At 62.4% G+C, this 53,909-nt stretch carries 58 protein-coding genes and 2 tRNA genes; 25 read left to right on the top strand and 35 right to left on the bottom strand.

Annotated elements, in window-relative coordinates; genetic code table 11:
- Positions 1–347: 347 nt before the first annotated feature.
- The 4 genes from VB672_RS22335 to VB672_RS22320 form a co-directional block, all read right to left on the bottom strand.
- Positions 348–746: a PRC-barrel domain-containing protein gene (locus tag VB672_RS22335; RefSeq protein ID WP_329786395.1), complete on the bottom strand. Its 399-nt coding sequence runs from the start codon at positions 744–746 to the stop codon at positions 348–350.
- An 870-nt stretch (positions 747–1,616) separates the two neighbouring features.
- Entirely contained in the window at positions 1,617–2,756 is a 1,140-nt protein-coding gene (locus VB672_RS22330; RefSeq protein ID WP_329786394.1) for a histidine kinase dimerization/phosphoacceptor domain -containing protein, read from the bottom strand.
- Positions 2,757–2,906: 150 nt separating this feature from the next.
- Positions 2,907–3,575, bottom strand: a complete 669-nt coding sequence (locus tag VB672_RS22325; RefSeq protein WP_442932165.1) for a PRC-barrel domain-containing protein — start codon at positions 3,573–3,575, stop codon at positions 2,907–2,909.
- A gap of 220 nt (positions 3,576–3,795) precedes the next feature.
- Positions 3,796–4,068, bottom strand: coding sequence for a hypothetical protein (locus VB672_RS22320; RefSeq protein WP_329786392.1), 273 nt, complete (start codon positions 4,066–4,068; stop codon positions 3,796–3,798).
- Positions 4,069–4,699: 631 nt separating this feature from the next.
- On the opposite strand from VB672_RS22320, the gene VB672_RS22315 reads away from it, so the two are divergent.
- Positions 4,700–5,239, top strand: coding sequence for a hypothetical protein (locus VB672_RS22315; protein ID WP_329786391.1), 540 nt, complete (start codon positions 4,700–4,702; stop codon positions 5,237–5,239).
- A 1,017-nt stretch (positions 5,240–6,256) separates the two neighbouring features.
- Positions 6,257–6,484: a DUF6894 family protein gene (locus VB672_RS22310; protein ID WP_329786390.1), complete on the top strand. Its 228-nt coding sequence runs from the start codon at positions 6,257–6,259 to the stop codon at positions 6,482–6,484.
- A gap of 136 nt (positions 6,485–6,620) precedes the next feature.
- Here VB672_RS22310 and VB672_RS22305 read toward each other — a convergent pair whose 3' ends face one another.
- Positions 6,621–7,682 (bottom strand): Crp/Fnr family transcriptional regulator, encoded by a 1,062-nt coding sequence (locus tag VB672_RS22305; RefSeq protein ID WP_329786389.1) that lies wholly within the window; start codon positions 7,680–7,682, stop codon positions 6,621–6,623.
- Positions 7,683–8,169: 487 nt separating this feature from the next.
- Here VB672_RS22305 and VB672_RS22300 point away from each other — a divergent pair, with 487 nt between their 5' ends.
- Positions 8,170–8,916, top strand: coding sequence for a Crp/Fnr family transcriptional regulator (locus VB672_RS22300; RefSeq protein WP_329786388.1), 747 nt, complete (start codon positions 8,170–8,172; stop codon positions 8,914–8,916).
- Between the two features lie 77 nt (positions 8,917–8,993).
- On the opposite strand, the gene VB672_RS22295 is transcribed toward VB672_RS22300, so the two are convergent.
- A complete protein-coding gene (locus VB672_RS22295) occupies positions 8,994–9,710 on the bottom strand; it encodes a Crp/Fnr family transcriptional regulator (RefSeq protein WP_329786407.1) in 717 nt (238 codons plus the stop codon).
- Positions 9,711–10,819: 1,109 nt separating this feature from the next.
- Here VB672_RS22295 and VB672_RS22290 point away from each other — a divergent pair.
- A complete protein-coding gene (locus tag VB672_RS22290; RefSeq protein ID WP_329786387.1) occupies positions 10,820–11,533 on the top strand; it encodes a Crp/Fnr family transcriptional regulator in 714 nt (237 codons plus the stop codon).
- A gap of 466 nt (positions 11,534–11,999) precedes the next feature.
- On the opposite strand, the gene VB672_RS22285 is transcribed toward VB672_RS22290, so the two are convergent.
- The 3 genes from VB672_RS22285 to VB672_RS22275 form a co-directional block, all read right to left on the bottom strand.
- Complete coding sequence (locus VB672_RS22285; protein ID WP_329786386.1) at positions 12,000–12,242, bottom strand: DUF6894 family protein; 243 nt, start codon at positions 12,240–12,242, stop codon at positions 12,000–12,002.
- An 825-nt stretch (positions 12,243–13,067) separates the two neighbouring features.
- On the bottom strand, positions 13,068–13,631 hold the full coding sequence (locus VB672_RS22280; RefSeq protein ID WP_329786385.1) for a hypothetical protein: 564 nt from the start codon (positions 13,629–13,631) through the stop codon (positions 13,068–13,070).
- 207 nt (positions 13,632–13,838) lie between these two features.
- A tRNA-Ser gene (locus tag VB672_RS22275) sits at positions 13,839–13,928 on the bottom strand.
- 263 nt (positions 13,929–14,191) lie between these two features.
- Between VB672_RS22275 and rplU the strand changes: the two genes are divergently transcribed.
- From rplU to proB, 5 genes are all read left to right on the top strand, one after another.
- Positions 14,192–14,584, top strand: a complete 393-nt coding sequence (rplU, locus tag VB672_RS22270; protein WP_203441279.1) for a 50S ribosomal protein L21 — start codon at positions 14,192–14,194, stop codon at positions 14,582–14,584.
- A 34-nt stretch (positions 14,585–14,618) separates the two neighbouring features.
- A complete protein-coding gene (gene rpmA, locus VB672_RS22265; protein ID WP_036355650.1) occupies positions 14,619–14,885 on the top strand; it encodes a 50S ribosomal protein L27 in 267 nt (88 codons plus the stop codon).
- 178 nt (positions 14,886–15,063) lie between these two features.
- Complete coding sequence (locus tag VB672_RS22260) at positions 15,064–15,714, top strand: GNAT family N-acetyltransferase (protein ID WP_329786384.1); 651 nt, start codon at positions 15,064–15,066, stop codon at positions 15,712–15,714.
- 147 nt (positions 15,715–15,861) lie between these two features.
- Positions 15,862–16,896 carry a GTPase ObgE gene (gene obgE / locus VB672_RS22255; RefSeq protein WP_329786383.1) on the top strand — a complete coding sequence of 345 codons (1,035 nt, stop codon included), beginning with the start codon at positions 15,862–15,864 and terminating at the stop codon, positions 16,894–16,896.
- A complete protein-coding gene (proB, locus tag VB672_RS22250) occupies positions 16,893–18,008 on the top strand; it encodes a glutamate 5-kinase (protein ID WP_329786382.1) in 1,116 nt (371 codons plus the stop codon). Before obgE ends, proB begins: the two co-directional genes overlap by 4 nt.
- Here the strand turns inward: proB and VB672_RS22245 are convergent.
- Positions 17,978–18,745 (bottom strand): DUF72 domain-containing protein, encoded by a 768-nt coding sequence (locus VB672_RS22245; RefSeq protein ID WP_329786381.1) that lies wholly within the window; start codon positions 18,743–18,745, stop codon positions 17,978–17,980. The genes proB and VB672_RS22245 overlap by 31 nt on opposite strands.
- Before the next feature lie 190 nt (positions 18,746–18,935).
- Between VB672_RS22245 and VB672_RS22240 the strand changes: the two genes are divergently transcribed.
- The 8 genes from VB672_RS22240 (at position 18,936) to VB672_RS22205 (ending at position 26,187) form a co-directional block, all read left to right on the top strand.
- Positions 18,936–20,177 (top strand): glutamate-5-semialdehyde dehydrogenase, encoded by a 1,242-nt coding sequence (locus VB672_RS22240; RefSeq protein WP_442932163.1) that lies wholly within the window; start codon positions 18,936–18,938, stop codon positions 20,175–20,177.
- 68 nt (positions 20,178–20,245) lie between these two features.
- Entirely contained in the window at positions 20,246–20,830 is a 585-nt protein-coding gene (locus VB672_RS22235) for a nicotinate-nucleotide adenylyltransferase (RefSeq protein WP_442932161.1), read from the top strand.
- A gap of 149 nt (positions 20,831–20,979) precedes the next feature.
- Positions 20,980–21,309 carry a ribosome silencing factor gene (gene rsfS, locus VB672_RS22230; RefSeq protein ID WP_262271441.1) on the top strand — a complete coding sequence of 110 codons (330 nt, stop codon included), beginning with the start codon at positions 20,980–20,982 and terminating at the stop codon, positions 21,307–21,309.
- A 15-nt stretch (positions 21,310–21,324) separates the two neighbouring features.
- Positions 21,325–21,819, top strand: a complete 495-nt coding sequence (rlmH, locus tag VB672_RS22225; protein WP_329786379.1) for a 23S rRNA (pseudouridine(1915)-N(3))-methyltransferase RlmH — start codon at positions 21,325–21,327, stop codon at positions 21,817–21,819.
- 3 nt (positions 21,820–21,822) lie between these two features.
- Positions 21,823–23,175, top strand: coding sequence for a murein hydrolase activator EnvC family protein (locus tag VB672_RS22220; RefSeq protein WP_329786378.1), 1,353 nt, complete (start codon positions 21,823–21,825; stop codon positions 23,173–23,175).
- Positions 23,175–24,491 (top strand): S41 family peptidase, encoded by a 1,317-nt coding sequence (locus VB672_RS22215; protein ID WP_329786377.1) that lies wholly within the window; start codon positions 23,175–23,177, stop codon positions 24,489–24,491. The genes VB672_RS22220 and VB672_RS22215 overlap by 1 nt, the downstream gene beginning before the upstream one ends.
- Before the next feature lie 218 nt (positions 24,492–24,709).
- A complete protein-coding gene (locus VB672_RS22210; protein ID WP_329786376.1) occupies positions 24,710–25,258 on the top strand; it encodes an RNA pyrophosphohydrolase in 549 nt (182 codons plus the stop codon).
- A 224-nt stretch (positions 25,259–25,482) separates the two neighbouring features.
- Positions 25,483–26,187 (top strand): DUF1236 domain-containing protein, encoded by a 705-nt coding sequence (locus VB672_RS22205; RefSeq protein ID WP_329786375.1) that lies wholly within the window; start codon positions 25,483–25,485, stop codon positions 26,185–26,187.
- 188 nt (positions 26,188–26,375) lie between these two features.
- Here VB672_RS22205 and VB672_RS22200 read toward each other — a convergent pair whose 3' ends face one another.
- Positions 26,376–26,570, bottom strand: a complete 195-nt coding sequence (locus VB672_RS22200) for a hypothetical protein (protein ID WP_329786374.1) — start codon at positions 26,568–26,570, stop codon at positions 26,376–26,378.
- 309 nt (positions 26,571–26,879) lie between these two features.
- Positions 26,880–26,964 (bottom strand) — tRNA-Leu (locus VB672_RS22195).
- A gap of 154 nt (positions 26,965–27,118) precedes the next feature.
- On the opposite strand from VB672_RS22195, the gene VB672_RS22190 reads away from it, so the two are divergent.
- From VB672_RS22190 to VB672_RS22180, 3 genes are read left to right on the top strand one after another with little or no spacing between them, the layout of a single operon-like run.
- The gene (locus VB672_RS22190; protein ID WP_329786373.1) at positions 27,119–27,700 is read left to right on the top strand and encodes a YqaA family protein; all 582 of its coding nucleotides are present in this window, start codon (positions 27,119–27,121) and stop codon (positions 27,698–27,700) included.
- 13 nt (positions 27,701–27,713) lie between these two features.
- The gene (locus VB672_RS22185) at positions 27,714–28,214 is read left to right on the top strand and encodes a disulfide bond formation protein B (RefSeq protein WP_329786372.1); all 501 of its coding nucleotides are present in this window, start codon (positions 27,714–27,716) and stop codon (positions 28,212–28,214) included.
- Between the two features lie 58 nt (positions 28,215–28,272).
- On the top strand, positions 28,273–29,355 hold the full coding sequence (locus VB672_RS22180; RefSeq protein WP_329786371.1) for a D-TA family PLP-dependent enzyme: 1,083 nt from the start codon (positions 28,273–28,275) through the stop codon (positions 29,353–29,355).
- A 52-nt stretch (positions 29,356–29,407) separates the two neighbouring features.
- Here VB672_RS22180 and VB672_RS22175 read toward each other — a convergent pair whose 3' ends face one another.
- Positions 29,408–29,977 carry an HNH endonuclease gene (locus tag VB672_RS22175; RefSeq protein WP_009763234.1) on the bottom strand — a complete coding sequence of 190 codons (570 nt, stop codon included), beginning with the start codon at positions 29,975–29,977 and terminating at the stop codon, positions 29,408–29,410.
- Positions 29,978–30,159: 182 nt separating this feature from the next.
- Between VB672_RS22175 and VB672_RS22170 the strand changes: the two genes are divergently transcribed.
- Positions 30,160–30,657, top strand: coding sequence for a DedA family protein (locus VB672_RS22170; RefSeq protein ID WP_329786405.1), 498 nt, complete (start codon positions 30,160–30,162; stop codon positions 30,655–30,657).
- 4 nt (positions 30,658–30,661) lie between these two features.
- On the opposite strand, the gene VB672_RS22165 is transcribed toward VB672_RS22170, so the two are convergent.
- From VB672_RS22165 to lptM, 10 genes are all read right to left on the bottom strand, one after another.
- Positions 30,662–31,543 carry a 3-hydroxybutyryl-CoA dehydrogenase gene (locus VB672_RS22165; RefSeq protein WP_329786370.1) on the bottom strand — a complete coding sequence of 294 codons (882 nt, stop codon included), beginning with the start codon at positions 31,541–31,543 and terminating at the stop codon, positions 30,662–30,664.
- A 74-nt stretch (positions 31,544–31,617) separates the two neighbouring features.
- Positions 31,618–32,562: an electron transfer flavoprotein subunit alpha/FixB family protein gene (locus VB672_RS22160; protein ID WP_329786369.1), complete on the bottom strand. Its 945-nt coding sequence runs from the start codon at positions 32,560–32,562 to the stop codon at positions 31,618–31,620.
- Positions 32,563–32,578: 16 nt separating this feature from the next.
- The gene (locus tag VB672_RS22155; protein WP_329786368.1) at positions 32,579–33,328 is read right to left on the bottom strand and encodes an electron transfer flavoprotein subunit beta/FixA family protein; all 750 of its coding nucleotides are present in this window, start codon (positions 33,326–33,328) and stop codon (positions 32,579–32,581) included.
- A gap of 102 nt (positions 33,329–33,430) precedes the next feature.
- Positions 33,431–34,138: a rhomboid family intramembrane serine protease gene (locus VB672_RS22150; protein ID WP_329786367.1), complete on the bottom strand. Its 708-nt coding sequence runs from the start codon at positions 34,136–34,138 to the stop codon at positions 33,431–33,433.
- A gap of 12 nt (positions 34,139–34,150) precedes the next feature.
- A complete protein-coding gene (locus VB672_RS22145; RefSeq protein WP_329786366.1) occupies positions 34,151–34,726 on the bottom strand; it encodes a cob(I)yrinic acid a,c-diamide adenosyltransferase in 576 nt (191 codons plus the stop codon).
- A gap of 25 nt (positions 34,727–34,751) precedes the next feature.
- Positions 34,752–35,348, bottom strand: a complete 597-nt coding sequence (locus VB672_RS22140) for an acyloxyacyl hydrolase (RefSeq protein ID WP_329786365.1) — start codon at positions 35,346–35,348, stop codon at positions 34,752–34,754.
- A 154-nt stretch (positions 35,349–35,502) separates the two neighbouring features.
- Positions 35,503–35,694 (bottom strand): twin transmembrane helix small protein, encoded by a 192-nt coding sequence (locus VB672_RS22135; RefSeq protein ID WP_329786364.1) that lies wholly within the window; start codon positions 35,692–35,694, stop codon positions 35,503–35,505.
- A gap of 75 nt (positions 35,695–35,769) precedes the next feature.
- Entirely contained in the window at positions 35,770–38,373 is a 2,604-nt protein-coding gene (locus tag VB672_RS22130) for a TIGR02302 family protein (RefSeq protein ID WP_329786363.1), read from the bottom strand.
- A 263-nt stretch (positions 38,374–38,636) separates the two neighbouring features.
- Positions 38,637–39,905: a diaminopimelate decarboxylase gene (gene lysA / locus VB672_RS22125; RefSeq protein ID WP_329786362.1), complete on the bottom strand. Its 1,269-nt coding sequence runs from the start codon at positions 39,903–39,905 to the stop codon at positions 38,637–38,639.
- Between the two features lie 8 nt (positions 39,906–39,913).
- Complete coding sequence (lptM, locus tag VB672_RS22120; protein WP_329786361.1) at positions 39,914–40,162, bottom strand: LPS translocon maturation chaperone LptM; 249 nt, start codon at positions 40,160–40,162, stop codon at positions 39,914–39,916.
- A 205-nt stretch (positions 40,163–40,367) separates the two neighbouring features.
- Between lptM and tlpA the strand changes: the two genes are divergently transcribed.
- The gene (gene tlpA / locus VB672_RS22115) at positions 40,368–40,979 is read left to right on the top strand and encodes a thiol:disulfide interchange protein TlpA (RefSeq protein ID WP_329786360.1); all 612 of its coding nucleotides are present in this window, start codon (positions 40,368–40,370) and stop codon (positions 40,977–40,979) included.
- On the opposite strand, the gene VB672_RS22110 is transcribed toward tlpA, so the two are convergent.
- From VB672_RS22110 to purC, 8 genes are all read right to left on the bottom strand, one after another.
- Positions 40,976–41,293 carry a hypothetical protein gene (locus VB672_RS22110; RefSeq protein ID WP_329786359.1) on the bottom strand — a complete coding sequence of 106 codons (318 nt, stop codon included), beginning with the start codon at positions 41,291–41,293 and terminating at the stop codon, positions 40,976–40,978. The two genes, tlpA and VB672_RS22110, sit on opposite strands and share 4 nt — an antisense overlap.
- Before the next feature lie 198 nt (positions 41,294–41,491).
- Complete coding sequence (grxD, locus tag VB672_RS22105; RefSeq protein WP_329786358.1) at positions 41,492–41,827, bottom strand: Grx4 family monothiol glutaredoxin; 336 nt, start codon at positions 41,825–41,827, stop codon at positions 41,492–41,494.
- A 44-nt stretch (positions 41,828–41,871) separates the two neighbouring features.
- On the bottom strand, positions 41,872–42,108 hold the full coding sequence (locus VB672_RS22100; protein ID WP_036362056.1) for a BolA family protein: 237 nt from the start codon (positions 42,106–42,108) through the stop codon (positions 41,872–41,874).
- A 12-nt stretch (positions 42,109–42,120) separates the two neighbouring features.
- On the bottom strand, positions 42,121–44,331 hold the full coding sequence (gene purL, locus VB672_RS22095; protein WP_329786357.1) for a phosphoribosylformylglycinamidine synthase subunit PurL: 2,211 nt from the start codon (positions 44,329–44,331) through the stop codon (positions 42,121–42,123).
- Between the two features lie 23 nt (positions 44,332–44,354).
- Complete coding sequence (purQ, locus tag VB672_RS22090) at positions 44,355–45,053, bottom strand: phosphoribosylformylglycinamidine synthase subunit PurQ (RefSeq protein WP_329786356.1); 699 nt, start codon at positions 45,051–45,053, stop codon at positions 44,355–44,357.
- 7 nt (positions 45,054–45,060) lie between these two features.
- Positions 45,061–45,300 (bottom strand): phosphoribosylformylglycinamidine synthase subunit PurS, encoded by a 240-nt coding sequence (purS, locus tag VB672_RS22085; RefSeq protein ID WP_152715714.1) that lies wholly within the window; start codon positions 45,298–45,300, stop codon positions 45,061–45,063.
- A 65-nt stretch (positions 45,301–45,365) separates the two neighbouring features.
- On the bottom strand, positions 45,366–45,905 hold the full coding sequence (locus tag VB672_RS22080) for a hypothetical protein (protein WP_329786355.1): 540 nt from the start codon (positions 45,903–45,905) through the stop codon (positions 45,366–45,368).
- A gap of 104 nt (positions 45,906–46,009) precedes the next feature.
- The gene (purC, locus tag VB672_RS22075) at positions 46,010–46,804 is read right to left on the bottom strand and encodes a phosphoribosylaminoimidazolesuccinocarboxamide synthase (protein WP_036362043.1); all 795 of its coding nucleotides are present in this window, start codon (positions 46,802–46,804) and stop codon (positions 46,010–46,012) included.
- A 236-nt stretch (positions 46,805–47,040) separates the two neighbouring features.
- Between purC and VB672_RS22070 the strand changes: the two genes are divergently transcribed.
- A complete protein-coding gene (locus VB672_RS22070) occupies positions 47,041–47,364 on the top strand; it encodes a DUF1476 domain-containing protein (RefSeq protein WP_329786354.1) in 324 nt (107 codons plus the stop codon).
- A gap of 60 nt (positions 47,365–47,424) precedes the next feature.
- Positions 47,425–48,195: an HpcH/HpaI aldolase family protein gene (locus VB672_RS22065; protein ID WP_329786353.1), complete on the top strand. Its 771-nt coding sequence runs from the start codon at positions 47,425–47,427 to the stop codon at positions 48,193–48,195.
- Here the strand turns inward: VB672_RS22065 and VB672_RS22060 are convergent.
- Both VB672_RS22060 and VB672_RS22055 read right to left on the bottom strand, forming a co-directional pair.
- Entirely contained in the window at positions 48,192–48,875 is a 684-nt protein-coding gene (locus VB672_RS22060) for an alpha/beta hydrolase (RefSeq protein ID WP_329786352.1), read from the bottom strand. The genes VB672_RS22065 and VB672_RS22060 overlap by 4 nt on opposite strands.
- Complete coding sequence (locus VB672_RS22055; protein WP_329786351.1) at positions 48,872–49,516, bottom strand: DNA-3-methyladenine glycosylase family protein; 645 nt, start codon at positions 49,514–49,516, stop codon at positions 48,872–48,874. Before VB672_RS22055 ends, VB672_RS22060 begins: the two co-directional genes overlap by 4 nt.
- A 33-nt stretch (positions 49,517–49,549) precedes the next feature.
- Here VB672_RS22055 and gluQRS point away from each other — a divergent pair, with 33 nt between their 5' ends.
- Complete coding sequence (gluQRS, locus tag VB672_RS22050) at positions 49,550–50,446, top strand: tRNA glutamyl-Q(34) synthetase GluQRS (RefSeq protein ID WP_329786350.1); 897 nt, start codon at positions 49,550–49,552, stop codon at positions 50,444–50,446.
- Here the strand turns inward: gluQRS and VB672_RS22045 are convergent.
- Positions 50,425–51,342 (bottom strand): AEC family transporter, encoded by a 918-nt coding sequence (locus tag VB672_RS22045; protein WP_329786349.1) that lies wholly within the window; start codon positions 51,340–51,342, stop codon positions 50,425–50,427. The two genes, gluQRS and VB672_RS22045, sit on opposite strands and share 22 nt — an antisense overlap.
- 5 nt (positions 51,343–51,347) lie before the next feature.
- Positions 51,348–53,384 (bottom strand): M23 family metallopeptidase, encoded by a 2,037-nt coding sequence (locus tag VB672_RS22040; RefSeq protein WP_329786348.1) that lies wholly within the window; start codon positions 53,382–53,384, stop codon positions 51,348–51,350.
- Positions 53,385–53,909 lie beyond the last annotated feature (525 nt).

Genomic DNA, 53,909 nt, shown 5'->3' with positions numbered 1-53,909 from the left:
CATCGGGCAGGATCATGTCATGAGAACGCATCGCTATGCCCGGGTGTATGTGCCCACGCGGGTTCGGAGAGGCCATTATGAGGTCGTCCTTCCTCTCCTGGCGTGAGACCGGGAGCCTCTCTATCAGATCCGAAGCAACGATTGGACCTGCGATAGGATCGGCGGCAAGTCCTGGTTGCAGGAGGACCTTGGTGCGAGGTGGGGAGACGGCTAAGCCGAGCCCAGAAGAAGCGAGCATCGGACGGGCGAGGTTCCTCTTCAGCCGAAGTCAATGAAGCTTTGTCCTCTTCAACAGACCATCAGGCCAGTTATGCTAGCCACAGTTGCAGCCAAGTTCGGCAGGAGAATTAGCGTTTCCACTTACCTTCGTAACGGAACTCTGGGGCTGATTTCAGTTGATCAAGGTCACCATTCATGGTCGCTCGCCATTTATCCTCGCCTTCAGTGTACTGGATCGAAATCGACGATGGATCCACTGCCACGTAGCGTTGGCTGCCACCCAGGATGTCGCCCACAGACAGAACGATGCCGATAATCTGGCCACCCTCGAAGACAACATCCTCAATCTTACCCATTCCTTTGCCGCTAGCACTTTGAACATCCAGGCCAATCAGCCTTGAGCTCAGGATGGCATTGTTGCCGATTGCGATGAACTGCGGCGCACCTGACGCCGGCGGTGTGCTCTGGGCTTGTGCCATACCTGATATGCCGAGAGTGACGAGGACCATAAGAACGGAGAAGCGCATTGGTATCTTTCCTCGAAAGCGGGGTTCCGCACCAGTAGTGCGCGCGATAGTGGCCGATTTAGGAGGACCGTCCGCTGCTGCAGGGCTTGGATCTTCTCTATCCCCGGCGCCGTAGCAAGCCACGATAGGAGCCCGCGGTCAGCCTGAATATTGGTAGAGCAAAGCAACCTGTATTGGGGATCTGAGCTGATGCTCCCATATACAAGGGTGGAGCCGCTATATGCTCCTTTGAGGAGTGTCCTATGCGGATCGTTGCAGTTATGGCCGTGCTTGCCTTGCTGAGCGCGTCTCATCCAGTCTTAGCCAAGAATGTAACGCAACCAGAGGCAGCGGCCCCCAAGGTAACTGCCTCGAAGTCGTATACGGCCGAGGAGTCGGCTGCAATGGGAAGAGCAGCTCGGACCAAAGCTGAGGCGCAAGAGCGGGTTTGGGATCGCAAGATGAAGATCATCACTAGAGGCATCTGCACAGGATGCTGAGCGAAATGACGATTTGCTCAGCTAGCAGGCGATTTTGAACGCCCTCCAGTTCAGTGAATGCAGGCAGCAGGAGACTTACAATGGCTTGTCGCGGCGGTGAGCGAGCATGCCCGTGCCTTGAGTGCAGTTTGTCTGAGGCGTGCAGATGCTTTCAAGCAACTTCTTTTTATAGACGATAAGGCATGGAAGGAGTTGTCATGAACAAGAGCTATCTCAGCGTTGCCCGACAGTTTCGAACTCAGTTTGGAAAGCCATGAGAATGCTGAAGGGTTACCTCGCTGAGGCGCGGGTTTATGACTCTCGTGCGCAGGGAAGCGATGAGCCGCATTCGTACACTCCCGATCTTCTATGATTCGCTCCCGCGTTCCGGCGCCGAATGGGAAGCGCATCATCAGATCGGGAGCGAGATCGTCACCGTCAGGCCTGCATCGCTCTGTATATCCAGCTCGCCGCTGATCTGCTGAACCAGAGATCGTATAAGACCATAGCCAAGGGATCCTTCCCGAAGACTAGACATCCCAACACCATCGTCTCGAATGATAAGCTCAACACGACCAGGCTCGCTGCGGCGGGCCTGAGTGAGGATTGTCCCCGATCTTGGGGGCGGGAACGCATATTTTACCGCGTTAGTGATGAGTTCAGTCAGCACAATACCGAGCGAAAACGCAGTGTCGGCCTCAATGAGAATGCCTTCATCCGTAACGCGTTCCAAGCAAATGCGGTTGTCGTTCTCAGTAATCGGTCTCAAGGCTTCGCAGAGATCCGTCACATAGGTCGTGAGGTCCACGCGTTGGGAGCTTTCCGACTTGCTGAGCAAATCGTGGACCCGAGCCATAGCTGTGAGACGATCCTGGGCCTCCTCAAAGAGGGCTCGTACGGCTGGATCCAGTTGTCGGCGCCCTTGGATTCCGAGCAGTGAAGCGGCAATGGCAAGGCTGTTTTTCGCCCGATGATTGACCTCCACCAGTAACAGCTCCCGCTCCGAAACAAGCTTGGTCAGCTTTCTGTTGGTGGCTTCCAGTTCTCGGGTTCTAGCTGCTACCCGCTCCTCCAACTCCAGGGTCAAAGCATGAAGGTTGGCTTCGGCATCGTATCGCCGAGTGATGTCAAGGTAGGAAAGGAAATGATTGGTGATGCCACCCTGACCATTTCCCAGTGGGCTCGCGAACAGCATGGCGCGAAACGGCGTGCCATCCTTGCGATACTGGAGGATCTCCAGCGTTTCATCCCGACCTTCCCTGATCGCCGCCTGATAGTGCTGTACGGCCTCAGGGTCAGTTTCTTTGCCGTTCATGAAATGGGGATCCTGCCCGACAAGCTCATCCATGGAGTAGCCGGACAGATTGATGAACGCATTGTTGGCAAAAATAATGGGATTGCCGGGCAGGGTTGGGTCGGTCACGAGCATCGGCATTCGCGTCACTCGCACGGCCTCAACAAACATCCCACCCTGCTCGCGAACCGCTTCAATGTGGCGTTCGGCGAGAGTTCGTTCGGCGGTCTCTGAGATATTCTCCTGAAAATCGTTCATTGCGATCCTTATGGTCCATGAGTTCGGGATTGTGAGGGGCTAGGACGTCCCGGCACAGCGATCGCAAGACAGGCGTTTCAATACCCTTCCGAATAGGTCGGCAGGCTAGCCTTGTTCGAGAGAGTAACCAGCTTTCGCTCAGCGCCCTGCTTATGGTCGCGCAAAGAGGGCGTCATTCCGGGTGCGCCATGTTCCATCCGACAGCCACTTGTAGTCCTGATCGGGCATGTGCGGGATAGTCTTCACCTGCGCCTCAGCCATGGGAAGGAAGAAGCTATCGCGCTCCTGTGAGACCTTGAGGGAGCGGATTGGGACGACGATGCTGTCCTTGCCGGGGGTGAAGAACCCTCCTGAGGCCACAATCGCGTAGTCGCGACCGTCTTTTGTGCCAAACACGACATTTCGAACTTCACCCACTATCTTGTCATCGGCACTTCGTACCTCTGATCCAATGATCTGGTCTGCCCTCAGACCTGGGGAAAGCTCCTCAATGCGGATCAGCGGCTTGGCGTCTTTGTCAGCACGACGCCCTCTGATAGCGCCGCGCTGAACCTTTGGCTTGCGCGCGCTCATCTGCGTCTCCGCATCTTCCTCGTCATTGCCGCCCAATGAAGCCATCGGAGGCCCGGAGAGGAGTTCGCGGATGTTTGCCAGGAGGCGCTCGCAATCGTCGTGACGGCCGTAGGACCAAAGGGTGATTGCCGCGTCGCGCAGGTTGCGCAGGTCACGAACCGTCTGGCGATTGGCCTTCCCGCGAAGCTCGGGCTTTTGCAGGATGGCTTCTTCGAGTTTGGCGTCCGCGATCTGACAATCGGCCATCACTGGCGTGACACTGAGTACGCTGACGAGAGCGACTGTGAGGAGAATTGCTGGCGGCTTCATAGGTGATCCGATCTATAGGAAAGCGAGTTGGCCGACGTTAGGCGGTCTGCCGAAGCAGGTGATGCAGCCTTGCCAATCTGTGGCTCCGCAGCGTCAACTGAGTGTCGATATCGAAGGGAGACGGTGGAAGCGCCATCCAATGGATATGGCTGTCCAGTCAGTCATCGTGGGGTCCGGAAGCATCCCGCGCTTGCGCGGCATCGAGAGCTTCCGGCGTGATCGAGATCGCTTGGAAGGACCCGAGTCCCCCATGATAGATTGGCAGAAAGATCACCGTGGCAACGCGGCGGTAAGCCAAGAAGGATAAGCCCTCGATAGCCTCCTCGTCCGTCTGGATCGTGTAGGTCCCGGCTGGCTGGATCTCATCCAGTCCGGCCAACGAGAACGGACGTGCAAACGTGATCGCCTTGGATGTGGTGCGAATATTCATGTTCATCCTCCTGGTGCAGGTGTGTGCCACCAAGACCTGGACCTCGTCGGCGCACGCGACGGCTACGAGGCGATCGCCCTCAAAGGTTTCGGGTACGGTCGCCCAGCCATTCTTCATTGCGAGATTGCCTCGCACATATGAGGCTGCTTTCAGAAGCCCGATCCGCTCAACAAGCTACGGATCTCGCTTCGACTGATCGACGACAACGCCGAAACCACCTCGGTGTGCGATCGCTCCGTGGCCATCTAACGCGTCGTGCCATCGGTCATCTATCCGCCCCAGTCGAAGCCGATCACCGTCACGGCAATTGCATCCCATGCCACACCGCTGAGAGTTGGCTTCAGCCATTCTGATTTAACGACTCTGATTTAACGACAGTATTTTCCTTTAGGAAAACGAAGTGGATGATATGGATTCCATAAGTAACACCTTACCACAAGCACACGAAAATACTAAGAATTATTTTTTTAGGCGCCTATGGATACTATGCTGATGCAGCACCATATCTTTAAGAAAATCTACAGAAGTATTCCCCATGTGAGGGCGGCACACGATCTCACAAACAGCTCGATGCGGTTCAAACTAAGCCTAGGGCTCTCATGTGAGATGTTCCGTATGAAAGGAGGCCGCCATGAGATTTCTGGTCCAGTTTAAGAGGATCCGCCGCGGTGTTCCTGAGGTCATCGGAACACTGCCCATTGCTGCTCCCGACACTGCCGCAGCTTTGGCATTGGTCCAGAGCCTCGCCGGGAAGAGACGCTGGCCGACTCGGACTGATGTTCTTCGTGTGATGGACGATGGTGGCCGCACACTGCACGAATGGGCAGTGCCAGTAGCGATCGCGGCGCCGGTCACCTACTCACCCAGCCATATTCCGACTGAGCCCGCCGGGAAAGCACCGCGTCTAGTACCTCTCGTGCTGGCGGAGCAGTCAGAGGAGCGCCCTTCAACGCCTGCTCTGGGCCAGCACCGTTTCGCTGTGGGACAAGCCGTCTCTTATGCGGAGGATGGTCAACCTGAGACTTGGAGGGGCGGCTATGAGATTGTCAGGCTTGATGATCCGCAAGGAGAGCCGCAATACGCGATTAGAAACGCGGATCAGTCGTATGATCGGATCGTTTATGAGCACGAACTCCGCGAGGACTTGGGCGCCCGTATCCGTGGACGTTGAGTCTTCGCCTCCAGCCAGCGCCCCGGACCAGACAAAAACCTATGCCAAGCTACGCCGGAAACAGGGCGGCCGCGAAGCCTTGGCCGCACAAAGGAAGCGCCTGAGACATAGCCCAGGGCATCCTCAGTTCGCCTGAATAGCAGGCAGAATAACGGACCTGTGCCTGAGCATGGAAAAGGCCTCAACGCTCTTGGCATCAAGACGGTGAGTCACGGAACAAAGCAAAACCGTTGGTGGGACTCTAACGGTAATTTCGGAGGTTGATATGAAGGACCAAGACTTGGTGCTCTCAATCATCGTCAACGCCATGCAATTTACCCTACAGCACTCTCGTAATACGTCTGAGCGGCTTGGAGACGCCATATCGCCAGAGGAGCGGGTTTCTATCGCAAGAGCAGTTTTGACAGCCCTTTCTGAACAAGGATTCGAGGTCACGCGGGCGCGATCGGAGCCTCGATAATCCACCAGCGTCAGAGGAAGGAGCTTCAACGAGGACTCGTTTAGGAGGTTACTTCTGATGAACACGGAAGCGTGCTTAAGCTTGATCGAGCGTAAACCCAACAACGGCATCTCACGGTGGGATAACGAGGGGGGAGCTCCGCCATCCGGTGATCGATCAAGAAAACAGGCTGGCAGGAACCAGAAGTTCGGAAAACAGGCTAGGAAGGCATCCTGACCTCGCGTGAGATCCGACGAGGGCTTAGGCCTGCTCATCAATCGCCAAGGTTGAACATCGCCGGTGGCGTGGCTTACGGAGGAGACCGTACTCGTCTCAACGCTATCGATGAAGTCGGACGTGCTTCGAAGCCCGACAGTAATGGTTAAGATCAGCGCTTACTGACAGATCCAAGAGGCGGCTTATCCAAAACTGACGTCGTTTCGTACCAAATGGTACGGAGGGCTTCCTTTCTGCCGAAACCGTCTGTCCTTAGAGATCAACTCCATTACATGTCGTATACGCCGTGTCAGGTAGTATATGTCCTGGATATCAAGTCCTTGACTCGTCAGGAACTGCCAATGCGCTGTTTCTTTCACCTACAGAGTGATGACGACACCATCTTGGACCACGACGGGCTCGAGATCTCCGATCTTCACGAGGCGGAGATGCAGGCACTGATCGCAATCCAGGAGGTGCGGCAGGAAGTGGATAGCGTCGATGAGAATCTGAAGGGCTGGCATCTCCACGTGGTGGATGGGGCAGGGGCTACCCTCATGTCTATCCCTCTGGATGCGGTGACGCAGTAGCGGCCCATAGCATAAAGCATCTCCTTAGGGCCAAGGAGAATTGTAGCAGGTGCCTTATTAGTCGTGCCGGCTGAACGACTTGCTAGTTATTTTACGCCCTGAATTCATTAAAACTTAAGCATAGTATGTTGGCCCACTATCGGACCAGAGCTTGCGGGTATGTAGCCGGAAGCAAGCGTTCATAGATCCGGCGAACTTTGCTGTAGCATTCGCATGCTGTCCGCTCGAGCCCGGACCGATCAGTCACCGTGATGCCGCCGCGGCTCTGCCGGATTAGCCCCGCCGTCTGAAGCTTACGAGTCACTGTACTGAGCGTAGAACGTTGGACGCCCAGCATCCCCGCCATGAACTCGTATGTGAGGGGGAGGGTGTCATGATCGAAGCGATCGTGCATGCTCAGGATCCAGCGGCTGCAGCGTGCTTCCACTCCATGAACGGCATTGCAGGACACGGTCTGAAACGTCTGCGCTACCAGTGCTTCGCCGTAGCTCCTGATTAACTGCCGAAGCCTGGGACGGGTGGTTCTCACCTCGTTCAGGCGTTGAACCGAAATACGCGAGGCAGATCCAGACTTCACGACGACATAGCGTCCGAATGCCTCCCGAGTGACCAGCCCGCTGAGCAGCCCCATCACTCCTTCATGTCCGAACCCCGCGACCTCCGTGGAGCCTCCATCCTCCAGAACATTCACAAGTGAAATGATCGAGTCGTGAGGGAAGTATGCGTGATGCATAAGATCGCCGGTGTCGTAGAGTACCTGACCACGTCTTATCTCGACGGTTTCGATCTCAGGCTCAAGAAGTGCTAAGTCGTCGGGTTCGAGGGCGGTCAGGAGTAGATTTTTGCGATGATCGGTGCACAACGCCGTAACGAAGGCAGCAGCATGGTCTTGCCTGCATCCAGCAGGGTGAGCAGATCCGTTTATAGGATGCGGGCGTGTCGCTGGTTCCCTGTGAGGGTAATCAATCAGATCGCCTGATCTCGGCGGCCGAACTGAAACAATGTCTTTGCCTGCCTCGTTTTTGACTTTGATCTCATAGCAGTCTGACACTCCCAAGATCGGTGAATCAGGAATAACCAAGCCACCTCTATCCTGCGCATGCTGGAGCGCAGCCTCATCATTCTCGCAGTCCCGACCCATCATGTCGTAAGCAACGATGTGCGAGCCTTTGCAGAGATGAAAGTAATAGTATGGCATCACTGGAATCCTCCTTTACAAGGCGGGAGTGCACCAGTCTGCCCGTCGTCGGATGCCACGGTTGAGAGCGATGATCTCTACCAACGGTTCAGAAGGGGATTTGTTCGAAACCGTACAATACTCAATTGGTAAGTCGATTTGAGCCGCAGCAGACCTGACGATGGAGAAGCTGAGCTTGAGGATAGTCTCATCGGGTCCAGCTGAACCGCATCCTAAACGGCTATCTGTAGATTGAGGAGTGCTCTATGTGTTTCCGGCGGCTTGCCACCTCACAGAGGGCGCCACCTCCCTTCTTAAAACTCATCTTTTGAGCCGGTGGGATGCTCAGGTGGCAGCGTATGAAACCGTACAGAGCGGGGACGGGACCGCTTATTCTCGTGACTACTCTCCCCTGCGCCGATTAGGGCATTCCTGATTGCTTGACTAAGCAATGGGGCACAAGCAGTCGCGGGGCTTATAGCTCCCGCCCCGATCCTATGTGGCGGCCGTGGTTGAACTCAAGCAGTCCTCCCTGCGCAATCGTCTGCTCCAGGCTTTGACCTCAGATGATTTTGCACTCCTCAAGCCGCACCTAGAGCAGGTCGCGTTGCCGAAAGGCATGCTCCTGATCGAGCCGAACCAGCTCATCAAGCACGTCTACTTTCCTGAGACTGCTATTGCCTCGGTGATTGCGACCAACTCAGAGAGCCGGCAAGTCGAAATTGCTATTGTAGGCCGGGAGGGGGTCGTCGGCCCATCCGTCATCCTTGGCGTCAACCGCACGCCCCATCAAAGCTTCATTCAGATGGAGGGGACAGGTTATCGGATCGCTGCTTCGTGCCTGACCCAGGCGCTTGAGGCCAGCCGGTCTCTGCACGGTCTCCTCCTGCGCTATATCCACGTCCTTACGGTGCAGACTGCCGCCACCGCCATGTCGAATGGCGACAGTGTTCTGGGCGAGCGTCTCGCCCGCTGGCTGCTCATGTGCCATGACCGGGTGGATGGCGACGAGTTGGCGCTCACGCATGAGTTTCTGTCTCTCATGCTGGCAGTGCGCCGCCCCGGCGTGACTGAGGCAATCCACCTACTCGAGGGCGTTGGTATTATCCGGGCTCGGCGTGCTCATATCACCATTATCGACCGGGAGCGGCTGGAGGAAACGGCCGGCGACAGCTACGGCGTTCCGGAAGCAGAGTATGAGCGGCTGATTCCAAAGCCAGGAGCATCGACGATGCCCCTTTCAGGTCAAGGTTAGGAGAGCTCGGCTAACCACCGTCCTGCTGCAACAGGAGCGTATCGGAGATGTCCTGCCTATGCGAGGAAAAATCAAACCTAGCGAAAAGGCCCGATCAAACGTTCGTACTCGGCTTCCGGGACACCATAACTATCGCCCGCCGTCTCTTCCAGTTTACGACGGTCGAGCACAACAATGTTGCGCCTCTCGGCCCGGATAGTCTGCTCCCTCTCAAGCATCTGAAGAGCCTCCGTCACTCCAGGGCGCCGTACGGCGAGCATGACAGCGATAAACTCATGGGTCAGCGGGAGTTCGTTGCCATCCAACCGGTCGTGGCACATCAACAGCCAGCGGGCCAGCCGCTTTCCAACACTGTGTGAGCCGTTGCAGGCAGCCGTCTGAGCCGTCTGGATGTGAAACACCTGAACGAAGCGCAGCAGAAGCCTCTGCAAGGCAGAGCTCTGCTCCAAGGCATAACGCAGGTTATCGGCTCGCATGCGCAGGGCTGCTCCGCTGACTTGCATGAAGGTTTCATGCGGAGTCTGATCGGCTCCTAACAGCACCGGCACTCCGGCGAAGCCGTCCCGACCTACGAGACCGATCTCGATCCGGCGCCCGCGCTCCGTACGGGTGACAACGGAGGTCACGCCGGCCTCCAGGAAGTAGACATGCTCAATCGGTGCATTGGCCTGAATGATCACCTCGCTCTGCTCCAGTGAGACCAACTCGAGATTATGCCGGAGCAGAGCGAAGGCGTCAGGCGGGAGCGCTGTCAGCAACCGGTTGCGAACGGCGGATTGGGATAACTCAGACATAGAACGACGGTAGTCCGGAGAGCGCGGTCGAGCCGACCACGGCATTAGTGAGCCTTGATCTCAGCGAAGGTGGTGCAGGGGCGTCCCCCTTCAAGCTGGAAGGGGCGAGATGTGCATTCAAATTTCGAGATGAGTCGGCGATCCCGTTTTAGCATCAAAGGTCTATTGATACTTGCCATGACACCTGCGGCGTGTCGGACGCTTTGCCGCCAAGTCCTATGGGGTGCACTGTTCTCCATTATTGGTCAGGAAGTGATTGCTTCGGCATCCTTGACCCAACCACAGGAGCCCTGCTCGCGCTGCCTATGACCAATCACGCTGGGACTTGAGCTAATGCATGGTCCCATATGGGGCCATCGTCGCGTGCCCCGGCGGGTTCAGTTGCTCGGCTTGACCGTTCGTGCGGCAGGATCTTTTGGACATCTTTTCGGTCAGCCAAGGCTCCGCGTCCTCAGGGTTCCTAAACAGGGGTGGGCTCTTGTCCCCACATGCGCCGAAGCCTGCTTCAAGGAACCACAAACCACCTTGGCTATCGTGCGCCTCTGGGGAGAGGCGCACCGGAACAGCCAGCAGATCTGCGCCCCAAAACACGAGAAGTGCGTCCCACTCAGGCGTGCCTTCGGCAAGCTGGACCGGTTGATAGGTGGAAACAGGCATCGCCACGCCCCCCGTTCGGATCGCAGCGGGGCCCACGTCCCTAGCCGCGATGAGGACGGTATCATGGCTCAATGTACGGAATCGTACAATTCATCTCTCCGACACACGATATTGCCGGGGCGCTGAGGAATACAACTGAGCCAGAATCCGTCATAATCGCAGCAGAATTTGTGATTGCCGAATTTATCTTCCTTTCGGTAGGAACTGAGAACTGAGAATATTTCGCCACATAAAAGAGTAGATCCAGGTGATAAATTGGATGCTTATTATTAGCTTAGAAAATTTACTAGATAGTACATCGTTAATTTGAGCTTCTAATTTGAGCGCAATTCAAGAAATAACTATCTTTTAGAACGCAGTGAGACTACAAGTTTCCTATCGCTTGCAAGGTTTAACCAGGGCGCAAGCGGCAGAGAGGAATTTGTTCTCCCGCCCCAACATGGGAGGGGAACATGCAGCTTCCTCAGCAATACTCCATCGGCAATCGCCTCCTCACCTCACTCTCTTCAGAAGATTTCGCGGCTCTTCAACCGCATCTGGAGCCAGTGCCACTCGCGCTGCGTCAGGTTTTGATCGAACCAAACATGCCCATCGATCATATCTACTTTCCTGACGCTGGCATGTCGTCTGTGACCAACAACAACTCCGGTGGCAAGATCGAGGTTGGGGTGATTGGGCGAGAGGGCATGGTGGGTCTGCCAATCGTTCTCGGCATCGACCAAACCCCTTACGAGCACTTCATGCAGATTCCAGGCCACGGATGGCGCATAACGGCACGCAGTCTGGAGCAGGCCATAGCCCGGAGCCTCTCCCTGCACCGCCAACTTCTGCGGTTTGCTCAGGCATCCCATGTTCAAGTCTCGGAAACAGCCTTCGCCAATGCCAGCAGCGGTGTCGAGGCCCGTCTCGCCCGCTGGCTGTTGATGTGTCACGACCGAGTGGACGGCGATGACATCCCGCTCACCCATGAGTTCATCGCGATAATGTTGGGTGTGCGGCGTCCAGGCGTGACGGTGGCGCTTCACGTTCTCGAAGGGATGCGGGTCATCAAAGCGAAGCGCGGACTGATCATCGTGCTTGACAGAGAAAAGCTGGAGGATCTGGCAGACGACGCCTATGGGCTCCCCGAAGCGGAGTACGCGCGCCTGATAGGCATTGTGGCGTAAGATGTCACGCGACTTCCTCTGCCTCACCTATGGCCATTGTTGAGATGTTCTGGATCTTGCGGGAGGCGAGAGGGCGGCCTAATGCTGCGCAAGCCGCTAACGTTACGACCACACGACTTGGATTCATGCTGGCTCATTCAGCTCTGGCCACTGGCCTGTTCAGCACCAACAAGCGCTTGGCCCGATGAATCTCTATGAGCCATGATCGTTGGACAAGGATAAGGTGCCGCTCACTCACGGGGATCTCTCGCTCATGCTCGGTATTTGGCGGGCCAAAGCTACCCTGGGGCTGCAAATCCTCGAAGGGGAGCTCATGATCAAGGAAACACATGGCCCTATCCGGTGCTCGACTGGCTGAGCTGGAAAACGTGCCGGATTATGAGTACCGAAGGATCGTGGAGTCTAGGACTAAGGCGGCTTAGAGCCATTTTCTAAGGGACCTGCGCGAAATTCCCGCACGGTTGCCTCATGCGAGGGCGCGAGCCGTCCGGCGAAGCGTCATGGTTACTTCTGCTGTGAGCAGCAGGAAGCCATCTCCATCGCGCACCCGCACCACTGAGGTGAGGCCCTTCGGCAGAGCATCCTGGCTGACTTCGGATGCAATGCGGGCGGCGTAGTATTCCGCGACTGCCAGACTCTCATACTCGAAGCCCACATCGTCACGGGTGAAATCATCACCTACGGAGACGTCAAAGTAGAACCGGGGCAATGCAATTTCTCATGTTCCAGCCAAGGTTCACGACCAAGGGTGAAGAGCCGCGCCCAGTCTTTCTATTAACCGTGTGCGCGACGCTTCAGTCCGTATTTTGCCCCTACGGACACAGGATCATATCCGTATGGCATTGTGCACTCAATGTAGAGACTCGACGATCTCTGATATAGTACGTTAGCGTACAATGTATCAATATAAACACGTGGCAGACTAGTCATTGTGTGAATAGATAATGTTTAAAGGATCTTTTTATTTGCCCCTACGGATCCTGAAACTTGATGCGCCCTCTTAAAGTGGGCGTCCTTTTCTTGATGATACAATTGAAGCAACTGAATTTATTATAATATTAATCAGATGTTGCTGGGAATGTTGTCTCGCACATTTGGGATCTAGATCAGACTCACCCTGATGAAAGTAGTCAAGATCTGTGCCTATGGTTCAATGCTGAACGGCCAAGAACCCTTCAAGCAATCGCAGCTTGGTTGCACAGTTTCCTTATATCTCCCATTGCGCAGCCGCCTTCCATGAAAACCCATCCATCTGCTAGCCGTTACTTCCCAACGTAAAGTATAGTTTAATCCCGAAATATCTTCTTCTGACACGAGGCGGAAGTAAAGCAAATGTCAGCTCTAGCGGGGAGCGGCGGACGTCCTCGGAGATCGGGTGACGGGCAATGCCTGACTCAAAGTGGTCCTTTTGAAGAACTTCTTCAGACTTGCCGGGTCTGTATATCTGCATGGCAACAGCGTCGTGAGATGCATCCAGCCCCCAAGGGCAGCACGAAATCAACATTCCTACCCTGCGCTACTTAACCGTTGCAGTTCAAATATGTGAGGTGAGGTGTATGCGGTGGTTCCTGCGGGATAACGGGCTCTCGGTCACGTTGTTCGCCCTCTTCGGGATCTCACTGGTTAGCCAGGCGCTCACCGGATGGAAGACACCACGCTCTTGCCCGTTCCACCGCCTTCCAGAAGGCTCCAACGACCTCCGGGCTAAGGCGCTTCTCTCGGGCTTTGCCGGGAGAGGGGAGGCGAATTGCGGCAACTGGGTTGGAAGGGAGGGGGCACCCCATTCCTTACGAGCAACCTCTAGGCAGTGCCGGAGGATGGCAAGTTCCCTCCTCACGGTACCCGTCGTGACCACCTTCAGGCGCTCGTCCCGGAACTGAGATACGGACAAGGCTGTCAACTTGCTGAGGTCGGCCTCCGCGATTGCATGTCGCCGGATCACTCGGAGCTTGAAGTGTTCCCTGTCGCTGCCCCTCTTGAAGGGGATTGCCTCCTCCTCATAGCGGTTCAGGAGGTCGCCAACGGTCTGCCCTTTGAGGTCTCTTACCGAGACGAGGATCTCGGCCCGTTCGATTGCCCGCTCTTTCTCCTTAGCCATGCAATAGCATCGGCGTGAGCGATGAATGTCCTGGTGAATGAAGGATAGCCTTTGATACGGACTTGAGCCTCCCATCGGGAGCCTCTCTTACGAATGGTAGCCATGATGCGTCCTGCCACTGTGGCGTTGCTGTGGCGGGCTGAGATTTCAGGCTGTTTTGGAGCGTCTGCTCTGTGGCCTCAAACCCTTGTCTTTCAAAGGGTTAGATGGCGGAGAGGGGGAGATTCGAACTCCCGATACGGTTGCCCGTATGCCGCATTTCGAGTGCGGTGCATTCAACCACTCTGCCACCTCTCCGGGTCGCGAAGGCCCTCAGGCCCGCTGGTTGAGGCGGGGTGGATATCATGGGCTTGGCGGGTCTTCAAGCACCAAAAGCAAGGTTTTTGATTGACAAACGTGGGGGCAGCCCGTAGGTAGGCCTCCTCTATGGGCGGGCACGAGTGCCTGGTCATTTCCATGCGGCAGCTTGAGCCTGTCGTGAACCGAAGCCGGAAACTGCCAAAAAGCCAGTCCGGTGGGGGCTTCCCCGCTGAGAATTGGGTTTGAACACGAGGATCAAGATGTTCGCAGTGATCAAGACCGGCGGCAAGCAGTATCGCGTTGCCGCCAACGACGTCATCACCGTCGCCACGCTCGCAGGCGAGCCTGGCACCGCCGTCACGTTCGACCAGGTTCTCATGGTCACGAACGACGGCTCGACCCAGGTGGGCGCCCCTCTCGTCGAGGGCGTGACCGTGGCGGGCGAGGTGGTGGAACACACCCGCGGCGAGAAGGTCATCTCCTTCAAGAAGCGCCGCCGTCAGAATTCGCGCCGCAAGCGCGGGCATCGCCAGGATTACACCGTGGTGCGGATCACCGAGATCCTCGCCGGTGGCGAAAAGCCCAAGAAGGCTGCGGCCAAGAAGACCACCAAGGCTGCGGCTGACGAAGCTGCGCCGGCCACCGCTGAATAAGCGTTCGGCTTCACACAGGACACGGGAGTAACCCATGGCTCACAAAAAAGCAGGCGGTTCGTCTCGCAACGGTCGCGACTCGGCAGGCCGTCGTCTGGGCGTCAAGCGCTTTGGCGATCAGCAGGTCGTCGCCGGCAACATCATTATTCGTCAGCGCGGCACCAAATGGCATGCCGGCGCCAATGTCGGTATGGGCAAAGACCACACCCTCTTTGCCACGGCCAATGGCCGAGTCCGATTCCTGACGCGTCAAGGCCGAGCCTTTGTATCGGTCGTACCGGCCCAAGAGGCCGCAGAGTAAACGGCGAGAGCGAAACGAAGGAGCTCCCGCCGGCATCACACCGACCCGGCGGATGAAGAGCACCAGACAGGCCCAAAAGGCCAAGCTCCAATCCGAAACTGACAGGGGAGGTGGGATGTCCACCTCCCCTTCGTCATTTCCCGGGCCCAAGGAGGGCCCAACGGATCGGAGCAAGACGATGTTTCCCGACCTCACCCGTGACGATGTTTTCCGCCTCGAGACCCGCGGCCTGTGGCTGCGCTGGGCCCGTCTCGCGGATGCCCAAGCCATCGTACGCCTTGCCGGTGAGAAAGCGGTCGCGGAGATGACGGCGCGCATTCCGCATCCGTATCACCCGGACGATGCCGAGCGATTTATCTTCCAGTCCCGGCGGTCCAACGCGGACGGCCACGGGCTGCAGCTCGCCATCACGCCCAAGGGCCGGCCCAACTGCCTCATCGGTATGGTCGGCATCGGTCCTGATCCCGATACGGGCAAGCCCAGCCTCGGCTACTGGCTCGGCACGCCCTATTGGGGCAAGGGCTACGCCACCGAGGCAGCGAGAGCGCTGATCGACGCCTTCTTCGCCTATGGCGAGGGGGACGAGCTCACCGCGTCGGCCCGGGTCATCAACCCGGCCTCCCGGCGGGTGCTGGAGAAGTGCGGCTTCGCCTATCAGGGCGCTGGCCTCGTCGAGCTGCCGGCCCGGGGAGGGCTCTATCCGGCCGACCATTTCCGCCTCGACCGGCGGGCCTGGGAGAGCCTGAAGAGCTGGAGCCACACCGGCCTCGTGCGCGAGCCCGTCTGCGTCGAGGTGGAGGTGGACCGGGAGATGTCCCTCGCAAGCTGAAAGCAAGGAAGCGCTCCCGCACGTGCGGGAGCGCTTCTCCTTTATGCGCGTTGCTCCCGCACACCACCACGGACGGGAGCATTTTTTGGCCGCAGGGCCCGATCGGCTTTTGCGAAAAATGCTCCAGTCCCGTAAAGGATGCGGGTTATGAAATTTCTCGACCAAGCCAAGATCTATATTCGCTCCGGCAACGGCGGCGGCGGCGCCATATCTTTTCGCCGGGAAAAGTTCATCGAGTTCGGCGGGCCGGACGGCGGCGACGGCGGCCGCGGCGGCGACGTGTGGGCGGAATGCGTCGAGGGGCTGAACACCCTCATCGACTACCGCTATCAGCAGCATTTCAAGGCCAAGACCGGCGGCCACGGCATGGGCAAGAATCGGCACGGCGCCAAGGGCGCCGACGCCGTTCTCAAGGTCCCGGCCGGGACCGAGATCCTCGAGGAGGACGGCGAGACCGTCATCGCCGACATGACCCATGTGGGTCAGAAAGTGCTGCTGGCCAAGGGCGGCAATGGCGGCTTCGGCAATGCCTATTTCACCACCTCGACGAACCGCGCCCCGCGCCGGGCCAATCCCGGCCAGGAAGGCCAGGAACGCACGCTCATCCTGCGTCTCAAGCTGATCGCCGATGCCGGGCTCGTCGGGCTTCCCAATGCCGGCAAGTCCACGTTTCTTGCCACCGTTACGTCGGCCAAGCCCAAGATTGCCGATTATCCCTTCACCACCCTCCATCCTGGGCTCGGCGTCGTACGGGCCTATTCCCGCGAGTTCGTGCTGGCCGACATCCCAGGCCTGATCGAGGGCGCCTCCGAGGGTGTCGGCTTGGGCGACCGCTTCTTGAGCCACGTGGAACGCTGCCGGGTGCTGCTGCATCTCGTCGAAGGCACCAGCGAGGATGCGGGCGAGGCCTACAGGACCGTTCGCCACGAGATCGAGGCCTATGGCCATGGACTTGCCGACAAGCCGGAGATCGTTGCGCTGTCCAAGGCCGATGCCCTGGACGAGGAGACGCTCAAGGAGCAGCTGAAGAAGCTGAAAAAGGCCTGCAAGCAAACGCCCTACGTGGTCTCCTCCGCGTCGGGACAGGGTGTGCAGGAGGTGCTCCAGGCGCTTCTCACCGTGATCGATCAGGCCAAGGCCGAGGAAGAGCCTGCCCGGCCGCAGGAAGAGTGGCATCCGTGACCCCTGAACTGAGCCAGTTCCGTCGTGTGGTTCTGAAAGTCGGCTCCGCGCTGCTGGTCGATCGGGTGCGCGGACGGCTGAATCATGCCTGGCTCGCGGCGCTTGCCGAGGATATCGCGGACCTTCACGGGAAAGGTGCCGACGTTCTGGTCGTTTCCTCCGGCGCCATCGCCATGGGGCGCACGGTTCTAGGGCTGCCTTCTGGTCCCTTGCGGCTGGAAGAAAGCCAGGCGGCCGCGGCCGTCGGCCAGATCGCGCTCGCCCGCACCTGGTCCGAGGTGCTGGCCCATCACGGCATCACGGCCGGCCAGATCCTGGTGACGCTTGCCGACACGGAGCAGCGGCGGCGCTATCTCAATGCCCGGGCGACGACCCTGAAGCTCCTCGAGATGCGGGCCGTCCCCGTCGTCAACGAGAACGACACGGTCGCCACCTCGGAAATACGCTATGGCGATAACGATCGTCTGGCCGCCCGCGTCGCCACCATGATCGGCGCCGATCTTCTGGTGCTGTTTTCCGATATCGACGGGCTTTACACGGCGCCGCCCGCATTGGATCCGAATGCCGAGCACATTCCGGTGGTCGAGCGCATCACGCCTGCCATCGAGGCGATGGCCGGTGGGGCCGCGTCCGAGCTCTCGCGCGGCGGCATGCGCACCAAGATCGAGGCGGGCAAGATCGCCACTGCCGGCGGCACGCACATGGTCATCGCGGACGGCCGCACGAAAAACCCGCTGAAACGCGTTGCCGAAGGCGGGCGCTGCACCTGGTTCCTCACACCGTCCAATCCCGCCACTGCGCGCAAGACCTGGATCGCAGGCGCGCTCGAACCCCGCGGCACGCTCCATGTGGACGAGGGCGCCGCCCGTGCGCTCCAGGGCGGCGCGAGCCTGCTGCCCGTGGGCGTGCGCCGGATCGAGGGTTCGTTCCACCGCGGCGATGCGGTGACGATCCGCAGCGAGAGCCGTGTGCTCGGTCGGGGCCTCGTGGCCTATGACGCGGAGGAGGCGGCGCGCATCATCGGCCGGCCGAGCCGCGAGATCGAGGGGATCCTCGGCTATCCCGGTCGAACCGAGATGATTCACCGGGACGACATGGCGTTGAGCGACTGATCGCCAGAGAGAAGCCGCAGCAGCGTTTGGGCATCGCCCGGTGCGGCGCTCTTGATGTCGTTGTCGAAATAGACATAGACGCTGCGCCCGCTCTTGCGCCAATCGGCAATATGGCGCGCCCAGGTCTGCAGCGTCTCGGCGGAGTAGCTGCCGGCATAGCGCCCGTTCGTGCCGTGTGCCCGAACATAGGTGAAATCCGCCGTAGCCTCCCAGGGGGCTGGCGCATCCGCGTGATCCGAAATGCACAGCGCGGAATTATGGTCCCGCAGGATCCGGAAGGCGGGCTCCTCGTACCAGCTCGGATGCCGGAACTCGAAGGCGCAGCGGCGGCTCTCGGGGATCAGCGCCAGGCAGCGCGCCACCCGCTCCCGCGTCTCCGCATCGGCCTTGAAGGTGGGCGGCAGCTGAAACAGGACCAAGCCGAACTTGTCGCCCAAGGCGTCCATCCGGCCGAACACGAGATCGATGCTCTCTTCGATCCCCTTCAGGCGCTTCATGTGCGTGATGAAGCGCGAGGCCTTCCAGGCGAAGAGAAAGTGCGTCGGCGTGGAATCATGCCACGCTCGCACGGCCTGTTCGGTCGGCAACCGGTAGAAGGAATTGTTGATCTCTGCCGTATCGAAGTGCTGGCAGTAATAGGTCAGGAAGTCCTTGATCTTTGTCCGCGGCGGGTAGAAAGGTCCGTGCCAGGATCTGTAGTGCCAGCCTGAGGTCCCGACCCGGATCTCAGGTTCCATCAAGACGGAACGGCTTGGCGCTGAAGCCGCGTGGCATGCTATGGGTTCGGATCGTGACATTTCCCCTGAAGCGGTCGGGGGCTGGGACTTGGACATGGACGATATTCGCGCCTTGATTGCGGAAGTGCTTGCTGACCACCTCAACGCACCAGGTGCCGCTTCAGTTGGAAATCCGGACGTTCCGGCCCTCATGGCCGCTCTCGGCCGTCGGGCGCGGGCTGCAGCCCGGCATGTGGCGCTGGCGAGTGCCGAGGACAAGAATGCGGCCCTGCGTGCCATGGCGGCGTCGATCCGGACCCGTGCGGATGCGATCCTGACCGCCAATGCCGAAGATCTGGCCGATGCAAGGGCAAAGGGCCAAAGCGGCGCCTTCATCGACCGTCTCATCCTGAATCCCGAGCGTCTCGAAGCCATCGCGGAAGCCGTCGAGAGCATCGCGGCCTTGCCCGATCCCGTGGGACGCGTGCTCGCCCGGTTCGAGCGTCCGAACGGCCTGACCATCGAGCGCGTGGCAACGCCACTCGGCGTCATCGGGGTGATCTTCGAGAGCCGTCCCAATGTGACGGCCGATGCAGGGGCGCTCTGCCTCAAGGCGGGCAACGCCGCGATCCTAAGGGCGGGATCCGAGAGCTTCCGAACGTCGCTGGCCATCACCGAGGCGATGGGCGAGGGCCTGCAACAGGCGGGCTTGCCGGCCGACGCCATTCGCCTGGTGCCGACGCGGGACCGGGCAGCCGTGGGCGCCATGCTCTCGGGGCTTGACGGCAATCTCGACGTGATCGTGCCCCGTGGGGGGAAAAGCCTCGTGGCAAGGGTCCAGGAGGAGGCGCGGGTGCCTGTCTTCGCGCATCTCGAAGGGCTCAACCATGTCTATGTGCATGCCAGGGCCGATCTGGAGATGGCGAAGGCCATCGTGCTGAACGCCAAGATGCGCCGCACGGGCGTGTGCGGTGCGGCCGAGACGCTGCTGGTGGATCGGGCCTGCGCCGAGACGCATCTCAAGCCCCTGGTTTCCATGCTGCTCGATGCAGGCTGCGCCGTACGCGGCGACGAGGCCGTGCAGACGGCCGATCAGCGCGTGACGCCGGCCACGGAAGAGGATTGGCATACCGAATATCTCGACGCCGTCATCTCGGCGCGGGTCGTCGACGGACTCGAGGCCGCCATTGCGCATATCGATGCCCATGGCTCCCATCACACCGACTCCATCGTTACCGACGACGAGACCGCGGCCGAGCGGTTCCTTGCGGAAGTCGATTCCGCCATCGTCCTGCACAATGCTTCGACCCAGTTCGCCGACGGCGGCGAGTTCGGCTTCGGGGCCGAGATCGGCATCGCCACGGGGCGCATGCATGCCCGGGGGCCGGTCGGCGTGGAGCAGCTGACGTCGTTCAACTACCGCATCCGCGGCTCGGGCCAGACGCGTCCGTGAGGCCCGCTGCGTCTCGCTTCCGCGTCAGGCCCTCGGGCCTGGCCCGTCTGCCGCGGGTGGCTGCGGGCATGCGGATCGGGCTTTATGGCGGATCCTTCAATCCGGCCCATGCCGGGCACCGCCACGTGAGTCTCATGGCCCTGAAGCGGCTCGGGCTCGACCGGGTCTGGTGGGTCGTCACCCCGGGCAATCCCCTGAAGGATACCGGGGAGCTGGCCACGACCGCGATGCGCGTGGAGGAGGCTCGCCAAGTCTCCGACCATCCCCGCATCGATGTGACCGCCTTCGAGGAAGAGATCGGGGCCCGCTACACGGTCGATACCCTGGCTTATCTCAAGCGACGTTATCCGGGGGTCCGCTTCGTCTGGATCATGGGCGCCGACAATCTGGCGAGCTTCCATCGCTGGCGGGGCTGGCGGCGCATTGCCCGCATGATGCCCATGGCCGTGATCGACCGGCCCGGCTGGACACTGAAAGCCGTCCATTCACGAAGCGCCAAGGCGCTCGCCGAAAGCCGCATCGATGAGAACGAAGCCGAGGCTCTGCCTGGGTTCGAGCCCCCGGCCTGGGTCTTCCTGCACGGACCCCGATCCCATCTGTCTTCTACCAAGCTGCGCCAAATGAGACGAACTTCCTCCACCGGGAGACGTTGAAAAATGGGGCCTTCCCGCATTATCTTAAGGGTCGGCACCATCAAGTGCCGTTGAGAAAGGGTCTGAACCTGAACCGACTATCTTCCGTCGAAGCGGACAAGAACCCGCTTCCTCCTCTCTCCGGAGCGGACGCTCCGCACGATGAGGACATCCGGGCCGTCGCCCTGGCTTCCCTCGAGGATATGAAGGCCGAAAACACGGTCGAGATCGACCTGGCCGGAAAAACCTCGCTTGCCGACACCATGATCGTGACATCGGGCCGTTCCGATCGCCATGTGGGCGCGATCGCCGACCGCGTGATCAAGGACCTCAAGGACAAGGGGTTCGGGAATGCGCGCGTCGAAGGCCTGCCCGCCTGCGATTGGGTGCTGATCGATGCCGGCGACGTGCTGATCCACGTTTTCCGTCCCGAGGTTCGTGGCTTTTACAACCTCGAGAAGATGTGGGGAGCCGACCGTCCGCAGGACCGGGTCAGCTAACACAAGGCGAGATCCGTGCGACTGAGCTTGCTGGCCGTGGGCCGTCTCAAGAGCGGCCCCGAGCGGGAGCTCGTCGAACGCTATAAGCAGCGGGTTGAAGGCATGAGCCGTGCCTTGGGCCTGGCTGGGTTCGATGTCATCGAACTGCCCGAGAGCCGGGCCCGTCGCGAGGACGACCGGCGTGCGGAAGAGGCTGCGGCCCTTCTCGAGAAGGTCGGCTCCTCCGTGCTGATCGTCTTCGACGAGCGCGGCAAGAGCCCTTCGAGCGAAGCATTCGCCCAGCGAATCAGGCAATGGCGCGACGAGGGCCGGTCCGGGGTTGCCTGCGTGATCGGCGGGCCCGACGGGCTCGATCCCAAGCTGAGGCAGCGGGCCGACCTCGTCGTCTCCTTCGGGGCGCTCACTATGCCGCACCAGATCGTGCGGGCGCTCGTGGCCGAGCAGCTCTATAGGGCCCTGACAATCCTGGCCGGACACCCTTATCATCGCGCCGGCCACGATGATTCCTGACGGATGATCCGCTTCAAGTCCCTCTTTTCCCGCAAGACGCTTGGTCTTGCCGCATGGATGCTTGCTGCCAGCCTGAGCTCCGCCGGAGCCCAGCAGCAGCCTGCTGCGCCGGCGGCACAGCCTATGCCGAACGAAACAGCCGAGGAAAAGGCGCGGCGCGAGAAGGACCTGAAGGTCCTCGAGGAGGCGATCACGGCCAATGCGGAGGCACGCAGGCGGCTCGAGGCCGAAATCACGGACATCAAGGCCGACCGAGCCAAGCTCAACTCCGCTCTGATCGACACCGCCGACCGGGTCCGCGGCACCGAGGACCGGATCCTGGGGCTTGAGCAGCGGCTCCAGACCCTGGGGGCCAGCGAAGCGGCCATTCGCCGCTCCCTGCAGAGCCGCCGCGGCGTCATCATCGAAGTCTTTGCGGCCCTCCAGCGCATGGGCCGCCGTCCGCCGCCCGCCGTGCTGGTGAGGCCGGAGGATATGCTCGAGGCCGTCCGAGCCTCGATCATGCTGGGGGCTGTCCTGCCGGAATTGCGCCAGGAAGCGGAGATCCTGGCCACGGATCTCGCCGAGCTCGTGCGCCTCAAGGAGGCCATTGCCACGGATCGCACGACCCTCAACGGGGAGCTGACGGCCCTCAATCGGGAGCAGGAGCGGCTCGCTGCCCTCATGGAGGCCCGGCAGAGTCGCATTGCCGAGGTCGAGCGCAACGTGGGCGCCGAACGGCAGAAGGCGGAGGAACTCGCCCGCCGGGCAGGGACCCTGAAGGAACTGGTCGACCGCATGGAAGCGGAGATTGCCGGGGCCCAAAGGGCTGCCGAGGAGGCTCGCAAGGCCGCCGAGGCGCAGGAGCGCGAAACCCGGGAGAAATTCGCCCAGCTGGCGTTCCGGGATCCGGCCCGGCTCGCCCCGAAAATCCCGTTTTCCGAGGCTCGCGGGCTGCTGCCTCGGCCGGTCAGCGGCGAGACGATCCTGAGCTTCGGGGCTCCGGACGGCTATGGCGGAACGACGCGTGGCATTTCGATCACGACACGGCCCAAGGCGAGTGTGGTATCACCCGCGGACGGGTGGGTCTCCTTTGCCGGTCCCTTCCGGTCCTACGGTCGACTCTTGATCATCAATGCCGGTGGGGGATACTATGTTCTTCTGGCCGGTATGGACCACATCAACGTCGATGTCGGGCAGTTCGTGCTCGCAGGCGAACCCGTTGCGACCATGGGGGAGGCTCCTCTCATGAGTTTGATCGGCGCCGCCATAGAAAAGAACAATCCCGTCCTCTATGTTGAGTTCAGGAAAGACGGCGGTTCAATTGATCCAGGTCCCTGGTGGGCAAAATCGCAAAGCGAAAAGGTTCGCGGATAATGCGCAAACTATCTCTTTTGATTCTCGGTGCGGCCATCGGCGCAGGCAGTGCGACCATGGTGTCGCAGACCAGCCTCCTGTCGGGCATGAGCGCGGTTGCCGCCTCGGCCGACACGTACCGCCAGCTGAGCCTTTTTGGCGACGTCTTCGAGAAGGTCCGTACGGACTATGTCGAGAAGCCGGAAGAGTCGAAGCTCGTTGAATCGGCCATCAACGGCATGCTGACCTCGCTCGATCCGCATTCGAGCTACATGGACGCCAAGAGCTTCCGCGACATGCAGGTGCAGACCCGCGGCGAGTTCGGCGGCCTCGGCATTGAGGTCACCATGGAGGAGGGGCTCGTCAAGGTGGTGACGCCGATCGACGAGACACCGGCCTCCAGGGCCGGCATCCTGGCCAACGACATCATCACCCACATCAACGACGAGCCCGTTCAGGGCCTTAACCTGAACCAGGCCGTCGACAAGATGCGCGGTCCGGTCAATTCCTCGGTCACCCTCAAGATCCAGCGCAAGGAAGCGAAGGATCCGGTGGTGGTGAAGCTGACCCGCGAAACCATCAAGGTTCGTCCGGTGCGTGCCCGCGTCGAGGGTGACATCGGAGTTCTGCGCGTGACCCAGTTCAACGAGCAGACCTTCGAAGGCCTGCGGTCCGGCATCGAGAAGCTCACGAGCGATATCGGCGCCGACAAGGTGGCGGGCTTCGTCATCGACCTGCGCAACAACCCGGGCGGCCTGCTCGACCAGGCGATCATGGTGTCGGACGCCTTCCTCGACCGCGGCGAGATCGTCTCGACCCGCAGCCGGAATGCCGAGGATACGCAGCGCTTCAGCGCCAAGGTCGGCGATCTGGCCAAGGGCAAGCCGCTGGTGGTGCTGGTGAACGGCGGCTCGGCCTCGGCTTCCGAGATCGTGGCGGGCGCCCTGCAGGACCACAAGCGTGCGACGGTTCTCGGAACCCGCTCCTTCGGCAAGGGCTCCGTGCAGACCATCATCCCGCTCGGCGGCAATGGAGCCGTGCGCCTGACGACGGCGCGCTACTTCACCCCGGCCGGCCGCTCGATCCAAGCCAAGGGCATCGACCCTGACATCGAGGTGTTGCAGGACATCCCCGAGGAACTGAAGGGCAAGGACGAGACCAAGGGCGAGGCCGGTCTGCGCGGCCATCTGCAGAACGGTGGCGACAAGGAAGAGCGCGGCGGATCCTCCGCTTACATCCCGCCGGATCCGGCCAAGGACAAGCAGCTCCTCGCGGCCTACGATCTGCTGCATGGCGTTCGCAAGGGTGCCGCCAACACGACAACGACGCCCAACTGATCGGCGCTCGTTCGCCAAGCTATAATGCTGCATGTGGGCCTGACGGGAGATCCCGTCAGGCTCTTTTTCCATCTATGCGTCTACAACCCTCCTGAAAGGCTTGTACAAGGCTGAGGGAAGCGGCACTCTCTTTGCCAGTTTTGGAACCATGCGTCAGCGCCGGCACTATGCAAGAACCGGCCACAGCGGGTTTCAGCCATTGAGGGAGTGAGTGTCGGATGAGGAGCGCAAGAGGATCACAGGCCAGAAAGGATCTGCCCTACCGCTCCTGTGTCGGCGTCATGCTGATCAACAAAGACGGATTGGTCTTCATCGGGCGGCGACGGTCCGAAGGCGATGCGGCGGCCGATGGCTATTCCTGGCAAATGCCGCAGGGCGGCATCGATCCGGGCGAGGAGCCTTACGAAGCCGCCTTGCGCGAGCTTTATGAGGAAACCAGCGTTCGTTCCGTGAGCCTTTTGGACGAGGCTCCGGAATGGTACGCCTATGATCTCCCGTCCATGGTTGCGGGGCGCGCTTGGCGCGGGCGCTATCGCGGGCAGAACCAGAAGTGGTTCGCGTTCCGCTTTGAAGGCGACGAGAGCGAGATCAACATCCATCAGCCCGGCGGTGGGGGCCACAGGCCTGAATTCGATGAATGGCGCTGGGAGGACATGCATCGGCTCCCTGACCTCATCATCCCGTTCAAGCGGCCGGTTTACGAGAAAGTCGTTGCTGCCTTCTCGCCGCTCTCGTTCCGGAATCTTCAGCCCTCCGATCACCCCTGATCCTGACCGAGCTGCTCTGCTCGTATCATAGCTTAAGCGGCAACGGACGATGTCTATAATAGGGGCTGATCAGGTCAGCGTAGCAGCGCAGAACGTTCATGAAGATGAACGGGAGCTGTACGTTTCTTAACCCCAAAGAGAAGGGCGGAACCCTGCCGAAAACATCTCGTTGATACGCATTGCAGAGAGCTCGTTCGAGCACTCTATTCATGGGAGATCTTGCGATGCGTACAACTTTGATGGCAACGGTTGCAGCGGCTGCCCTGTCCCTGAGCGTAGCCGCGATGGCTCAGACGAGCGGCGGTTCGGGCGGCAGCTCCGGCGGTGCTGCGGGCGGCGCTTCCGGCGGGACTTCGGGTGGTTCGACGATCACGACTCCCGGCGGCTCGTCCGGATCCGGTGGCGGCGCCGGTGGGGCTGCATCCGGCACGTCGGGCGGAACGACCTCGGGCTCCGCTTCCAGCGGCACGAGTGCTCCTTCCGGCAGCGCCGGCAGCTCGACCGACAGTGCGACGTCCGGCACGTCGGGCGGAACACGCGGTAATGCATCCGGCACAGCCTCCGGCGGAACGAGCGGCACCACGAGCACGACCGGCAACACGGCCGGTCAGACGGGAGGAGCCGCCAACACGACCGGCAGCACCACGTCGTCCAGCTCTACGAGTGTCAACGTGACGTCGGAGCAGCGCACGCAGATCACCGAATCCTTCCGCAGCGTGAATGTTCAGCCGCTCACCAATGTGACCTTCAGCGTCAATGTCGGCTCGACCATTCCGACGTCTGTGACGACTCTGTACGACTGCCCGGACAACGTGGAGCGTATCCTGACCGGTCTGCCGGAATGTAAGTACGTGGTCGTGCGCGATCAGATCGTGATCGTCGAGCCGAGCTCCCGCCGGATCGTCACGGTGATCGAGCGTCGAGGCTGATCGAGCTCATTCTTCACGAGCGTATTCGAAGACTTGGCGCCCGCAGCCGATCGGCTGCGGGCGCTCTCGTCAGGCACCGTGACAGATGGTTTTGGCGAAGCCTCTGGCATTGTCGCCACGATCACATGCGGCAAAGCACGAAAACTACGCTGGAAGAGGGGCGGTTCATGCAATGTCTGGACTATGCCTTATGCGGCATAGGGAAAGATGCAGGTCTCGGTCCCGAGGGTCTTCTGCTTGCGATGCTCTGCCAGCAATTCCAAAGCCACCTGGGCATACAGGCGGAACTCGTCTTTGACGACATCAGGTTCGCGCTCCCAGACCTGAGCATTGTCTTCGGCAGTGTAGAGCGCACGGGCAACGAATTCGATTTCGGCTTCCATCACAAGCCCCTCCTTACGGCTTTGAAGGTAATTAATGATGCGCGCCGAAAATCCCCCATGGCGCATGTTTGCGCCGCCCCGATCAGAAATCCGCATCTCTCTTCGGCCGCGGCCATTTGTTCCAAAGAGAATGTCATTCGCAAGATGGCAGATGAGGTAGCCCGAAAGCGTTAGGACGTCATGCTTTCTGGGCGAAGGCACGCGATTATCGCCAAGCGGCCGCCAGGACGAGGTGATGTCGCAATGGTCGTTTGCTTGAAGACGGGTTCGGGCTCCGAACTCTGTCCCGCCGTACCATCTGAAAGGTGATGGTGCCCCTGGCCGGGATCGAACCAGCACTCCTTGCGGAACTCGATTTTGAGTCGAGCGCGTCTACCAATTCCGCCACAGGGGCAAGGACCCGGGACGTACCATGGGCGGCGAAGGTTGGTCAATGCGGGAGATGTGAAGGGAAGCCGCAAGGGTGACCTCTCGCAATTCCGGGCGCCTTGTGCTCAAAGGGGCGCGGGGCAAAGCCCCCGATCCGGATCTGAACCTATCGGAACCCCATGCTCAGACGCCTCTACGACTGGACCCTGTCCCTCGCGGCCCGACCTTCGGCTCCTTACGCGCTGGCTCTGGTGTCCTTCTCGGAAAGCTCGTTCTTTCCGGTGCCGCCGGACGTGATGCTCGTGCCGATGATGCTGGCACGGCCCGACAAGGCCTGGACCTATGCGCTGATCTGCACCGTGGCCTCCGTCCTGGGCGGCATTCTGGGATACTTCATCGGACTGGGGCTCTACGATTCCATCGGCGCCTGGCTATTCCAGCTCTACGGGCTAGCCGAAGGAGCCGAGACGTTCCGGCACGCCTATTCCGAATACGGCCATTGGGTGATCCTGCTCAAGGGCCTGACCCCGATTCCCTACAAGCTCGTGACCATCACCTCGGGCTTTGCAGGCTATCATCTCGGCTGGTTTATCGTGCTCTCGATTCTGACCCGGGGGGCCCGCTTCTTTCTCATCGCTCTGCTGATGAGCAAGTTCGGGCCAAGGATCAAATCGATCATCGATAACAACTTCAATCTGGTGGCGGCTCTGGCCATCGCGGCCTTCGTTGGCGGCTTCGTGGCCTTCCGATACCTGTTCTAGACGGGAGAGTTCGATGCAGATCAGCCTCACCATGCGGCAGGCCGCCCTGGCCGTGGCCCTGGGGGCCGCGGCCACCGTCGGTGGGGCACTCGTCTTCGAGCATGTCTTCGGCTATGTGCCGTGCAAGCTCTGCCTGATCCAGCGCAATCCCTATTATATCGGCATCCCGCTCGGCCTCCTGGCCGCGCTCCTGCCGGCGCGCTACGCTCGCCCGGGCTTATGGCTTCTGGCGCTGGTTTTCCTCGTCAGCGCGGGGCTCGGAGCCTATCATTCCGGCGTGGAGTGGGGCTTCTTCGCCGGACCGAGCGATTGCGGCGGCGGATCGGGCGCGGGGGCAGGCAATGTGGGGGATTTCCTGAACCAACTGCAGAGCACCCGCGTGGTCAGCTGCACGGAGGCGGCCTGGCGCTTCCTCGGCCTGTCGCTCGCGGGATGGAACGTGCTGATCTCGCTGGCCCTGGCCGCCTTTGCGGCCAGCGCCGCGGCCCGCAAGGGGCTTTACCTCGGCCGGTGACCTTGCGCCGAGGGCCGTGACCCCGCTAGCCTTGTTCGGAATAGGCTCGGGACGTTTCATGAGTATCCAGTCTCTCAAGGACGAGGTCGCGCGGCAGTTCGGGACCCCCGCCGTGGTGATCGATCTCGACGTGGTCGAGCGCAACATCGCCCGGGTGCAGGGCCTGTGCGATGCGGCCGGCATCGCCAATCGCCCGCATATCAAGACTCACAAGAGCCCGGTCATCGCCGCAATGCAGCGCGATGCGGGGGCCCGCGGCATCACCTGCCAGAAGCTCGGCGAAGCCGAAATCATGGCGGAGAACGGCCATGACGACATTCTCATCGCCTACAACATCCTGGGCGAGGAGAAGCTGACCCGTCTCGGCCGGTTGCTGTCGCGGGCGAAGGTCACCGTGGCGGCCGACAATCCGGTCGTCGTCGCCGGCCTGCCGCAGGCCGCCGCCATTGCAGGACGCGACCTCGATGTGGTGGTGGAATGCGATACCGGCCGCAGGCGGGCCGGGGTCGAGACCGTGGCGGAGGCCGTGGCGCTGGCCCGGGAGATCGCATCCCGCCCGGGGCTCTCGTTTGCAGGTTTCATGCTTTATCCGCCGGAGAACGCGGTCGCAGAGACGCAGGCCTTCCTCGATGCTGCCAATGCCGGCGTCCGGGAACTCGGACTTGAGCCGCGGATCGTCTCGTCGGGGGGCACGCCCAATCTGGTCCATCTCGGCAAGATCAGGGGTGTAACCGAGCACCGGGCCGGAACCTCAGTGTTCAACGACCGCATGATGCTGGCGGCCGGCGTCGCGCAGCTGGAGGATTGTGCGCTCACGGTCTACGCGACGGTGGTCAGTCGCGCCGGCCCCGAGCGGGGGATTCTCGATTCCGGTTCGAAGACCTTGACGTACGACACCGGCGGCCTTGAGGGGCACGGCCTCATCCTCGAGCATCCGCAGGCCAAGATCGCACGCTTTGCCGAGGAGCACGGATTTCTCGATCTGTCCGCCTGCAACGATCGTCCCGATATCGGCGATGTGGTGCGCATCGTGCCGAACCACGTTTGCGTGGTGGTGAACATGGTGGATCGATTGGTCGCCGTTCGGGGGGATACCATCGTCGGCGAATTGCCCGTCGCGGCCCGGGGACGTCTGACTTGACCGGGTTGCCCATCGGCAAGGGGCTGGCCAGGGACAGAGCCGGGGAAGGGCTTTAAGGCTCCAGTTCGCTGTCCCAGTAGAGATAGTCCATCCAGCTGTCGTGGAGATAGTTGGGCGGGAAGAGGCGGCCGTTGGAATGAAGGTCGTGGACGGTCGGGGCGAAGGGGCTCTGCCGGGGCCACATTTCCACCTCGCGGGGCAGCTTGTCCCCCTTCTTGAGGTTGCAGGGCGCGCAGGCGGCGACGACGTTTTCCCAAGTGGTTTGCCCGCCCTTGGACCGGGGAATCACATGATCGAAGGTGAGGTCTTCGCGGTCTCCGCAATATTGGCAGCTGAAGCGGTCGCGCAGGAAGACGTTGAAGCGGGTGAAGGCCGGGTGACGTGAGGGTTTGACGTAGGTTTTCAGGGATATGACCGAGGGAAGGCGGATCTCGAAGGTCGGACTTCGCACGACCTTGTCATATTCCGAGACGATGTTGACCCTGTCCAGGAACACCGCCTTGATCGCATCCTGCCAACACCAGATGGACAAGGGGTAATAGCTCAATGGCCGGTAATCGGCATTGAGAACGAGGGCCGGGCAGGCCTCCGGTCGCACAACAGGTTGGACGTGTATCGTCACCTCACCTCCTCTTCAGGTAAGAGAAGAGTCGTATCCCGTCCCAGTAGACTATAGGCAGCATGACACTGTTGTGAAGATCCAGGGCCAGACGTTTGTGACGCACCCACAGGAAGTGCAATGTGGACACGTCACGGCCGACTTCCAGCGACTTGGGTGTTTCGATGAACCTTCTTCAGCAAGGCTTGGCCTGGATCGAACCGGCTATTGTGACCTATGGCGTCTGGGCTCTTCTCGTCGTTCTTTACTTCGAGTCGCTCGGGGCTCCCTTGCCCGGGGAGAGCGCCCTGATCGCGGCGTCACTCCTGGCCACCCGGGGCGATCTCGCGATCGGTCACGTCTTTCTGGCCGCCTGGATCGGGGCGGTCCTCGGCGACAGCACCGGCTACCTGATCGGCCGGTTCGGGGGGCGGCCGCTTCTGAACAGGTTCGGATCGGTGGTGAAGCTCACGCCAGAGCGCCTGTCCAAGCTCGAGAGAACAGCGAAAACCAAGGGATTCTTCATGGTTCTCACGGCGCGTTTCGTCGTCGTGCTGCGCCAGCTCAATGGTCTCATCGCCGGCTCGACCGGGATGCCCTGGCCCCATTTCGTCGTGGCGAACGCCCTGGGGGCCATGCTCTGGGCCGGGCTGTGGAGCTTCGGGCCCTATTTCTTTACGGACGCGTTCAAGGGGCCGATGTGAGCCGTCAGCGGGTCGGAACCGGCTTCTCGCCGCGGTAATCGTAGAAGCCGCGCTTCGTCTTCCGTCCGAGCCAGCCGGCCTCCACGTATTTCACGAGAAGGGGGCAGGGGCGGTACTTGGAATCGGCCAAGCCTTCGTGCAGGACCTGCATGATCGAGAGGCATGTATCGAGGCCGATGAAATCGGCGAGCTGGAGCGGGCCCATCGGGTGGTTGGCGCCGAGCCGCATGGCCGTATCGATGGCCTCCACGGAGCCCACGCCCTCGTAGAGGGTGTAGATCGCCTCGTTGATCATGGGCAGCAGGATGCGGTTGACGATGAAGGCCGGGAAATCCTCGGAGACCGTCGAGGTCTTGCCGAGCCGGCCGATGAATTCCTTGGCGGATTCGTAGGTCGGGTCCTCGGTGGCGATGCCGCGGATCAGCTCGACGAGCTGCATCACCGGTACCGGGTTCATGAAGTGGATGCCGATGAACCGCTCCGGCCGGTCGGTGGAGGCGGCGAGGCGCGTGATCGAAATCGACGAGGTGTTGGTGGCAAGCATCGCGTCGGGGCGCAGCGACGGGCTGAGATTGGTGAAGATCTTGCGCTTCACCTCCTCGTTCTCGGTCGCGGCCTCGATGACGAGGTCGCAGGCGGACAGATCGTCATAGGTGCGCGCCGCCTTGATCCGCTCGAGCGCCGCCTGCCGATCGGCATCGGAGATGGCGCCCTTGGCGACCTGACGCGCCATGTTGCCGTTGATCGTGGCCAAGCCGGCATTGATCCGATCTTCCGAGAGATCGTTGAGCCGGACGCTAAATCCCGCGAGCGAGCAGACATGGGCAATGCCGCTGCCCATCTGTCCGGCGCCCACAACGCCAACCGTTTTGATCTCAATGCCCATCTGATCTGCCGCCTGCCTTCAATCGTCGAAAGCGGCCGGGCGGAGACCCGCCCGGTCCGTCACTATTCCTGACCTTATTGACCGGCTTTGGTCAACTCCTCCTTCAGTTCCGGAAGGATCTGGAAGAGATCGCCGACGAGGCCGTAATCCGCCACCTGGAAGATCGGAGCCTCCTCGTCCTTGTTGATCGCCACGATCACCTTGGAGTCCTTCATGCCGGCCAGGTGCTGAATGGCGCCTGAAATGCCCACCGCGATGTAGAGGTCGGGAGCGACGACCTTGCCGGTCTGGCCCACCTGCCAGTCGTTGGGGGCATAGCCCGCATCCACCGCGGCCCGCGACGCGCCCATGGCGGCGCCGAGCGTGTCGGCGATCGGCTCGATGTACTGCTTGAAAGCGTCCGCCGAACCGAGCGAGCGTCCGCCCGAGATGATGATCCGGGCCGAGGTCAGCTCGGGCCGATCGTTCTGGGCGATCTCCTCGCCCTTGAAGCTCGACACCCCCGGATCGTCGGCAGGGCCGACAGTCTCGACTTGGGCAGAGCCGCCTTCGCCAGCCGCCGGGAAGGCGGCGGTGCGCACGGTGATCACCTTCTTGGGGTCGGTCGCCTGCACGGTCTGGATCGCGTTGCCGGCATAGATCGGCCGCTCGAAGGTGTCTGGCGACACCACCTTGGTGATGTCGGAGACCTGCATGACGTCGAGCAGCGCCGCCACGCGGGGCATGATGTTCTTGCCCTTGCTGGTGGCGGGCGCCATCAGGGCATCATAGGAACCGGCGAGCGACACGATGAGCGCCGCGGTCGGCTCCGCGAGCTGGTGCTCGTAAGCCGAAGCGTCGGCCAGCAGCACCTTCTCGACGCCCTCGAGCCTGGTGGCAGCGTCTGCGGCGGCGCGGGCGTTGGAGCCGGCGACCAGTACATGGACGGGAGCGCCTAGGGCTTTGGCAGCGGAGAGCGCCTTGTGGGTGGCGTCCTTCAGGTGAGCGTTGTCGTGCTCGGCAATCAGCAAGGTGGTCATTGTTCTAAAGTCCTTCTCAGAGCACGCCGGCTTCGACTTTGAGCTTCTGGACGAGTTCGGCCACCGAGCCGACCTTCACGCCCGCCTTGCGGCCGCCGGGCTCGGCGGTCTTGATCACCTTCAGGCGCGGGGACACGTCCACGCCGAGCGTCTCAGGGCTCGTCTCGTCGAGGGGCTTCTTCTTGGCCTTCATGATGTTGGGCAGGCTCGCATAGCGCGGCTCGTTGAGGCGCAGGTCCGTGGTGACGATGGCCGGGAGCTTCAGGCCGACCGTCTGCAGGCCACCGTCGACCTCGCGGGTCACGTCGATGGAGCCCTCGCCCACGTTGACCTTGAACGCAAACGTGCCCTGTGGCCAGCCCAGCAGGGCGGCGAGCATCTGGCCGGTCTGGTTGGAATCGTCGTCGATGGCCTGCTTGCCCATGATGACGAGATCGGGCTTCTCCTGCTCCACCACCTTGGCCAGGATCTTGGCGACGGCGAGCGGCTCGACCGCTGCATCGGTCTTGACCAGGATGCCGCGGTCGGCCCCCATGGCGAGGGCGGTGCGGATGGTCTCGCCCGCCTGCTGCGGGCCGATGGAGACGGCGACGATCTCGGTGGCTTTGCCCTGCTCCTTCAGGCGCACGGCCTCCTCGACGGCGATCTCGTCGAAGGGGTTCATGGACATCTTGATGTTGGCCAGTTCCACGCCCGACCCGTCCGGCTTCACCCGGATCTTCACGTTGTAGTCCACAACCCGCTTCACACACACAAGAAGCTTCATTCGTCTGTCCTCACCAAAGATCGGATCCGGATATGGCCGAAAACCAACCCTCCGGACATATAGGAAAAAGGCGGATGGACCGTAATGGTCGAAACCCGATTGTCAACGCGGCGCCTGCAGTTCCTGCGCCTGGACGCGGGCGAGCACGGGATCGTAGCGACGGCGCATGATGGGGATGAGAATAGCGCCGACGACGAAGCCGCCAAGATGGGCAAACCAGCCCACGCTTTCGTCCCCGCCAAGGAAAGCCGAAGCGAACTGAAGGACGAACCAGAAACCGATGGTCCAATAGGCGGGAAGGTGCAGGGGAATGCCCTTCAGGAACAGGCCCCAGATCTTCACGCGCGGATAGAGGATGAGATAGGCCGCCACCACGCCCGATACGCCGCCGGAGGCTCCGATCAGCGGGCGGTGCGGTTCCGTGGTGATGAAGGCATGGGCCAGGCTCGCAGCCGTTCCGCAGAGCAGAAAGAACAGGATGAAGCGGAGATGCCCCATGGCATCCTCCACGTTGTCGCCGAACACCCAGAGGAACAGCATGTTGCCGATGAGGTGGAACAGCGAGCCATGCAGGAAGATGTTGGTGGCCGGGGTCAGCTCGACGGGGACGAAGGGATAGCCCTCGGGGAGCACTTCCGTGCCGAACAGGACCGATGGAATGAAGCCGAGACCGCCCACCACTGCGTCCTCGCCGAGAGGCCCATAGAAGGTGAAAAGATAGGCGACGATGCAGACGCCGATCAGGAACCGCGTCGCGAGGGGTGTTTTCATGTTCTTGAGCGGAACGCCGTCATGAAGCGGCAGAAACATGAGGCCGCTCCTTCAGCGGTTCTGTCCTGGCACCCATAGCACGTCGAGCGCACCCTTGTCGTTGACGTAACGGGATGCGACGAAGAGAAAATCCGAGAGGCGGTTCAGGTATTTCACGGATTCCGGAGAGACCTTCTCGTCCGGCCTTTCCATCAGCTCGACCACATGGCGTTCCGCGCGGCGGCAGACCGTGCGGGCGAGATGAAGTGCGGCTGCGGCAGGCGTGCCGCCCGGAAGGACGAAGGAGCGCAGAACCGACAGTTCCGCATTAAGCCTGTCGATCTCTTGCTCGAGGCGGTCGACCTGTCCCTGCGTGATGCGCAGGGGCTCGTAGGGAAGGGGTTTGTCCGTCTCGACCGTCGCCAGATCGGCCCCCAGATCGAACAGGTCGTTCTGGATGCGGCCGAGCATCGCGTCGATCTCCTGACCGGACGTGTGAAGACGAACCAGGCCGATGCAGGCATTGGTTTCGTCGACCGTGCCATAAGCCTCGATGCGCAGATCGTATTTCGGCCGCCGTCCGCCGGCGGCCAATGCCGTGGTGCCCTTGTCGCCGGTGCGGGTGTAGATGCGGTTGAGGACGACCATGAAAAGCCCGAAGGTTGGGATTCAGTTAGAACGAATACCCAACCCGCGCGCCCACATTCGTCAAGCCTCTATTCTCGTCCGAGCAGGTTCCTCCATCGGACAGATGCTCGATCGTCGCCATCACGCTCCAGTTGGCGGAAAGCCGCACGCCCACCGAGCCGGATTCGCGAAACAGCGGCGAGCAGCCGATATCGCGACGGTCAGAGAGGGGATGTGACGTATCCTTGCCGTTGTGAACGGCACCGCCGAAACTGCCCTCGACGAAGATGTCCGGGGTCACATCGATCGTCCAGGAGAGACCCGCATAGGCGAAGCTCGTCCGGCCATCAACGTTCACGCTGCCGCCCACATGCGGCCTGGGAATGAAATAGCTGGTGAAAAGGTCCGAAGCGGTAAACGGCTTTGCAAAAAGAATTTCGCCGGTGAGATTGGCGGAGCCGTCGCGTCCTTCCGGGCCCCACGGATCCTGAGCGGAGAGACCAAAACGGAATTCCGACAGGAAGCTTGGTTGGATCGGGGCCTGGGAGGAACTCGTTTGCCGCTTGAAGTCGGAGCCTAGGACACCTGTCGATCCCACGAAGAGGACCAGAAGGCTCATGCCTATGGCTGGACTGATGCGCATTAAGAGATCCGTAAATCAATAAATATCTATGCCATGAGGCTATGCCGTTATGGCTAACGTTCTCTTAATACAAACCGTGGCGAGAAAGTGTCAATACGGAGATGCCCGCTCCACAATGTGGACAATGGACGCGGTTTTCCCGCGTGTCCAAACGTCAGGCAGCGCGCCACCAGATGACGCCCATGATCACGACGATCGCGAGAAACTGCAGCAGGACACGCAGTCGCATGAGATGTTGCGACCGATTGGGGCTTCCGCCGCGGAGCATGTTGATCAGGCCTAAAAGCAGAACGAAGGCGACAGCCACCACTGCAATCGGCACCAGCAAATCGGCAAAACTCGTCATTCTGATTCCATCGAAAGGTTCGGGCGACCGTGGCCCGAACCTTTCGGGGAGGCAAGAGGCCGGTGCACCCTAGAGCTAATTCCTGCGCAGCAGGCGCTCGAAGTAATCGAGCTCCTCCTGCGGCCGGCTGGGATCGCCCAGCTTGCGCCGCAATTCCTCCAAGATCCGCTGCGCGCGCTGCGCAGGAGACTGGCTGGCACTGGGCACCTCGACGCGGCCGTCGGAATAGTCCCGGTTCCGCATGGGGCGGCCCAGAGGATCGTTGTCGCGCTGACCGGCCTGCTGATTGCCCTGCGGGTTGCCCTGGCCCGGCTGATCGCCGGCCTGTTCGTTCCCCTGGCCGTCGCCCTGCTGCATCTGTTGCATCTGCTGAGCCATGCCCTGCATGCCGCGCCGCAGATTCTCGAGCGCCCTGCCTTGCGCATCGACCGCCGGACCGTCCTGGCCCTGGCCTAGGGCGCCTTCGGCGTCCCGCATGGCCTGCTCGGCTTCGCCGAGGCCCTGCTCGCCCTGCATGCCCATACCCTGCATCCGCCGCTGCAGTTCCTCCAGCTTTTCCCGCAGGGCCTGCTGCCTCTGCCTCAGGCCCAGGGGATCCTGCTCCTGGCCTCCCTGGCCATTCTCGGCCTGCTCCTGGCCTTCGCCCTGCTGGCCTTGCTGACCCTGCTGGCGCTGTCCCTGCTGCCGTTGGCCCTGACGCTGCCCCTGCTGGCGCTGTCCGTTGCGGTCGCCCTGCTGCATGCGCCGGTTCTGGCCGTCCCGGAACGTCTCGTCGCGCAGGTTCTGCTGCTCGCGCGCCATGTCCTCCAGGTCCTGCATGGCTTGGTTCATCTCGCGGCCGAGCGGGTCGGTCATGCGGCTGTTGGGCTGGGCGGTCTGCAGGTTCTCGAGGATGTTGCGCAATTGCTCGAGGAGACGCTGGGCCTCGGCCACGTCGCCGCGGCGCATGGCCTCCTCCATCTGACGCAGCATGCGGTTGAGGTCGTCCTGCGAGATCATCCGCTCTGGAGGCGTGCGCTGGTTCTGGTCCTGCGACTGCTGGTTCTGCTGCATCCGCTGGGCGAATTCCCGCAGGAACTTGTCCATGGCCTGCCGCAGCTCGTCCGTGAGCCGCCGGATCTCATCATCCGTGGCGCCCCGGTCCATGGCCTCCTTCAGGCGTTCCTGAGCGGCGCGCAATTCCCGCTCGGCGTCGGAGAGGTTGCCGTCCTCGATCTGGAGCGCCATGGCCCAGAGCCACTCGGCCACATCGAGCAGGTCCTGATCGGTCCTGGCGACGCGCAGGCGCTCCGCACTGGCCCGCAGCCCCATGAACACGCCCCATTGCGGGGTGTATTCCTCAGGCGCGATCAGCAGCGCGTCGAGGGCCACCTGCACGCGCTTGCGGTCGTCCGGGGCGAGCACGAGATTGCGCCGCTGCTCCACGAGCGCCTTGGCGAGGGGATTGGTGAAGGGCCGCTGCGGCAGGGTGAAGGTGATGGCCTCGCTCGAAGCTTCCTGGCCGGCCTCGTCCTTGGCCTTGAGCCGGATCGTCACCGGGGCTCCGGCCCAGGCATGGTTGGTGAGATCGACCGGGGACTTGGTGTCCGGGGCGTTCTCATCGTGGCTCGGGAGGGCGAGCGTGAGCTGCGGAGCAGGCACGAGAGAGCGGCCCTTGCTGTTGTCGGCCTTCTCCACGACGCCTTCGAGGGACGCGATGCCGTAATCGTCCTTGCCCTTGTAGCTCAAGGTGAAGGTGCCGCGCGCGTTCACCTCGGGCGGCATGGTGAAGGCGATTTCGGGCAGCCGATCGGGGATCGCCTCGATGGTGAGGGTCACGCTGTGGGCGAAGCCCGTTCTGACCGTCAGCTCGCTCGATCCGTCCAGCGTGTAGCGTTCCTCGCGCATGTCGGCGCGCTGATTGGCTTTGGGCGGCAGAGACGTCAGGCCCTTGCCAGGCTTGACCTCGGCGCTGCCCTCGCCGGCAATCCGGACGACGACCGTGGAATGGATCGGCGCGCGTAAGCTCTGCCCCCGCGCCAGGTCGATCATGAGCGGCGGCGAGCGGGTATAGAGGGGCGGATCGATCCATCCGTCGATGCGGAAGGACGGGGAAGCGGTTTGGGCCTGGCGCCAGTCGAAGGCCGCGGCGAGCCGCGAGCCGATCTCGGGCCCGGCGATGAATGCGCTCGTCACCAGGGCGAGAAGCCCTGCGGCGCGCACCGCATAGCGGTCGCGCCTGGCCATATCGGGCTGCGGCAGACCCACGCGCATGCGGCTGACGGCGTCCTCCGCGCGCTTGCGATGGAGCGCCCAGAGGGCCTTGGTGCCCGGATCCGTCGACCCCAGGGCCAGGGTATCGTCAAGGACGCGGGCGGGACCATGGGTGAGACCCGTTTCTCGGTCGAGCCGGTCGAGGGCGCGGGTCCGGCTGGGCATGCGCAGGCGCATGAGGGGCCAGAGCGACAGGAGAAAGGCGACCGCGAACAGGCCGAGGCCGATCGTGCGCCACAGGGGCGAGGCGTCGAGCCACAGGCCGAGCCAGGAGAGGGTCAGAAACAGAAGAACGATGGCGAAGGGCAGCCAGAGCCGGGGCCAGGCCTCCTCCCACCAGAGGGACCAGCGCGCATGGGCGACCAGACGCCCGAACCGCTGGTTCAGGTGGCTGCGCCCAGGCGTCGGGTTCGGGCCTTCGCTCATGCCAAACATCTCCCGCTGCACGACTTGTGCAGATGCCCCCTAAGGAAAAGCTAGCACGCATGCCCCGGATGACCAGCGGTCAATTGCGCGCGGAGCTTCAAGAAGAGGTGACCGGCCGACAATGCTCGAGCTTGCGCTCGGGCATCGGATCTGCAGGCGGCGAGAGCTTTCGGGATCCTTTCGATGCTCAATCCTTCGAGCGGGGCATGGCTCGAGGGGATTACCGGCTTTCGCAGAATGCTCTGGCGACTGCGCGGTGGTTTTCAGTCCAGCCAGCCCGGAACCCGATCGAGCCCGATCAGCTCCTCATAGGGCGGACGCGGGCGCACGACCGCGTGCTCCTCGCCGCGGACGAGCACCTCGGGCACGAGGAGCCGCGTGTTGTAGGTGTTGGCCTGAACCGCCCCATAGGCACCGGCCGTCATGATGGCGATGAGATCTCCGGCCCTGACGGCCGGCATGTCCCGGGAGAGGGCGAGATAATCGCCCGTCTCGCAGACGGGGCCGACCACGTCGGCGACCATGCGCGGGGCATCGGAAGAGGCTTCGACGACCGGCCTGATGTCGTGATGGGCCTCATAGAGCGTCGGGCGGATGAGATCGTTCATTGCCGCGTCCACGATCACGAAGGACTTGTCGGCGCCCTGCTTCACGTAGATCACCCGGGCGACGAGCACGCCCGCATTGCCGGCGATCATGCGGCCCATCTCGAACACGAGCTTGAGGCCCAGATCCTTGGTGTGGCGCTTGATGATCGCCGCATAGGCCTGCGGGTCGGGCGGAGGCTCGTTGTCCTCGCGATAGGGCACGCCGAGGCCGCCGCCGAGATCGATGTGATGCAGCCGGTGCCCGTCGGCCATCAGGTCGCGGGCGAGTTCGGCCAGAAGGGCGGTCGCATTGTCGTAAGGGGCAAGATCCGTGATCTGGCTGCCGATATGCATGTCGACGCCGGTGACCGCGATCCCCTTGAGCGCCGCCGCCCGGGCATAGACCTCGCGGGCACGGGCGATCGGGATGCCGAACTTGTTCTCGGACTTGCCGGTCGAAATCTTGGCGTGAGTCTTGGCGTCCACGTCCGGATTGATCCGGATCGACACGGGCGCCTGCAGGCCCTTGGAGGAAGCCACCTCGGAGAGCGCCTCGAGCTCGGGCTCCGATTCCACGTTGAAGCAGAGGATGCCGCTCTCGAGAGCGAAGGCCATTTCGGCTTTCGTCTTGCCGACCCCGGAGAACACGATGCGCTCGCCTGGCACGCCGGCTGCCAGCGCACGGCGCAGCTCGCCCTCGGACACGATGTCCATGCCGGCCCCGAGGCGCCCGAGCGTCCTGAGCACGGCCTGATTGGAATTGGCCTTCATGGCGTAGCAGACGAGGGCGTCCGTGTCAGTGAAGGCCTCGGCGAAGACCCGATAATGTCGCTCCAGGGTGGCCGAGGAATAGCAATAGAACGGCGTTCCGACCTCGTCCGCGAGGCGGCGCAGATCGACGCCCTCCGCGTGGAGGACGCCGTCACGATAGGCAAAGTGGTGCATCGAAAGGCCTAAAGCAGCGGATCGAGAATAAACGGCTTGTTCGGAATCGTGTAGCCCCGGCTCGCCTGGGAGCGCGGGGTGCCGACCGGGGAGGGCAGGGTCGCGTCGCTCGTCGGAGCCTGCGTCTGGGTCTCGGCGGCCTGAGCCGAGGCGTCCGGCGGCGGCTCGAGCGCGCCGCGACGGCCGCAGGCGGTCAGACCGAGGACGAGAAGGCCGCAAACCAGGACGGTGCGAGGGAAGGTCAGGCTGGACGACATAGAGAACTCCGAAACGTGGCCGCACCATAGCGGCAAGCCTTGCCGGAAGCGAGAGGCAAGGTGCGGATTGCACCAGGCTCTGCGGCCAACGTCTTCGTGATAGGACGAGCAGCCGCGCTTGCGCATTCGACACTTGAGGCCTGCTCTGAAAAGCGCCACATCACGGGCCATGTCGAACGCAGTGAAATTCCGAAAAGTCTGGTTGATGGGCCTTGCGGCTCTCGTCCTCCCGGGAGCAGGCGCCGTCTGGTACGGATTGTCGTCGCGCAATCCCATGATGGCTGGCGTTGCCGAATGCCGGGCCTCCATGCCGACGGCGGAGCGCCTGAAGCCGCTCGCCAAGGGCGAGGTGGCGGCCGTGGGGGTGAGCCATGCGCCGAAGCCGCCGCCGGTCATCGCTTTCACAGGCCCGGAAGGCCAGCCGATGAGCCTGTCGGACTTCAAGGGCAGGGCGATCCTGGTCAATCTCTGGGCGACCTGGTGCGTGCCCTGCCGCGAGGAGATGCCGGCGCTCGACCGGCTCCAGGCGGAACTGGGCGGCCCCGATTTCCAGGTCGTGGCCATCAATGTGGACACCCGCAACCCCGAGAAGCCGAAAGCCTGGCTGCAGGAGAACGGCATCAAGAACCTGGCCTACTATGCGGATCCTGAGGCCAAGCTGCTGCAGGTGCTACAGAAATCCGGCCATGTGGTCGGGTTGCCGACCACCTTCGTGGTCGATTCTTCGGGCTGCGAGATCGCCCTGCTCAAGGGGCCGGCCGATTGGGCCTCGCCCGATGCCTTTACCTTCATGAAGGCGGCTCTGGGCCGGTCTTAGGCCGGAAACGCCCCGCCGCCGTCGGGAACGCCGACCGTGCCGGAAAAGGCCGGCTTCAAGAGCCGCCAGGGACGGTCCATAGCCTGCCGGGCTTCGCCGCGCTGGAGCCGGCGCGGCGTGCCGTCGGCCAGAATCTCCTCGATGACCAGGAAACCTAGGGTCTGCAGCATCGTGGCGGCCATCTTGGTGGCCCGATCATCCGCCCGGACGGAGAGCGAGCCGGCGGCGTAGATGCGCTCCATCAGGCTCTTGGGATGATGAGCCACGGCCTTGCGTGGCTTGAAGGCGACGACATTCGTCTCGGGTTCGATCATGGAACAGCCCCTTCTCACCGCTCCTTGTTATTTTGTATTGAGCGGCTTTTCTGTTGAGTTCAGCACAGTTCATTGTGCAGGAAACTGAGCCGTTTAAGGAATGCGACATTTGTCGCCCCTAATCGGGAGCCGGAAGCCGGTGCCGCAAAAGAAAAGGCGGGGCCAGGCCCCGTCTCGATCGCATCAGGAGAAGCTCCCTCAGGCGTTCTGCTGAACCGGGATCCCCTTGTCGGTGAAGAGCTGCTGCAGCTCGCCGGCCTGGAACATCTCGCGAGTGATGTCGCAGCCGCCGATGAACTCGCCCTTCACGTAGAGCTGAGGAATGGTCGGCCAGTTGGAATATTCCTTGATGCCCTGGCGGATGGTTTCGTCCTCGAGCACGTTCACGCCCTTGTAGGGGACGCCGAGGTAGTTGAGGATCTGGACCACCTGGCCCGAGAACCCGCACATGGGGAATTGCGGCGTGCCCTTCATGAACAGCACGACGTCGTTGGACTTCACTTCATTGTCGATGATCTGGTTGGCGTCAGCCATGGAGGTCTCCTGTTCCGCGGCGGTCAAGGCGCCGGGTTCGTGTCTCAATTGTCGGGTGCCACGGTCGTCAATGCAAGGGCATGAAGCACGCCCCCCATGCGTCCTTGCAGCGCTGCATAGACCATCTGGTGCTGCTGGACCCGTGACTTCCCCTTAAAGGCCGAGGAGGTGACGGTGGCGGCATAGTGATCGCCGTCGCCGGCCAAATCCTTGATCTCGACCACCGCGTCGGGCAGCGCGGCTTTGATCATGCTCTCGATATCATGGGCATTCATTGGCATGGATCAAACTCCTCACGACTTACCGGTCATGTATTCCGGCAGCCAGGCTTCGTGCGCGGCCTTCAATTGCTTGACGGATATGGCCTGCCGGCCGGGCAGAATCAACGCGTCGCCTCCGGTGATACCCAGCGTCACGGCCGGAATGCCGATGGCACCGGCCTCGTAGAGGATGTCGGCGGCCACGTCCTCGTCGACCGCGATCAGGTAGCGGGCCTGGTCCTCGCCGAACAGGAAGGCATGGAGCGGGAAACCCTCGGGGTAGGCCGTGATCTCGGCGCCCACGTTCCCTGCCATGGCCATCTCGGCGAGAGCCAGCGCGATGCCACCGTCCGAGACGTCATGGACGGTCGTTGCCTGGCCGGAGCGAATGAGCTGACGCACGAAGTCGCCGTTGCGCTTCTCCTGAACAAGATCGACCGGCGGCGGAGCGCCTTCCTCCCGGCCGCAGATGTCGCGCAGGTAGATCGACTGGCCGAGCCAGCCTTGCGTGGCACCGATGAGGATGATGGCCTCGCCCTCGCGCTTGAAGGCGATGGAGGCGTTGACCGTCACGTCGTCGAGCAGGCCGACGCCGCCGATCGCCGGGGTCGGCAGGATGCCTTGGCCGTTGGTCTCGTTGTAGAGGGAGACGTTGCCGGAGACGACCGGGAAATCGAGCGCCTTGCAGGCCTCGCCGATACCCCGGACGCAGCCGACGAACTGGCCCATGGCCTCGGGCCGCTCGGGACTGGCGAAGTTGAGGTTGTCGGTGATCGCCAGAGGCAGGCCGCCGACGGCCGTGATGTTGCGCCAAGCTTCAGCCACCGCCTGCTTGCCGCCCTCGAACGGGTCGGCCTCGCAGTAGCGCGGCGTCACATCCGTGGTGAGCGCCAGGCCCCTTGGCCCGTCCTCGACGCGCACGATGGCGGCATCGCCCCCCGGGGTCTGGACCGTGTTGCCGAGGATCAGATGATCGTACTGCTCCCAGACCCAGCGCTTGGAGCACTGGTCCGGCGAGCCGACGAGCTTCAGGAGCGCTTCCGCCTCGGACATGGGGGCCTGTACGCTCTCGGGCGCAATCACCGGCTGCTTGGGGCTCTCCGCCCATGGACGGTCATAGAGCGGAGCCTCGTCGCCCAGTTCCTTAATCGGCAGATCGGCCTTCACCTCGCCCTGGTGCTTGATCACGAAGCGCAGGGTATCGGTGGTCTTGCCGATGACTGCGAAGTCCAGGCCCCATTTGTGGAAGATGGCCTCGGCCTCTTTCTCCATGCCGGGCTTGAGCACCATGAGCATGCGCTCCTGGCTCTCCGAGAGCATCATCTCGTAAGCCGTCATCCCCTCCTCGCGGCAGGGCACCTTGTCGAGGTCGAGCTCGATTCCGAGATTGCCCTTGGCACCCATCTCGACCGCGGAGCTGGTGAGGCCGGCCGCGCCCATGTCCTGAATGGCGATCACTGCGCCGGACTTCATGAGCTCGAGGCAGGCTTCGAGCAGCAGCTTCTCGGCGAAGGGGTCGCCCACCTGCACGGTGGGGCGCTTCTCGTCCGATGCATCGTCGAATTCCGCAGACGCCATGGTGGCGCCGTGGATGCCGTCGCGGCCGGTCTTGGAGCCGAGATAGACGATCGGGTTCCCGACGCCGGTGGCCTTGGCGTAGAAGATCTCGTCGGTGCGGGCGAGGCCCACCGCCATGGCGTTGACAAGGATGTTGCCGTTGTAGCGCTTGTCGAAGCCTACGCTGCCGCCGACGGTGGGCACGCCGAAGGAATTGCCGTAGCCGCCGATGCCCGCGACCACGCCCGAGACCAGGTGAGGGGTCTTGGGATGATCAGGCTCGCCGAAGCGCAGGAAATTGAGCGATGCGATGGGGCGTGCGCCCATGGTGAACACGTCGCGCAGGATTCCGCCGACGCCCGTCGCCGCGCCCTGGTAGGGCTCGATGAAGGACGGGTGGTTGTGGCTCTCCATCTTGAAGATGCAGGCCAGGCCGTCGCCGATATCGATCACGCCCGCGTTCTCGCCCGGTCCCTGGATCACCCAGGGCGCCTTGGTGGGCAGGCCGCGCAGGTGAATGCGGGAGGATTTGTACGAGCAGTGCTCGTTCCACATGGCCGATACGATGCCGAGCTCCGTGATGGTCGGCTCGCGGCCGATCAGGTTCACGAAGCGCTCATATTCATCGGGTTTAAGCCCGTGCTCCTTGACCAGCTCCGGGGTGATGGCGACGTCGTTGCGGATCATCGGGGTCTCGTAATCTGGAGAAATCAGGCAGCGCGAGGGAAGGACGACACGAGGCTCTCGAAGAGGCCGCGCCCGTCGGTGCCGCCCACGAGGTCCTCGATCAGGTTTTCCGGGTGGGGCATCATGCCGAGCACGTTGAGCTTGTCCGAATAGATGCCTGCAATCGCGTTCATGGAGCCATTGCGGTTGGCGTCCTGGGTGATGTGGCCGTGGGCGTCGGAATAGCGGAAGGCCACCAGCCCTTCGCCTTCGAGCCGCTTCAGGGTCTCCTCGTCGGCCGTGTAGTTGCCCTCGCCATGGGCGACGCAGACATCGATGGCCTGGCCCTTGGCGTAAGTCCGTGTGAAGGCGGTGTCGTTGCGCTCGACCCGCAGGAACTGCCGGTGGCAGATGAACTTGAGGTTCGCGTTGCGCATCAGGATGCCGGGAAGAAGCCCGGATTCGCACAGGATCTGGAAGCCGTTGCAGATGCCGAGCACGAGACCGCCCCGCGCCGCATGAGCACGCACCGCATCCATCACGGTCGCGCGACCGGCAATCGCCCCGCAGCGAAGATAGTCGCCGTAGGAGAAGCCGCCCGGCAGGACCACGAGATCGGTCCCCTTGGGCAGTTCGGTCTCGGCATGCCAGACCTTCTCCACTTGGGAGCCGGCCGATTTGAGCGCCCGCAGCACATCGCCTTCGCGATTGGAGCCGGGGAAGACGATGACGGCGGATTTCATGGAAGCCTCACGCGATCTCGACGCGGTAATTCTCGATGACGGTGTTGGCGAGCAGCTTCTCGCAGGCCGCCTTGAGGGCAGCTTCGGCCTTGGACTTGTCGGTGGTTCCGAGCTCGATGTCGAAGACCTTGCCCTGGCGCACGCCGTCGATTCCCTCGACACCGAGCGACTTGAGGGCACCTTCGATGGCCTTGCCTTGGGGGTCGAGAACGCCGTTCTTGAGGGTCACGGTGACACGCGCTTTCATGGGGGCCTCGGGCTGTTAAGATTTGGCCAAGGCCATAAAGAATTTAGCCGCAAGAGACAACGGGCTCAGGAGCCTAATTCTCGGGCAGCGACCTCCTTGGCCGTTTCACGCACAATTTCCGGCACTTCGCCGATCACCAGGACGAGCTCGAGATCTTGTCCGGAACGCTTTCCGAGGGCAGCCCCATAGGCTGGCTTCTTGCCTCCATCGGCCGGGGCGAGATCAATGGTAAAGCCGGGATAAGGGGCATCCCTGAGGCGCTCGACCGAAATTCGGGTCTTGATGGGCTTGTCCCGGCCCGCAGGAGAGCGCAGCGCCCGGGCCAGACGCTCCGGGTCCTTCAAGAGAGCGTCCGTGATGTCCGCATCCTTGCCCGTCAGGCGGACGACGCCGACCATGAGGCCCGGCCCGCATTCGGGCGGGGCGCAGAAGGCCAGAGCCACGGGTTCGGCCCGATCCTCGGCCAGCCATTTGCGCAGGGGCAGGGCATCCCAGGGCCGGTCCGACGGGAGGCCGGCAACCTGACGGGGAATATAGCCGCAGTTGGCGACGGACAGGGCGAGGGCCAGGATCGGAAGGCTGAAACGCAACAGGCGGAAAGGCATGGCGTAATTTATGCTCGAAATGAGCCGGAAGGGAAATGGCTGCCGATGCCAAGAAAAACCCGGCACGATGGCCGGGTTTTCGCACATTGGAACGGGTCGAGGCCTCACTGCACGAGGCGTGGGCCGCCTGTGACCGGGTTCTCGTTCTCGGCCAGGATCCCGAGGCGGCGGGCGACCTCGGAATAGGCCTCGACCAGCCCGCCCATGTCCCTGCGGAAGCGGTCCTTGTCGAGCTTGTCCTTGGACTTGATGTCCCACAGACGGCAGGAATCCGGGGAGATCTCGTCGGCCACGACGATGCGCATCATCTCGCCCTCCCAGAGGCGGCCCGTCTCCAGCTTGAAGTCGACGAGGCGGATGCCGACGCCGAGGAAGAGGCCGGACAGGAAGTCATTGACCCGGATGGCGAGCGCCATGATGTCGTCGATCTCCTGGGGCGAGGCCCAGCCGAAGGCGGTGATGTGCTCCTCCGAGACCATGGGATCGTTGAGGGCATCGTTCTTGTAATAGAATTCGATGATCGAGCGGGGCAGCTGCGTGCCCTCCTCGATGCCCAGACGGGTGGCCAGCGAGCCGGCCGCCACGTTCCGCACCACCACCTCGAGGGGAATGATCTCCACCTCGCGAATCAGCTGCTCGCGCATGTTCAGGCGGCGGATGAAGTGGGTCGGAATGCCGATATCGTTCAGATGCTGGAAGAGGTATTCCGAGATCCGGTTGTTGAGCACGCCCTTGCCGTCGATCACTTCATGCTTCTTGGCATTGAAGGCGGTCGCGTCATCCTTGAAGTGCTGGATGAGCGTTCCGGGTTCCGGGCCCTCATAGAGGACCTTCGCCTTGCCCTCATAGATGCGACGGCGACGATTCATAGGCGTGTACCGTGGTTTGAGAAAATCCATTTGCCGTGGCTCCTAGGGATGGTCATTTTTTTAGATCCGCGGCTGGCGTGACGCGCGGCTTTTCACCGGCGCTCCGCTTGAGGGCAACCTATCCGATCCCTGGGGCAAGCACAACGCGGGGAGACAGGCTGCGATCCTGCAACCTAGTGAAAGCATATGGGAAAGATGGGGAGCGCCTGGCCCCAGCGCGAGTGCGCCCTTATATCGCATAAGGAAAGCCAGGGAGGACAAGGCCCATGACCCTATTCAACGAGCGTGAGGATGCCTTCGAGAAGCAGTTCGCCCTTGATGAGGAACTCCGCTTCAAGGCGACCGCGCGCCGCAACAAGCTCCTGGGCTTCTGGGTGGCCGAGCGCTTGGGCAAGTCCGGCGCCGAGGCGGAAGCCTATGCCAAGAGCATCGTCCTGGCCGATTTCCATGAGCCCGGCGATGCGGATGTGATCCGCAAGGCCCATGACGATCTCGACGCCGCTGGCCAGCCGGTCGACGAGACCTCCCTCAAGTCCAAGCTCGTCCAGCTGATGGCCCAGGCCGTCGAAGAGATCAAAGCGGGGCGCTAAGGCCTCTCCTGCCGCTGCGGTTGCGGCGAGCGCCGAAGAACGGTCGACAAAAGGGGCATCATGCCGATCCAACCAACCTTGCCTGAACGGCTGAAAGCCGGCTCTCCTGTTGTGACGGCCTGGTGCGGCCTGCCGGATCCCTCCGTGGCCGGGATCCTGGCCCGCGAGGCCTTCGATGCCGTCGTCCTGGACCTGCAGCACGGCTCCATGGACTTTGCCGCCGCGGTCCAGGCAGTGCCTTTGATCGCCGCCGCGGGAAAGCCGGCCTTGGTCCGCATTCCGGTCGGGGATTTCGCCTCCGCGTCGCGTTACCTCGATGCAGGGGTGACAGGCGTGATCGCTCCCATGATCAACACCATCGATGAGGCAAGGCGCTTTGCCAGCTTCATGAAATTTCCCCCCGTGGGCGAGCGCAGCTGGGGAGCCTATGGGGCGCTTTCCCTCTCGGGGATGGAGGCAGGCGAGTATCTGCAGCGGGCCAACGACCTGACCGTCTCCTTCGCCATGGTGGAGACCCGCGAGGCTCTCGCCATCATCGACGATATCCTGGCGGTGCCCGGGATCGACGGCATCTTCATCGGTCCCTCGGACCTGTCGATCGCCCTGTCCGGAGGAAAGGGCCTCAACCCCACCGGCGCCGAGGTTGAGAAGGCCCTGGATCATGCCCTTTCCCGGGCCAAGGCTGCGGGCAAGGTCGCGGCGATCTATGCCGTATCGGGTGCGCGTGCGGCGGAACTGTCCGCCAAGGGCTTCCATATGGTGTCCATCGGTAATGACATCTCCATGCTGAGAGCCGGTGCTCATGCTGCCTTGGCGGCGGCGCGGGCCTAAATCCTCTCAGGGGGGAGGCCAAAGGCTTGAGACAGAAACAGGCCGCCCTGCCTGAGCCCTTCCTCGTCGATCCCATGGCCAAGGCCGGCCGAGAGGTGCCATTGGCAAGGGATCTCAGCGACGCCCAGGATGTCCTTTGATATGAAGAACATCTCGACCGGAACCACATCGTCCCGGTCCCCGTGGACCAGCAGGATCGGCGGCTTTGATCGTGCGGCCGCCTTGAGACTCTCAGGATCTTTACCATCCTCGACGACCACAAGGCCCGAATAGCCGATGATGGCCGCCGGGGCGTCCTCCCGGCGCAAGCCGACATGAAGCGCCATCATGGCACCTTGGCTGAAGCCGACGAGAGCAAGCTTCGAAGGGGGTAGGGAATAGCGGGCAAGCTCCTGGTTCAGGAATGCGTCGAGTCCAGGAGCCGCATAGGCTACGCCGCGCCAGAATTCCCGCGGATCGGTCAGGGTCAGGGGAAACCACTCGCGCCCCATGGGCACGTTGCTGCAGGGATCGGGAGCGTGCGGGGCCGCGAAGGCGGCATCCGGCAGCAAGTCGCGCCATTGCGCTCCAAGCTCGATCAGATCGTTCCCATCGGCGCCGAGGCCGTGAAGGAGAACGACGAGTTGCCTGGCCGTCCCGGATTTGGGAGCCAGGCGTGGGCCATCGATAGGAGCCGTCATATGGGTGCGCCCTCCCGGGACTTGATCACGCGGTAATAGGCCCAAAGCATCTTGGCCGCGACGCCCCGCCAGGGCCGCCATGTCTCGGCCAAAGCAGTCAAGGTCTTGGCGTCCGGCCGCTGCTCCAGCCCATAGGCGCTGCGGGCGGCCTCCTGCACGGCCAGATCCCCGCTTGGAAAGGCATCGGGATGCCCGAGACAGAAGAGCAGGTAGATGTCGGCGGTCCAGGGGCCGATCCCCTTCACCCGGGTGAGGAGAGCGTGGGCCTCTTCGGCCGGACGGTTGTGCAACTCGTCGAGGGGGAGCCTGCCTTCGATGACCTCCGTCGCCAAGGCACGCAGGGTCCTGATCTTTCCGGCGGAGAGCCTGGCTCCCCGGAGGCTCTCGTCGGTGAGCCCGAGAAGAACGTCCGGTGTCGGAGGTTCGAGGATCTGCCGCAGGCGGCTCCAGATGGCCGTGGCGCTGGCGGTGGAAACCTGCTGGCCGACAACGATCCATGCGAGGCCCTCGAAACCCGGCGGGCGCTTGCGCAATTGCGGCGTGACCCCGCTCGCGACCAGCTTCGCCATCACGGGATCCGCCAGGGCCAGCTCGCTCAGACCCCTCTTGAGAACTGCGTCCGTTTCGAGGAGGGTGGCCATTCCTTCACGTTCCTTCTTGTCTTGCGGGCTCCCGTGACGAAGCCGGTCTTTCGATTCGCTCCCAGCCCCAACGGGCGGCTTCATCTGGGCCATGCCTATTCCGCCCTGCTCAACGCCAATTTCGCCCGCCGCTTCGGCGGCCGCTTCCTCCTGCGGATCGAGGATATCGATATCACACGGTGCAGACCTGAATTCGAGGCCGCCATCTATGACGATCTCGCTTGGCTCGGCCTGGTCTGGGAGAAACCCGTGCGCCGGCAGTCGGAACACTTCGCCGATTACCGTGCCGCCTTCCTCAGGTTGAAGGGAAGGGGAGTGGTCTATCCGTGCTTCTGCACCCGCAAGGACATCGCGCAGACCATTGCCTGCCTGGAGGCGGAGGGCGGCCAGGACTGGCCCCGCGACCCGGACGGGGCACCGCTCTATCCGGGCACCTGCCGGGCCATACTCCCCGATGGGGCCGAAAGCCGTATCGCTGCCGGCGAGCCCCATGCCTGGCGCCTTGATAAGGCGGCCGTGCGAAGGCTCCTGCCGGGGCCGCATGCTTTTCGGCGCCTCGACCGTGACGGCCGCGAGGAAGCCGTCACGGCGGACCCATGGCGCTGGGGCGATGCGGTGATCGTGCGCAAGGAGATTCCGACGAGCTATCATCTCTCCGTCGTGATGGACGATGCCCTCCAGGGCGTCACCCACGTGGTCCGCGGCCAGGATCTCGAAGCTGCAACCGATCTCCACGTGCTGCTCCAGGGCCTGCTGGAGCTTCCGACGCCCCTTTATCACCACCATGGGCTCGTGCTCGATCCTACCGGTGATAAGCTGGCCAAGAGCCGCCAGTCGCGGCCCCTGGCCGAGCTGCGCGTTGAGGGGGTGACGCCGCAGGTGATATGGCAACGGCTCGGATTCGAACCTCAGCCCACGCCCAGCACATAGAGCCAGACGAGCGTCGTGCCCAAGGCGAGGAAGGTCGACAGGGTGATGGCGCTGGAGGCGAGAGCCACGCCTTCCCCGTACCGCTCGGCAAAGAGATAGGCGTTGATGCCGGAGGGACAGGAGGCGAAAAGCACCGCGACACCGGCCCAGACCGGCGGCATGGCGAAGACCTGCGTGGCAAGCACCAGCACGATCAGGGGATGCAGCACGAGCTTGAGGAACGAGATCGCGGCCGGCAGCCGCCAGCCCGTCTGCAGGCCGTAACGGCGCAAGGCGATGCCCATGGAGATGAGGGCGCAGGGGACCGCCGCGCTCGCCAGGAGATCCATGATCTGCCAAGCCGGAACCGGTACATATGAGGCAATGGGGCGGCAGGCGGAGCCCGCCAGGATCCCAACGACGATGGGGTGAGTGAAGAGACGGCGCAGGACGACGACAGGCGAGGCCCGACGCCCCTCGGCCAGGATCGTCGCAAGGGTCATCGTGACCGGAAGGTGAACTGCGATCAGGAGAAAGAGAGGCACGGCGCCCTCGTCCCCATAGGCCTTGAGGATCATCGGGACGCCCACGAAGACCGTGTTCGCCTGACCGGCCGAGAAACCGGCGACGACCCCTGAGATGCCCTTGACCCCGAAGAAGCGCCGGCCGATCCCGGTGGCCAGAAACCAGACCACGCCGACGCCGACGAAATAGGAGATCCAGTAACCCCAAGGCTGGACGTCCGGGATCTCGGCGCGCACGAGGGTACGGAAGATCAGGCAGGGCAGGGACAGGGTGAAGACGAATTCCGACAGGCCTTCGCCGGCCCGCTCGGAAATCAATCCTGTTTGGCGCGCGACATAGCCGATACCGATCAAGCCGAAGACCGGCAGCACAATCGCGAGAAGCTCGAGCATGAGGCCTATCGCAACTCCGCCCGTTGGGAGAGTGCCGTGGAGGCGACGCTGTGGGACATCAGCTCGTCGACCTGTTCGCGCTGGCGCTTGAAGTCCACCAGCCCGCGGCCCTCGAGCTCCTTTCCGCGCGGTAGGCGGATCTTCAGAGGATCGACGAAGCTGCCGTTGATGATCACCTCGTAATGGAGGTGAGGACCGGTCGAGAGGCCGGAATTGCCCACATAGCCGATCACCTGGCCCTGCTGGATCCTTTTGCCGGGCGCGATGCCCTTGGCGAAGCTGGACATGTGGGAATAGGCCGTCACATAGCCGTTCGTATGCTGAAGCTCGACCCTGCGGCCATAGCCTGAATCCCACTCGGCTTTGATCACCGTGCCGTTGCCCGCGGCGATGATGGGGGTGCCGACCCGGTTGGCCCAATCCACGCCGGTATGGGGACGCGAATAGCCGAGGATCGGGTGGAAGCGCGAGCCGAAGCCCGAGCGCAGAATCCCGTCCGCGATGGGCTTGCGGATCAGGAACTTCTTGAGGGAGCGGCCCGCCTCGTCGAAGAAGTCGACGGTGCCGTCCTCGCCCTGGTAGCGATAGACGCGACGCGCCTCCCCGCCCACGGTAAGGGCGGCGTAGAGAACCTCCGGCGTGCCGTTCTCGTCATCCGAGCCATAGAAGATCTCGAAGGAATCGCCTGGCGAGACCCGGCGCTGAAAATCGACGTCGTAGCCGAAGATCCGCACCAGCTCGGCCACCGTCTGGCGCGGCAGCTCGTTCTTGAGAGCCGTCTCGTAGAGGCTCTCGTAGAGCCGCACGCCGCCGCGCGCGTCATCCTCCTCCTCTTCCTCCGAGGCTTCGGCAACCTGCCGGCTCGTCTCGTCGGAGGGCGGTGTCACGGAAACGAAGACGCCGCGATCGTTGGTGGCGGCAATGCCCTCGATGCCTCGTTCCCCGAACGTGATCACCCGCACGATCTGCCGGGGGTCGCCGAGGCGGGGGCCGGGTGCGATGAGAATGCGCAGCCTCTGACCTTCGGTCAGGCCCTCGACCTTGATTCGAGCCGCCAGAGCCGAGGTGATCGCGGCGATCTGTTCAGGGGTTCCCCCATAGCTGCGCAGGACAGTCGCGAGGGTTTCGCCCTTTTTGAGGATCACATCGCGCTCCTCGACGAGGGGCGCCATGGCCTTCTGTTCGACTTTTGGAAGTTCGGTCACGTTCTCGGGCACGACCCGAACCTCGATCGTGCTGAAGGGTGCGTCGACGACGCGGGCATAGCCCAGGGCATCGCCCAGCCCGTCCGGCTGCCGCAGGGTGCGCGACAGCATCTGCTGGGCCGGGATCGGCACGGAGGTCCGGCGCCCCGCCTCGTTGAAGACGCGCCGCTCCTCCTCCAGGATCGCAAGCACGTCATTGTCCGTCAGGGAGGGGGCGCTCGCCGCGATGGCCACCATGGCAAGGTCGCGCCTGAGCACCGACACATCGGCATCGGCGATCTCCGGCGTCGGTTCGATGCGCTGCTCGTCCATTCCCTCGGCGAACAGGCGCAGGGGATTGAAGGGCGGGATGTCGGACGCATAGGTGCCGGCGGTCAGGGAGAGGTTCGTGGCGACGCGCACGAAGTTGCGGACCTTGATAGCCTCGCGCTCGCCGTTGCGGATCGTCATCGGGGCCTTGAAGCTCTGCCGCGCGGAGGACGTCTGTTCCGTCATATTGAGCCGGTTGGCCTTGCGGGCCACGTTCGAGCTCCGCTCCTCGTCGGCACCGGATGGAGCCCGGCCGTTGAGAGCCGCCCGTTCGGGAGGAAGGGCCGAGGTCGTGGCACCTTCAAGGGCGATATAGATGGAGGCGCCGATCAGGACCGCGCCGGTGACGCCGGTCAGGACGCTCGCGCCGAGCCAGCGCAGGTTCACCTCCCATTTGTCGACCTCGGGGGCTGCATGGCCGCTGGTGTTGAGCGGCGGCTCGTGCCCGAGGTCGATGCCGGACGACAGGTGCAGGGCTTCCTTGCGGAAACCCTTGGCACGGTTGTCGTCGGGGGGAGGAGAGGTCATGACTTCTGTCTGGTATCGATGCGGGTGGGTTGCTGTCACAGATGCCAGAGGCCATCTAGCACAAGAGACGACAACCGCACAGACTAATAGACAAGCTTGCGCGCCGCGCGCCAACTCCCCAAGGGAAGAGGTTCGGGGAAGAGACGCCCGCCGCGGCTCTGCTTCGTGCCGCACTGTGTCGGCAGTGAGGCGGGAGCGAAAAAACCTGTGCGACCAGCCGGCAGGAGCCTGGAAATTGAGCCCTTGTCAAAAAACTTTCACGAAGCACGTTGACAGGCCCAAGGGCTTCGGCCTATATACCGCCCATCGACGCCGCCGCTGACGCGAACGGCGCCCAGATCTTCCTCAGAAACCGGGCTGTTGGGCCCGACTTCGGTCGGGAACAAAGGCTGTTCTGTGGAGGTCTGTTTTTATCGGTCGCATCGCAAGATGTGTTGTTCTTTGACATTGTTGAGAGGGAAGAGAAGCGTAGGCGGCGGTGTCCTTGCGGGCGATTGGCAACAATCGCTGTGAGAATATCGACCT

The organism is Microvirga sp. CF3016 (assembly GCF_036314085.1).
Lineage (GTDB): Bacteria > Pseudomonadota > Alphaproteobacteria > Rhizobiales > Beijerinckiaceae > Microvirga.
Note: the sequence above shows the minus strand (reverse complement) of the source record. Positions and strands in the feature narration are given on the sequence as shown.

Excerpts from the sequence above, each read along its gene's own strand:
- VB672_RS22295 (WP_329786407.1), bottom strand. The coding sequence starts at position 9,710 with ATGTCTGAGTTATCCCAATCCGCCGTTCGCAACCGGTTGCTGACAGCG.
- lptM (WP_329786361.1), bottom strand. The coding sequence starts at position 40,162 with ATGTCGTCCAGCCTGACCTTCCCTCGCACCGTCCTGGTTTGCGGCCTT.
- VB672_RS22320 (WP_329786392.1), bottom strand. The coding sequence starts at position 4,068 with ATGAATATTCGCACCACATCCAAGGCGATCACGTTTGCACGTCCGTTC.
- VB672_RS22080 (WP_329786355.1), bottom strand. The coding sequence starts at position 45,905 with ATGCCTTTCCGCCTGTTGCGTTTCAGCCTTCCGATCCTGGCCCTCGCC.
- VB672_RS22045 (WP_329786349.1), bottom strand. The coding sequence starts at position 51,342 with ATGCTCGAGCTTCTCGCGATTGTGCTGCCGGTCTTCGGCTTGATCGGT.
- VB672_RS22190 (WP_329786373.1), top strand. The coding sequence starts at position 27,119 with ATGCTCAGACGCCTCTACGACTGGACCCTGTCCCTCGCGGCCCGACCT.
- VB672_RS22260 (WP_329786384.1), top strand. The coding sequence starts at position 15,064 with ATGTTTCCCGACCTCACCCGTGACGATGTTTTCCGCCTCGAGACCCGC.
- VB672_RS22110 (WP_329786359.1), bottom strand. The coding sequence starts at position 41,293 with ATGATCGAACCCGAGACGAATGTCGTCGCCTTCAAGCCACGCAAGGCC.
- VB672_RS22155 (WP_329786368.1), bottom strand. The coding sequence starts at position 33,328 with ATGAAGCTTCTTGTGTGTGTGAAGCGGGTTGTGGACTACAACGTGAAG.
- VB672_RS22235 (WP_442932161.1), top strand. The coding sequence starts at position 20,246 with ATGCGGATCGGGCTTTATGGCGGATCCTTCAATCCGGCCCATGCCGGG.
- VB672_RS22215 (WP_329786377.1), top strand. The coding sequence starts at position 23,175 with ATGCGCAAACTATCTCTTTTGATTCTCGGTGCGGCCATCGGCGCAGGC.
- VB672_RS22140 (WP_329786365.1), bottom strand. The coding sequence starts at position 35,348 with ATGCGCATCAGTCCAGCCATAGGCATGAGCCTTCTGGTCCTCTTCGTG.
- VB672_RS22200 (WP_329786374.1), bottom strand. The coding sequence starts at position 26,570 with ATGGAAGCCGAAATCGAATTCGTTGCCCGTGCGCTCTACACTGCCGAA.
- VB672_RS22310 (WP_329786390.1), top strand. The coding sequence starts at position 6,257 with ATGCGCTGTTTCTTTCACCTACAGAGTGATGACGACACCATCTTGGAC.
- VB672_RS22055 (WP_329786351.1), bottom strand. The coding sequence starts at position 49,516 with ATGGCCACCCTCCTCGAAACGGACGCAGTTCTCAAGAGGGGTCTGAGC.
- purC (WP_036362043.1), bottom strand. The coding sequence starts at position 46,804 with ATGGATTTTCTCAAACCACGGTACACGCCTATGAATCGTCGCCGTCGC.
- VB672_RS22290 (WP_329786387.1), top strand. The coding sequence starts at position 10,820 with ATGCAGCTTCCTCAGCAATACTCCATCGGCAATCGCCTCCTCACCTCA.
- VB672_RS22325 (WP_442932165.1), bottom strand. The coding sequence starts at position 3,575 with ATGGCCGATTGTCAGATCGCGGACGCCAAACTCGAAGAAGCCATCCTG.
- obgE (WP_329786383.1), top strand. The coding sequence starts at position 15,862 with ATGAAATTTCTCGACCAAGCCAAGATCTATATTCGCTCCGGCAACGGC.
- VB672_RS22240 (WP_442932163.1), top strand. The coding sequence starts at position 18,936 with ATGGCCGCTCTCGGCCGTCGGGCGCGGGCTGCAGCCCGGCATGTGGCG.
- VB672_RS22305 (WP_329786389.1), bottom strand. The coding sequence starts at position 7,682 with ATGCCATACTATTACTTTCATCTCTGCAAAGGCTCGCACATCGTTGCT.
- rplU (WP_203441279.1), top strand. The coding sequence starts at position 14,192 with ATGTTCGCAGTGATCAAGACCGGCGGCAAGCAGTATCGCGTTGCCGCC.
- VB672_RS22060 (WP_329786352.1), bottom strand. The coding sequence starts at position 48,875 with ATGACGGCTCCTATCGATGGCCCACGCCTGGCTCCCAAATCCGGGACG.
- VB672_RS22165 (WP_329786370.1), bottom strand. The coding sequence starts at position 31,543 with ATGGGCATTGAGATCAAAACGGTTGGCGTTGTGGGCGCCGGACAGATG.
- grxD (WP_329786358.1), bottom strand. The coding sequence starts at position 41,827 with ATGGCTGACGCCAACCAGATCATCGACAATGAAGTGAAGTCCAACGAC.
- VB672_RS22330 (WP_329786394.1), bottom strand. The coding sequence starts at position 2,756 with ATGAACGATTTTCAGGAGAATATCTCAGAGACCGCCGAACGAACTCTC.
- VB672_RS22070 (WP_329786354.1), top strand. The coding sequence starts at position 47,041 with ATGACCCTATTCAACGAGCGTGAGGATGCCTTCGAGAAGCAGTTCGCC.
- VB672_RS22145 (WP_329786366.1), bottom strand. The coding sequence starts at position 34,726 with ATGGTCGTCCTCAACCGCATCTACACCCGCACCGGCGACAAGGGCACC.
- VB672_RS22065 (WP_329786353.1), top strand. The coding sequence starts at position 47,425 with ATGCCGATCCAACCAACCTTGCCTGAACGGCTGAAAGCCGGCTCTCCT.
- VB672_RS22220 (WP_329786378.1), top strand. The coding sequence starts at position 21,823 with ATGATCCGCTTCAAGTCCCTCTTTTCCCGCAAGACGCTTGGTCTTGCC.
- VB672_RS22185 (WP_329786372.1), top strand. The coding sequence starts at position 27,714 with ATGCAGATCAGCCTCACCATGCGGCAGGCCGCCCTGGCCGTGGCCCTG.
- VB672_RS22245 (WP_329786381.1), bottom strand. The coding sequence starts at position 18,745 with ATGGAACCTGAGATCCGGGTCGGGACCTCAGGCTGGCACTACAGATCC.
- lysA (WP_329786362.1), bottom strand. The coding sequence starts at position 39,905 with ATGCACCACTTTGCCTATCGTGACGGCGTCCTCCACGCGGAGGGCGTC.
- purL (WP_329786357.1), bottom strand. The coding sequence starts at position 44,331 with ATGATCCGCAACGACGTCGCCATCACCCCGGAGCTGGTCAAGGAGCAC.
- purQ (WP_329786356.1), bottom strand. The coding sequence starts at position 45,053 with ATGAAATCCGCCGTCATCGTCTTCCCCGGCTCCAATCGCGAAGGCGAT.
- VB672_RS22130 (WP_329786363.1), bottom strand. The coding sequence starts at position 38,373 with ATGAGCGAAGGCCCGAACCCGACGCCTGGGCGCAGCCACCTGAACCAG.
- VB672_RS22160 (WP_329786369.1), bottom strand. The coding sequence starts at position 32,562 with ATGACCACCTTGCTGATTGCCGAGCACGACAACGCTCACCTGAAGGAC.
- VB672_RS22210 (WP_329786376.1), top strand. The coding sequence starts at position 24,710 with ATGAGGAGCGCAAGAGGATCACAGGCCAGAAAGGATCTGCCCTACCGC.
- VB672_RS22205 (WP_329786375.1), top strand. The coding sequence starts at position 25,483 with ATGCGTACAACTTTGATGGCAACGGTTGCAGCGGCTGCCCTGTCCCTG.
- VB672_RS22100 (WP_036362056.1), bottom strand. The coding sequence starts at position 42,108 with ATGCCAATGAATGCCCATGATATCGAGAGCATGATCAAAGCCGCGCTG.
- VB672_RS22280 (WP_329786385.1), bottom strand. The coding sequence starts at position 13,631 with ATGGCTAAGGAGAAAGAGCGGGCAATCGAACGGGCCGAGATCCTCGTC.
- VB672_RS22135 (WP_329786364.1), bottom strand. The coding sequence starts at position 35,694 with ATGACGAGTTTTGCCGATTTGCTGGTGCCGATTGCAGTGGTGGCTGTC.
- purS (WP_152715714.1), bottom strand. The coding sequence starts at position 45,300 with ATGAAAGCGCGTGTCACCGTGACCCTCAAGAACGGCGTTCTCGACCCC.
- VB672_RS22180 (WP_329786371.1), top strand. The coding sequence starts at position 28,273 with ATGAGTATCCAGTCTCTCAAGGACGAGGTCGCGCGGCAGTTCGGGACC.
- VB672_RS22150 (WP_329786367.1), bottom strand. The coding sequence starts at position 34,138 with ATGTTTCTGCCGCTTCATGACGGCGTTCCGCTCAAGAACATGAAAACA.
- VB672_RS22335 (WP_329786395.1), bottom strand. The coding sequence starts at position 746 with ATGCGCTTCTCCGTTCTTATGGTCCTCGTCACTCTCGGCATATCAGGT.
- tlpA (WP_329786360.1), top strand. The coding sequence starts at position 40,368 with ATGGGCCTTGCGGCTCTCGTCCTCCCGGGAGCAGGCGCCGTCTGGTAC.
- VB672_RS22040 (WP_329786348.1), bottom strand. The coding sequence starts at position 53,384 with ATGACCTCTCCTCCCCCCGACGACAACCGTGCCAAGGGTTTCCGCAAG.
- rpmA (WP_036355650.1), top strand. The coding sequence starts at position 14,619 with ATGGCTCACAAAAAAGCAGGCGGTTCGTCTCGCAACGGTCGCGACTCG.
- VB672_RS22315 (WP_329786391.1), top strand. The coding sequence starts at position 4,700 with ATGAGATTTCTGGTCCAGTTTAAGAGGATCCGCCGCGGTGTTCCTGAG.